The sequence below is a fragment of the uncultured Litoreibacter sp. genome, from assembly GCF_947501785.1.
In the GTDB taxonomy this organism is placed as follows: Bacteria; Pseudomonadota; Alphaproteobacteria; order Rhodobacterales; family Rhodobacteraceae; genus Litoreibacter.
This window is the reverse complement of the sequence record NZ_CANMXB010000001.1, coordinates 1-54,688: the sequence shown is the minus strand read 5'-3', so window position 1 is coordinate 54,688 and position 54,688 is coordinate 1. Positions and strand designations below refer to the sequence as shown.

The 54,688-nt window shown below is 57.9% G+C and carries 57 protein-coding genes and 2 tRNA genes (1 of these 59 cut by a window edge); 36 read left to right on the top strand and 23 right to left on the bottom strand.

The window, feature by feature from the left end; genetic code table 11:
* The 6 genes from Q0899_RS00295 to Q0899_RS00270 form a co-directional block, all read left to right on the top strand.
* Positions 1 to 507: the 3' portion of a VOC family protein gene (locus Q0899_RS00295; protein WP_299190644.1), read on the top strand. Its footprint begins 132 nt before the window's first position; 507 of the gene's 639 nt are visible here — the last part of the coding sequence; its start codon lies off the left edge, out of view; it ends in the stop codon at positions 505 to 507.
* The gene (locus Q0899_RS00290; RefSeq protein WP_299190642.1) at positions 504 to 983 is read left to right on the top strand and encodes a GNAT family N-acetyltransferase; all 480 of its coding nucleotides are present in this window, start codon (positions 504 to 506) and stop codon (positions 981 to 983) included. Before Q0899_RS00295 ends, Q0899_RS00290 begins: the two co-directional genes overlap by 4 nt.
* A gap of 31 nt (positions 984 to 1,014) precedes the next feature.
* On the top strand, positions 1,015 to 1,695 hold the full coding sequence (locus tag Q0899_RS00285; RefSeq protein ID WP_298359295.1) for a molecular chaperone DjiA: 681 nt from the start codon (positions 1,015 to 1,017) through the stop codon (positions 1,693 to 1,695).
* The gene (locus Q0899_RS00280) at positions 1,692 to 2,738 is read left to right on the top strand and encodes an endonuclease/exonuclease/phosphatase family protein (protein ID WP_299190640.1); all 1,047 of its coding nucleotides are present in this window, start codon (positions 1,692 to 1,694) and stop codon (positions 2,736 to 2,738) included. Before Q0899_RS00285 ends, Q0899_RS00280 begins: the two co-directional genes overlap by 4 nt.
* Complete coding sequence (locus Q0899_RS00275; protein ID WP_298292871.1) at positions 2,735 to 3,037, top strand: hypothetical protein; 303 nt, start codon at positions 2,735 to 2,737, stop codon at positions 3,035 to 3,037. Before Q0899_RS00280 ends, Q0899_RS00275 begins: the two co-directional genes overlap by 4 nt.
* 94 nt (positions 3,038 to 3,131) lie before the next feature.
* Positions 3,132 to 3,206, top strand: a tRNA-Gly gene (locus Q0899_RS00270).
* Positions 3,207 to 3,528: 322 nt separating this feature from the next.
* Here the strand turns inward: Q0899_RS00270 and Q0899_RS00265 are convergent.
* The 3 genes from Q0899_RS00265 to Q0899_RS00255 form a co-directional block, all read right to left on the bottom strand.
* Entirely contained in the window at positions 3,529 to 4,545 is a 1,017-nt protein-coding gene (locus Q0899_RS00265) for a sterol desaturase family protein (protein WP_299190638.1), read from the bottom strand.
* Positions 4,546 to 4,620: 75 nt separating this feature from the next.
* A complete protein-coding gene (locus tag Q0899_RS00260) occupies positions 4,621 to 4,980 on the bottom strand; it encodes a cupin domain-containing protein (protein ID WP_298359305.1) in 360 nt (119 codons plus the stop codon).
* 28 nt (positions 4,981 to 5,008) lie between these two features.
* Positions 5,009 to 6,310: an FAD-binding oxidoreductase gene (locus Q0899_RS00255; RefSeq protein ID WP_298292877.1), complete on the bottom strand. Its 1,302-nt coding sequence runs from the start codon at positions 6,308 to 6,310 to the stop codon at positions 5,009 to 5,011.
* A 248-nt stretch (positions 6,311 to 6,558) separates the two neighbouring features.
* On the opposite strand from Q0899_RS00255, the gene Q0899_RS00250 reads away from it, so the two are divergent.
* The 4 genes from Q0899_RS00250 to Q0899_RS00235 all read left to right on the top strand — a co-directional run bounded on the left by Q0899_RS00250 (position 6,559) and on the right by Q0899_RS00235 (position 11,342).
* Positions 6,559 to 7,332, top strand: coding sequence for an IclR family transcriptional regulator (locus Q0899_RS00250; protein WP_299190635.1), 774 nt, complete (start codon positions 6,559 to 6,561; stop codon positions 7,330 to 7,332).
* A 175-nt stretch (positions 7,333 to 7,507) separates the two neighbouring features.
* A complete protein-coding gene (locus Q0899_RS00245) occupies positions 7,508 to 8,470 on the top strand; it encodes an ABC transporter substrate-binding protein (protein WP_299190633.1) in 963 nt (320 codons plus the stop codon).
* Between the two features lie 153 nt (positions 8,471 to 8,623).
* Positions 8,624 to 9,421 (top strand): ABC transporter ATP-binding protein, encoded by a 798-nt coding sequence (locus Q0899_RS00240; protein WP_298292883.1) that lies wholly within the window; start codon positions 8,624 to 8,626, stop codon positions 9,419 to 9,421.
* On the top strand, positions 9,414 to 11,342 hold the full coding sequence (locus tag Q0899_RS00235; RefSeq protein ID WP_298292884.1) for an ABC transporter permease: 1,929 nt from the start codon (positions 9,414 to 9,416) through the stop codon (positions 11,340 to 11,342). Before Q0899_RS00240 ends, Q0899_RS00235 begins: the two co-directional genes overlap by 8 nt.
* A gap of 165 nt (positions 11,343 to 11,507) precedes the next feature.
* Here the strand turns inward: Q0899_RS00235 and Q0899_RS00230 are convergent, their stop codons facing one another.
* The gene (locus Q0899_RS00230) at positions 11,508 to 13,643 is read right to left on the bottom strand and encodes a Hint domain-containing protein (RefSeq protein WP_299190630.1); all 2,136 of its coding nucleotides are present in this window, start codon (positions 13,641 to 13,643) and stop codon (positions 11,508 to 11,510) included.
* 277 nt (positions 13,644 to 13,920) lie between these two features.
* Here Q0899_RS00230 and hisB point away from each other — a divergent pair, with 277 nt between their 5' ends.
* Together hisB and hisH are read left to right on the top strand one after the other, a co-directional pair.
* Positions 13,921 to 14,508 carry an imidazoleglycerol-phosphate dehydratase HisB gene (hisB, locus tag Q0899_RS00225; protein WP_298292888.1) on the top strand — a complete coding sequence of 196 codons (588 nt, stop codon included), beginning with the start codon at positions 13,921 to 13,923 and terminating at the stop codon, positions 14,506 to 14,508.
* Entirely contained in the window at positions 14,508 to 15,149 is a 642-nt protein-coding gene (gene hisH / locus Q0899_RS00220) for an imidazole glycerol phosphate synthase subunit HisH (protein WP_298292890.1), read from the top strand. Before hisB ends, hisH begins: the two co-directional genes overlap by 1 nt.
* A gap of 4 nt (positions 15,150 to 15,153) precedes the next feature.
* On the opposite strand, the gene Q0899_RS00215 is transcribed toward hisH, so the two are convergent.
* The gene (locus Q0899_RS00215; RefSeq protein ID WP_298292892.1) at positions 15,154 to 15,543 is read right to left on the bottom strand and encodes a DUF2147 domain-containing protein; all 390 of its coding nucleotides are present in this window, start codon (positions 15,541 to 15,543) and stop codon (positions 15,154 to 15,156) included.
* A gap of 142 nt (positions 15,544 to 15,685) precedes the next feature.
* Between Q0899_RS00215 and hisA the strand changes: the two genes are divergently transcribed.
* Complete coding sequence (gene hisA / locus Q0899_RS00210; RefSeq protein ID WP_299190607.1) at positions 15,686 to 16,408, top strand: 1-(5-phosphoribosyl)-5-[(5-phosphoribosylamino)methylideneamino]imidazole-4-carboxamide isomerase; 723 nt, start codon at positions 15,686 to 15,688, stop codon at positions 16,406 to 16,408.
* Positions 16,409 to 16,464: 56 nt separating this feature from the next.
* Here hisA and Q0899_RS00205 read toward each other — a convergent pair whose 3' ends face one another.
* Positions 16,465 to 16,908: a DUF302 domain-containing protein gene (locus Q0899_RS00205; RefSeq protein ID WP_299190605.1), complete on the bottom strand. Its 444-nt coding sequence runs from the start codon at positions 16,906 to 16,908 to the stop codon at positions 16,465 to 16,467.
* A 120-nt stretch (positions 16,909 to 17,028) separates the two neighbouring features.
* On the opposite strand from Q0899_RS00205, the gene hisF reads away from it, so the two are divergent.
* Positions 17,029 to 17,793, top strand: coding sequence for an imidazole glycerol phosphate synthase subunit HisF (gene hisF / locus Q0899_RS00200; protein WP_299190602.1), 765 nt, complete (start codon positions 17,029 to 17,031; stop codon positions 17,791 to 17,793).
* Complete coding sequence (locus Q0899_RS00195; protein ID WP_298292901.1) at positions 17,790 to 18,101, top strand: phosphoribosyl-ATP diphosphatase; 312 nt, start codon at positions 17,790 to 17,792, stop codon at positions 18,099 to 18,101. Before hisF ends, Q0899_RS00195 begins: the two co-directional genes overlap by 4 nt.
* 40 nt (positions 18,102 to 18,141) lie before the next feature.
* Here the strand turns inward: Q0899_RS00195 and Q0899_RS00190 are convergent, their stop codons facing one another.
* Complete coding sequence (locus Q0899_RS00190) at positions 18,142 to 19,107, bottom strand: hypothetical protein (RefSeq protein WP_298293330.1); 966 nt, start codon at positions 19,105 to 19,107, stop codon at positions 18,142 to 18,144.
* A gap of 222 nt (positions 19,108 to 19,329) precedes the next feature.
* Here Q0899_RS00190 and Q0899_RS00185 point away from each other — a divergent pair, with 222 nt between their 5' ends.
* From Q0899_RS00185 to Q0899_RS00175, 3 genes are all read left to right on the top strand, one after another.
* Positions 19,330 to 19,740 (top strand): hypothetical protein, encoded by a 411-nt coding sequence (locus Q0899_RS00185; RefSeq protein ID WP_298292903.1) that lies wholly within the window; start codon positions 19,330 to 19,332, stop codon positions 19,738 to 19,740.
* A gap of 145 nt (positions 19,741 to 19,885) precedes the next feature.
* The gene (locus Q0899_RS00180; protein WP_299190597.1) at positions 19,886 to 20,755 is read left to right on the top strand and encodes a bile acid:sodium symporter family protein; all 870 of its coding nucleotides are present in this window, start codon (positions 19,886 to 19,888) and stop codon (positions 20,753 to 20,755) included.
* Complete coding sequence (locus Q0899_RS00175; RefSeq protein WP_299190595.1) at positions 20,745 to 22,400, top strand: FAD-binding dehydrogenase; 1,656 nt, start codon at positions 20,745 to 20,747, stop codon at positions 22,398 to 22,400. Before Q0899_RS00180 ends, Q0899_RS00175 begins: the two co-directional genes overlap by 11 nt.
* Before the next feature lie 65 nt (positions 22,401 to 22,465).
* Here Q0899_RS00175 and Q0899_RS00170 read toward each other — a convergent pair whose 3' ends face one another.
* Genes Q0899_RS00170 through Q0899_RS00160 form a run of 3 tightly spaced genes read right to left on the bottom strand, consistent with a single transcriptional unit; the run spans position 22,466 to position 26,779 of the window.
* On the bottom strand, positions 22,466 to 23,530 hold the full coding sequence (locus tag Q0899_RS00170; RefSeq protein WP_299190593.1) for an ABC transporter ATP-binding protein: 1,065 nt from the start codon (positions 23,528 to 23,530) through the stop codon (positions 22,466 to 22,468).
* Positions 23,531 to 23,539: 9 nt separating this feature from the next.
* A complete protein-coding gene (locus Q0899_RS00165) occupies positions 23,540 to 25,753 on the bottom strand; it encodes an iron ABC transporter permease (RefSeq protein ID WP_298359343.1) in 2,214 nt (737 codons plus the stop codon).
* Positions 25,754 to 25,756: 3 nt separating this feature from the next.
* Entirely contained in the window at positions 25,757 to 26,779 is a 1,023-nt protein-coding gene (locus tag Q0899_RS00160; RefSeq protein ID WP_298292914.1) for an ABC transporter substrate-binding protein, read from the bottom strand.
* Between the two features lie 487 nt (positions 26,780 to 27,266).
* Here Q0899_RS00160 and Q0899_RS00155 point away from each other — a divergent pair, with 487 nt between their 5' ends.
* The 7 genes from Q0899_RS00155 to Q0899_RS00125 all read left to right on the top strand — a co-directional run bounded on the left by Q0899_RS00155 (position 27,267) and on the right by Q0899_RS00125 (position 34,212).
* Complete coding sequence (locus tag Q0899_RS00155) at positions 27,267 to 28,550, top strand: extracellular solute-binding protein (RefSeq protein ID WP_298292916.1); 1,284 nt, start codon at positions 27,267 to 27,269, stop codon at positions 28,548 to 28,550.
* A gap of 67 nt (positions 28,551 to 28,617) precedes the next feature.
* Complete coding sequence (locus tag Q0899_RS00150) at positions 28,618 to 29,496, top strand: ABC transporter permease subunit (protein WP_299190590.1); 879 nt, start codon at positions 28,618 to 28,620, stop codon at positions 29,494 to 29,496.
* Positions 29,496 to 30,341: an ABC transporter permease subunit gene (locus Q0899_RS00145; RefSeq protein WP_298292920.1), complete on the top strand. Its 846-nt coding sequence runs from the start codon at positions 29,496 to 29,498 to the stop codon at positions 30,339 to 30,341. The genes Q0899_RS00150 and Q0899_RS00145 overlap by 1 nt, the downstream gene beginning before the upstream one ends.
* Positions 30,341 to 31,417: a sn-glycerol-3-phosphate ABC transporter ATP-binding protein UgpC gene (gene ugpC, locus Q0899_RS00140; RefSeq protein WP_298359352.1), complete on the top strand. Its 1,077-nt coding sequence runs from the start codon at positions 30,341 to 30,343 to the stop codon at positions 31,415 to 31,417. The genes Q0899_RS00145 and ugpC overlap by 1 nt, the downstream gene beginning before the upstream one ends.
* Positions 31,414 to 32,199, top strand: a complete 786-nt coding sequence (locus Q0899_RS00135; protein WP_298292924.1) for an inositol monophosphatase — start codon at positions 31,414 to 31,416, stop codon at positions 32,197 to 32,199. The genes ugpC and Q0899_RS00135 overlap by 4 nt, the downstream gene beginning before the upstream one ends.
* A gap of 5 nt (positions 32,200 to 32,204) precedes the next feature.
* Positions 32,205 to 33,038, top strand: a complete 834-nt coding sequence (locus tag Q0899_RS00130) for an ABC transporter permease subunit (RefSeq protein ID WP_299190584.1) — start codon at positions 32,205 to 32,207, stop codon at positions 33,036 to 33,038.
* A gap of 7 nt (positions 33,039 to 33,045) precedes the next feature.
* The gene (locus Q0899_RS00125) at positions 33,046 to 34,212 is read left to right on the top strand and encodes an MFS transporter (protein ID WP_299190582.1); all 1,167 of its coding nucleotides are present in this window, start codon (positions 33,046 to 33,048) and stop codon (positions 34,210 to 34,212) included.
* Between the two features lie 311 nt (positions 34,213 to 34,523).
* Here the strand turns inward: Q0899_RS00125 and Q0899_RS00120 are convergent.
* A tRNA-Tyr gene (locus Q0899_RS00120) sits at positions 34,524 to 34,607 on the bottom strand.
* 95 nt (positions 34,608 to 34,702) lie between these two features.
* Here Q0899_RS00120 and rlmB point away from each other — a divergent pair.
* Together rlmB and Q0899_RS00110 are read left to right on the top strand one after the other, a co-directional pair.
* The gene (gene rlmB / locus Q0899_RS00115; RefSeq protein ID WP_298359364.1) at positions 34,703 to 35,485 is read left to right on the top strand and encodes a 23S rRNA (guanosine(2251)-2'-O)-methyltransferase RlmB; all 783 of its coding nucleotides are present in this window, start codon (positions 34,703 to 34,705) and stop codon (positions 35,483 to 35,485) included.
* Positions 35,486 to 36,004: 519 nt separating this feature from the next.
* A complete protein-coding gene (locus Q0899_RS00110) occupies positions 36,005 to 36,478 on the top strand; it encodes a CoA-binding protein (RefSeq protein ID WP_298359367.1) in 474 nt (157 codons plus the stop codon).
* Here Q0899_RS00110 and Q0899_RS00105 read toward each other — a convergent pair.
* On the bottom strand, positions 36,475 to 36,888 hold the full coding sequence (locus Q0899_RS00105; protein ID WP_298359370.1) for a VOC family protein: 414 nt from the start codon (positions 36,886 to 36,888) through the stop codon (positions 36,475 to 36,477). The two genes, Q0899_RS00110 and Q0899_RS00105, sit on opposite strands and share 4 nt — an antisense overlap.
* Positions 36,889 to 37,032: 144 nt before the next feature.
* Here Q0899_RS00105 and Q0899_RS00100 point away from each other — a divergent pair, with 144 nt between their 5' ends.
* The 3 genes from Q0899_RS00100 to Q0899_RS00090 all read left to right on the top strand — a co-directional run bounded on the left by Q0899_RS00100 (position 37,033) and on the right by Q0899_RS00090 (position 39,326).
* A complete protein-coding gene (locus Q0899_RS00100) occupies positions 37,033 to 37,494 on the top strand; it encodes a lytic transglycosylase domain-containing protein (RefSeq protein ID WP_299190579.1) in 462 nt (153 codons plus the stop codon).
* Between the two features lie 97 nt (positions 37,495 to 37,591).
* Positions 37,592 to 37,936 (top strand): hypothetical protein, encoded by a 345-nt coding sequence (locus Q0899_RS00095; RefSeq protein WP_299190577.1) that lies wholly within the window; start codon positions 37,592 to 37,594, stop codon positions 37,934 to 37,936.
* 97 nt (positions 37,937 to 38,033) lie between these two features.
* On the top strand, positions 38,034 to 39,326 hold the full coding sequence (locus Q0899_RS00090) for an O-acetylhomoserine aminocarboxypropyltransferase/cysteine synthase family protein (protein ID WP_298359380.1): 1,293 nt from the start codon (positions 38,034 to 38,036) through the stop codon (positions 39,324 to 39,326).
* Between the two features lie 66 nt (positions 39,327 to 39,392).
* Here the strand turns inward: Q0899_RS00090 and Q0899_RS00085 are convergent, their stop codons facing one another.
* On the bottom strand, positions 39,393 to 40,103 hold the full coding sequence (locus tag Q0899_RS00085; RefSeq protein ID WP_299190574.1) for an SIMPL domain-containing protein: 711 nt from the start codon (positions 40,101 to 40,103) through the stop codon (positions 39,393 to 39,395).
* 175 nt (positions 40,104 to 40,278) lie between these two features.
* Between Q0899_RS00085 and Q0899_RS00080 the strand changes: the two genes are divergently transcribed.
* Positions 40,279 to 42,747, top strand: coding sequence for a hypothetical protein (locus Q0899_RS00080; protein ID WP_299190572.1), 2,469 nt, complete (start codon positions 40,279 to 40,281; stop codon positions 42,745 to 42,747).
* 4 nt (positions 42,748 to 42,751) lie between these two features.
* On the opposite strand, the gene mgtE is transcribed toward Q0899_RS00080, so the two are convergent.
* Positions 42,752 to 44,149 carry a magnesium transporter gene (gene mgtE / locus Q0899_RS00075; protein WP_298292950.1) on the bottom strand — a complete coding sequence of 466 codons (1,398 nt, stop codon included), beginning with the start codon at positions 44,147 to 44,149 and terminating at the stop codon, positions 42,752 to 42,754.
* Between the two features lie 99 nt (positions 44,150 to 44,248).
* Here mgtE and guaD point away from each other — a divergent pair, with 99 nt between their 5' ends.
* Positions 44,249 to 45,547 (top strand): guanine deaminase, encoded by a 1,299-nt coding sequence (gene guaD, locus Q0899_RS00070; RefSeq protein WP_299190570.1) that lies wholly within the window; start codon positions 44,249 to 44,251, stop codon positions 45,545 to 45,547.
* Positions 45,548 to 45,549: 2 nt separating this feature from the next.
* Here the strand turns inward: guaD and Q0899_RS00065 are convergent, their stop codons facing one another.
* From Q0899_RS00065 to hisN, 3 genes are read right to left on the bottom strand one after another with little or no spacing between them, the layout of a single operon-like run.
* Complete coding sequence (locus Q0899_RS00065) at positions 45,550 to 46,059, bottom strand: CAP domain-containing protein (protein WP_299190568.1); 510 nt, start codon at positions 46,057 to 46,059, stop codon at positions 45,550 to 45,552.
* Positions 46,060 to 46,071: 12 nt separating this feature from the next.
* A complete protein-coding gene (locus Q0899_RS00060) occupies positions 46,072 to 47,409 on the bottom strand; it encodes an 8-oxoguanine deaminase (RefSeq protein WP_299190566.1) in 1,338 nt (445 codons plus the stop codon).
* On the bottom strand, positions 47,409 to 48,203 hold the full coding sequence (gene hisN, locus Q0899_RS00055; protein WP_298359400.1) for a histidinol-phosphatase: 795 nt from the start codon (positions 48,201 to 48,203) through the stop codon (positions 47,409 to 47,411). Before hisN ends, Q0899_RS00060 begins: the two co-directional genes overlap by 1 nt.
* Positions 48,204 to 48,336: 133 nt before the next feature.
* Here hisN and Q0899_RS00050 point away from each other — a divergent pair, with 133 nt between their 5' ends.
* Positions 48,337 to 49,296 carry an NADPH:quinone oxidoreductase family protein gene (locus Q0899_RS00050; RefSeq protein WP_298292960.1) on the top strand — a complete coding sequence of 320 codons (960 nt, stop codon included), beginning with the start codon at positions 48,337 to 48,339 and terminating at the stop codon, positions 49,294 to 49,296.
* On the opposite strand, the gene Q0899_RS00045 is transcribed toward Q0899_RS00050, so the two are convergent.
* Positions 49,286 to 50,182 carry a LysR family transcriptional regulator gene (locus tag Q0899_RS00045; RefSeq protein WP_298293332.1) on the bottom strand — a complete coding sequence of 299 codons (897 nt, stop codon included), beginning with the start codon at positions 50,180 to 50,182 and terminating at the stop codon, positions 49,286 to 49,288. The two genes, Q0899_RS00050 and Q0899_RS00045, sit on opposite strands and share 11 nt — an antisense overlap.
* 123 nt (positions 50,183 to 50,305) lie before the next feature.
* Here Q0899_RS00045 and Q0899_RS00040 point away from each other — a divergent pair, with 123 nt between their 5' ends.
* Positions 50,306 to 50,512, top strand: coding sequence for a DUF1127 domain-containing protein (locus Q0899_RS00040; protein ID WP_299190563.1), 207 nt, complete (start codon positions 50,306 to 50,308; stop codon positions 50,510 to 50,512).
* Positions 50,513 to 50,515: 3 nt separating this feature from the next.
* On the opposite strand, the gene Q0899_RS00035 is transcribed toward Q0899_RS00040, so the two are convergent.
* Both Q0899_RS00035 and Q0899_RS00030 read right to left on the bottom strand, forming a co-directional pair.
* Positions 50,516 to 51,295 carry a class II glutamine amidotransferase gene (locus Q0899_RS00035; RefSeq protein WP_299190560.1) on the bottom strand — a complete coding sequence of 260 codons (780 nt, stop codon included), beginning with the start codon at positions 51,293 to 51,295 and terminating at the stop codon, positions 50,516 to 50,518.
* 3 nt (positions 51,296 to 51,298) lie between these two features.
* Positions 51,299 to 51,547, bottom strand: coding sequence for a DUF6356 family protein (locus tag Q0899_RS00030; RefSeq protein ID WP_298292966.1), 249 nt, complete (start codon positions 51,545 to 51,547; stop codon positions 51,299 to 51,301).
* 102 nt (positions 51,548 to 51,649) lie between these two features.
* Between Q0899_RS00030 and Q0899_RS00025 the strand changes: the two genes are divergently transcribed.
* Positions 51,650 to 52,111, top strand: a complete 462-nt coding sequence (locus Q0899_RS00025; RefSeq protein WP_298292968.1) for an Lrp/AsnC family transcriptional regulator — start codon at positions 51,650 to 51,652, stop codon at positions 52,109 to 52,111.
* 145 nt (positions 52,112 to 52,256) lie between these two features.
* Positions 52,257 to 53,030: a Bax inhibitor-1/YccA family protein gene (locus tag Q0899_RS00020; protein ID WP_298293334.1), complete on the top strand. Its 774-nt coding sequence runs from the start codon at positions 52,257 to 52,259 to the stop codon at positions 53,028 to 53,030.
* A gap of 88 nt (positions 53,031 to 53,118) precedes the next feature.
* Here the strand turns inward: Q0899_RS00020 and Q0899_RS00015 are convergent, their stop codons facing one another.
* From Q0899_RS00015 to rpmG, 3 genes are all read right to left on the bottom strand, one after another.
* On the bottom strand, positions 53,119 to 53,571 hold the full coding sequence (locus Q0899_RS00015) for a hypothetical protein (protein ID WP_299190557.1): 453 nt from the start codon (positions 53,569 to 53,571) through the stop codon (positions 53,119 to 53,121).
* An 82-nt stretch (positions 53,572 to 53,653) separates the two neighbouring features.
* Positions 53,654 to 54,148 (bottom strand): GNAT family N-acetyltransferase, encoded by a 495-nt coding sequence (locus tag Q0899_RS00010; protein WP_299190555.1) that lies wholly within the window; start codon positions 54,146 to 54,148, stop codon positions 53,654 to 53,656.
* A gap of 67 nt (positions 54,149 to 54,215) precedes the next feature.
* Positions 54,216 to 54,383, bottom strand: a complete 168-nt coding sequence (rpmG, locus tag Q0899_RS00005) for a 50S ribosomal protein L33 (protein ID WP_009812452.1) — start codon at positions 54,381 to 54,383, stop codon at positions 54,216 to 54,218.
* Positions 54,384 to 54,688: the final 305 nt, after the last annotated feature.

Sequence of the window (54,688 nt, the reverse complement as noted above, 5' to 3'; positions counted from 1 at the left end):
GACATGGGGACCCATAACCGCCTGGCCTCGACGGGAGACATCTATCTTGAGGTGCTGGCGATCAACCCCGACGCCAAGGGTCCCAACCGGCCACGTTGGTTCAACATTGACAACTTTTCAGGCACGCCGCGGTTGACCAATTGGATTTTGCAGACCGACGACATCGAAGGGGTACTCGCCAATTTGCCCGGCGGCTTTGGTGAGCCTCTTGCGTTGCAGCGCGGCGACCTGAAGTGGCGGATGGCAGTGCCAAAGACGGGTATTTTGCCGTGGGACGGGCTAGGACCGGCAATCATCCAATGGGACGCAGGCCAACACCCCAGCGCCATCCTACCTGACTGCGGGTTGAGACTGTCCAGGCTGACAATACATCACCCACAGGCCGTCGAGATGGCGGAACTACTGGGGCCGTTCATGCCGCGCGACACCGCGCAATTCATGCCGGATGAAGACGCAAAGCTCGTCGCAATCTATGACGGGCCAAATGGCGAGATTCGGTTGGAATGAGTGTCATACGACCGGCCGAGCCGCGCGACGCTTGTGCCATTGCGGCCATATTGAACCAAATTATCCGCGACACCACCATCACCTTCAACAGCGTCGAAACGACCGAAGCGGAGGTGGCCAATGGCATCGCCCAGGCAGACGCGTATTTTGTTGCAGAACTGGACAATGCCGTTGTTGGCTACGCCAGCTTTGGGCCATTTCGCAAAGGGATTGGCTATGAGGCGGTAAAAGAACATTCCATTTGCCTTCATCCAGATGTGCGTGTCGCAGGAATTGGCAGCAAGCTGCTGGAGAATATTGAGAAATCCGCAAAGTCGATGGGCGTCCGCAACATGGTAGCCGGCGTTTCCATTGAGAACGACGCGGGGCTCAAGTTTCACGCAAAACACGGATATGAAAGGGTCGGCCATCTGCCCGCGATTGGACAAAAATTCAACCGCAGCATTGATCTTGTGCTCATGCAGAAAACCCTCTGACATTCCCAAACGCATCGGGTAGCGTGGCGCCATGTCGATTTGGCAACGCATTGCAGACGCGATCGCCGCCCTCGCCAATGGCGAAGGGCTGACTGCGGTATTCGACAAGTTGCGGGCGGAACCGGAAAAGACGGTCGCCTTCACCATCGCAGTCATAGCCCTGGGGGCAAAAATGGCGAAGGCGGACGGGCTGGTTACACGCGGCGAGGTGTCCGCCTTCCGCGAAGTGTTTACGATCCCGCCCGAAGACGAAGATAATGCCGCACGCGTATTCAACCTGGCGCGTCAGGACGTGGCAGGGTTCGACAGCTATGCCCGCAAGATTGCGGCCATGTTTGATGACCGCCACGACACCCTCTTTGATCTGATGGAGGGGCTGTTCCACATCGCGGTCGCAGATGACAATTACCACGATGCAGAAGACCAGTTCCTGTCAGTGGTGGCCCGCATATTTGGAATGACAGACGCCGAATTTCGGACCCTTCGGGCGCGGTATGTCCCTGATGCTGACCACGACCCCTACTTCATCTTAGGCGCCACCCCGGACATGTCATTGAAAGATGTCCGCGCGCTCTGGCGCGAACTTGTGCGCGAAACTCACCCCGACCGGATGATGGCGCGCGGCGTGCCCGAGGAAGCCAGAAAGATGGCCGAGAAGCGGCTGGTCCAGATCAACCGCGCCTGGGAAGAGATTTCGGAGAAGGCCGCGTGAGAATAGCCACCTACAATGTGGAGTGGTTCTCCACGCTCTTTGCGGATGACGGAACGCTCATTGATGATGACAGCTGGTCCAGCCGTCGTGACGTGACAAAACAGCAGCAAACAGCAGCTTTGGGGGCCGTCTTTCAAGCGTTGGATGCGGATGCTGTCATGGTTGTTGAAGCTCCCGATACCAGCCCTAAGCGGGATGGCTGCACAGCGCTGGAACATTTCGCAGATCGGTTTGGCCTTCGGGCACGAAACTGCCTCATCGGGTTTACCAATGACACGCAGCAGGAAATAGCGTTGCTCTATGATCCAGATGTGATCAACGTCACGCATGATCCAAAGGGGCCGGCGACCGGCGGCAAAGGCGAAGCGCCCCGATTTGACGGCGTCTTTCACATCGATCTCGACGTTGATGACCGCGAAGATCACATCAAATTTTCAAAGCCCCCATTGGAAGTGGCGCTGGTGACGAAGGACAACCAACACCTTCGCCTGATTGGCGCGCATTTGAAATCAAAGGCACCGCACGGCGCGCGCAACCCGGCTGCCGTCATGCGCCTGTCGATCGCCAACCGCCGCAAGCAGCTGGCACAGTGCATTTGGCTGCGCGAACGGGTGGAGCAGCACCTAAATGCAGGTGAAGATTTGATCGTGATGGGTGATTTCAACGATGGCCCGGGCCTGGACGAATATGAAGAGCTGTTTGGCCGCTCTAGCGTCGAGATCGTTCTGGGGGTCGGCAAAGAACCAGAAACCCGCATGTTTGATCCCCATGCTCATGCCGCGCTCGCCCAACGGATTGGCGCGCAAATGGCGACCTCCCGTTTCTATGTTCGACGCGAAAAACGTTACCTGAACGCGCTTCTGGACTACATTATGGTGTCCCCTGCCTTGGCCGACACCAAGCCAAATTGGCACATCTGGCACCCTTTTGACGATCCGGCATGCTGGGGAGACGTGGAATTGCGCGACGCGCTGCTGACCGCATCCGACCATTTCCCCGTGACCTTGGATATTGTGCTCCCTGCCCCTATCTTGAACACATGAAGGTCCTGCTGCTCATCATCGCAGTCTCTGCAATTCCGCTTGCTGCGGTAGCCGAAAACGCGCCCGATCAAGACGCGCCCGTTATTGAAGGGCTGGACGAATTGGCGGAAGGAATGCGGAAGTTGTTGGAGGGTTTCACCGACGACATGGCCCCCCTGATGGAGGACCTTGCCGACCAACTAAAGGGCCTCAACGCTTATCACCCGCCAGAAGTCCTACCGAATGGCGACATCATCATTCGCCGCAAACAGCCCGCTGACATCCCGGATGAAGGCGCGGATGACGCAATCGACATTTAGGGGCTGCGACGCAGCGTCGGAAAATTGCAAGAATTACGCAATTAGCTCTTGCAGGACGCGGGCAGACTTTATATCTCACGCCTCACCAACGGATGCGGGCGTAGCTCAGGGGTAGAGCATAACCTTGCCAAGGTTAGGGTCGTGAGTTCGAATCTCATCGCCCGCTCCAATTGGTACTCACATCGACATCCCTATCGACACATCCTGCCTTATTTATAAGGCGAGATGGTTATTGTGCCCCTTTCCCTATCCCTTTTCAGCCCGCAGTGTCTCCGATTGTGGGGCAGAAGGACGAGGAAAGGCACTCATGGACACGCATATCAAGGCTTTCACTTCGCCCGTGCCGCAGGCAAACGGGGCACTGCTTGGGTCGATGACTTGGGTCAAGCGCCTACCAGCAACCTTGTTGGCCATCAGACAGCCAACTGTCATAAGCCGCTGCGCGGCTTGGCCACCATACGTGTAGATGTTCTTCAACGCTTCACCCATACCTACTTGCTGGCGTACATGCGTTTCTTACGGGCGCGAATACGGTCTGTGGCGGCGCGCGTGCCGTCGTGGAAACTGCCAAACCAACGATCAAGAGGGATCTCTTCCGAGCCGTAGTTGCATTCGAAATAACGGTGGTGCAGCTGGTGATGGAAGGACCCAGCCTTCATCGCCTCCTTGTTTCGGACGAGCAGTTTGGCAAAGCCGGAATGCGAATAGATAGCCCCGAGGTTCAACGCGAACATATGGAAGATCAGATGGATCGGATGTGACGGCAGCACGAAATGGATCAAGATGCCGGAATAGTAGAGCACATGTTCCGCCGGGTGCATCGCGAGGCCAGACCACGGGCCTACGTTCACATTGCGATGGTGCAGGTGGTGCACGTTTTTGAACAGCCAGGGGATGTGGATCAGCCGGTGGATCCAGTAAAAGTGGAAAGACTGCCAAAAACGGATCACGAAGAAGAACAGGACAAACCAGACCGGCGACGCGCGGACGCTGTCCAGCGACCAGACCCAGCCATTTGCTGCCACCCAGAAATAGAGGATCATCCAGGCCGACCAGATCGGCACACCAGAGACCAACGACCAGAACATGTTGTCCCAAACCTGATTGCCAAATGTGAAACGGCGGCTTTTCTCCATCGGGCGTGCGTCGAACTTCAACTGCATTTCCTGCCCCCGCAGGATGAACAGGTAATAGTGCAAAGCGCCCGCCAAGATCACGGTGGCCGCAAAGTTTATTACGAAGATTTGCAGTGGCCAGCCCCATGACAGGACCTTCATGGCCTCCGTTGATGGCCAGAAAAGGAAGAACGCCACCAGAGCGAAGGTCAGGTGACTGACAGGCGGCGTCAGCTTTGTCCACGTGCCGAGCAGCCAGTTGAGCGCGGCTTTTGGTTTCGGTGGCAGATCAAAGACCGGCGACATGGATATCGGCAGCGCAGGATGAAAATTCCACTCTCGCGATTTACCTGCCGGTTCAATTTCTGGTGTCGCGGCGTCTGTCTTGGACATGATGTGCTCCACTCTTGATAGTCTAACGCATCAGCGTGATCAGCCGCAGCACGGCGACCATGCCCGGATTGTCCATCAATTCGGGTCGACCGAAACGATCACCCATTGTTTCTTGATGTATTTGTCGACGGTCCAGATCGGCTGCAGCCCGTTATCCATGACAAATCCGTCGCCCGCCTTCACTGTGAATTCCTGATCATCGCTGGTTCTGATATTCGCCTCCCCCTCGAGAATGTAGCAATATTCGATTTGATCGTTCTGCGGCCCGCGGAAAACGCCTGCGGTGCTTTCCCAAACGCCCGCACGGAATGCGTCATTCGCGCCTTTGAAATGGACCCAAACCGTATGTTCATGGCTGCCCGATATGGTGTTGGCGCTGGTGTCTTGGCGTATGGCAGGTGGGGTGCCGTCGGCGAATTTCGTCAGTGTTGTCATCGTCTCTCCTCGCGCTTGGACGGTACGCTCAAATTCCGTCTGTCAGTGTTTCGAACCGGTCGCGCAGGGTCATGGCTGGGGCCGCGAACGGGATCAGGTGGCTTGTAATCCCATGGAACGGGATCGGCGTGACCGGCTGGATTGGGAAAGGCAAATCGTCCGCTTGCGTGCCCAACAGCTTGGCGGATAGCGCACGCCCCATGACCGAGGTCATCGCAATCCCACGCCCACTAAACCCAATACCTGCGGTAATCCCCGGCGCAGGTTCGTGAATGTGAGGCATCATTTCAGGCGTCACGGCAATGCGCCCGGCCCATTTTCGTTCAACCGGGATGTCCGCGATCTGGGGGAATACCGTTTTCAACCCGCGTTTGACGCGGTGGAACCCCCCCAAGTGATCGACCCGTTCGCTGCTGCCGACACAGCCGAAGATTAGTCGGCCGTCGCGGTCATAGCGGGCAAAGTAAATCGCAAGGCGCGAATCCGAGATCGTCACTTTCCCGGGCAAAATTTCGGCCTGCTGCGCCTCTGTAAGGGGCTGCGTTGCAAGCGCGACACTGAACAGCCCATGAAATGTCTTTTCCAGGTCAGGCCAGGCACCTTTGCTGTAGCCGTTGGTGGTCAGTACGACGTTTTCCGCAGTGATCTGCCCATTCGTTGAAGATGCTTTCCACTTGCCGTCGATCCGTTCGAGATTTGTGATTGGCGTCCGCTGAAACGCATGTGCACCGCGCTCAATCGCGGCCCGGGCGTAGCCTCGCGTTAATGAGAGCGGCTGCACATGACCACCAGCGGCGTGGCGCAGCGCGAAGGCATAGGCAGGCGATCCACTGGCATCAAGCACCGCGTCGCCTTCAATCTCCTGAATATCAAGGCCAGCGGCGGCCCAGCTGCTGCCAAGCGCGCGCAAATTTGTGCGGGCCTTCTTGGTATGTGCGGCTTGGATCCAACCGTTCTGGACCGCATCACACTGCACCCCGAACCTTTCGATGTCGCCGAACAGATCGTCCGCGGCCGTTAGTGTTGTCTGGATCAGCCTTGCGCCGTGCGTTTCGCCAAGCATGTCGATCAGCTTTTGAGGTGTCTGGCGCCAGATCGGGTTACATTGCCCGCCACTGCGTCCTGACGACCCCCAACCGATCTCTTGGCTATCAACCAGCGCGACCGAAACGCCGGCCTCCGCGAGGCCAAGAGCCGTTCGGCAGCCCGTTAGCCCGGCCCCGACAACGAGGACATCCACGTCAATTGAGCTGTCGAGCTGCTGGCATTCGGGCGCGGCCTCAGCCGTGACGGTCCAGTGAATTTCTTCTTTGACGGGTGAATTGATCAAGTTGCCTCAAAAGTTTTGCATTGTAAAACTAGCATTTCGCCATTAAAAACTATGACTCAAAAGTCATGCCGTCAACGGTCAATCCAATTGCTCGGCGGCGCGAGATCGCGCGCCACAAGGCATCGCTGGCTCACCAAGTTGTTCTGTGATACGAAAATCGAGTTTCGCTTGGCGGCACGATCTTTCGCGGCTCTCTTGGCCTAACCCGCGGTGCCGCTGCATTAATCAACAACGCTGGGATCGCTTTGATGCAAAGTTCAATTGTCCAGAAGGTGCTGGTCGTTCTCACGGTCATCAGCGAAGCGCAGAAACCTCTGACATTCTCTGAGATTGTCACGAAATGTGCGCTGAACAAAAGCACTGTTCACCGGCTGCTGGCGATATGTATCGAAGAGAATATGGTGCGCTTTGATCCTCAGAGCAAAGCCTACTTTTTGGGCCCGCGCGTCTTTGATCTGGTCAAGAACGCCTATAGCGGCTTCGACATCCAGGCGATTGCGCTGGACGAGATGGTCAGCCTTCTTGATCGTTTTGGAGCAAATGTCACCTTGGGCATCCCCAGCGGTCTTGAGGTGGTCTATCTCAGAATTCTGGAAGCGCCTCATTCGCTTGGCGGCGTGCAGCGCCCGGGTATGCGCGAGCCTGTTCATTGCTCGGCGTCAGGGAAAGCGCTGCTCGCCTTTCTTCCCGAAAAAGTCGCGTTGTCCAAACTGAGCGACCATGAGTTCACGCAATTCACGCCCCGCACTATCACCAATGCGGCGGATTTTCTGTCCTGTCTATCTCGGGTTCGCGACCAAGGCTTCGCCACGAATGACCGGGAGGAATATGAGCATTTCCTCGGAATCTCGGCGCCAATCTTCAACTATGTTGGTGAGGCAATCGCGGTGCTCAATATCTGGTCGGTCTACCCACAGCACAGCATCAAGGACCTCATTGGTTGGAGCGGTGAGCTGATGCAGTCAGCGGATCGGGTGACCGACCTGATTGGCGGTGTGAAGCCGAGCGAGCCTATGCACTGAAGGCGGCAAGGCGGTTTTGACTGCGAGTTTTGCATTGCGAAACAGCCATTTTGCAATGGAGGAAAAACTTGCGGGCGCTTGTTTTGCCTGTAATGGTGTGCGCATCGTAAATGAGTCTTGTTTAAAGGCGCTCTGCGCAAAAGAGGCTCTACGAAGTTCAAATGGGAGGAACTCAATGATATCCAATATTAAAAAGGCGGCACTTGCTGCCGCAACAGCAATGACGGTCATGGCACCGGGAATCAGCTACGCAGAAGATGTGAATGTCGCATTCTTTCTTCAGTGGCCAACGCCAAACCTGATGGCAAAAACATCCGGCGCATATTCGGACGCCATGGGTGTGGATGTGAACTGGACCGACTTTACAACCGGCACCGCGATGACCGAAGCCATGTTGGCTGGCGACATCGACATCTCCTACAGCCAGGGCCTGGCACCATTCGTGACCGCCATTCAGCAAGGCGCGCCGCTGAAAATGATCGGCATCGCCGTGGTTTACGAAGCCAATGATTGCTTTGTGCGCAACGAGCTGGGCATCGATGGCTCCAACGCATCCGAGCTGGAAGGCAAGACGGTTGCTGTTCCATTGAACACAATGGCCGACTACGCGTTCCGCAAATACATGGCGCATTACAACGTCGACATCTCCACGATGACTGTTGTTGACCAGGCTCCGCCGGATGGTGCGAAGTCGCTGGCTGATGGCGCTGTGGACATGGCATGCGTCTTTGGTGGCGTTGACACGAAATCTGCTGGCGAAGTTGGCACGGCCATCATGTCGTCAGATGAAAAACGTGCGGCCAACATCGGTTCGTTCGACGTCATCACAGTGACCGAGAAATTCGCAACTGAGAACCCAGAGCTTGTTCAGGCTTTCATGGATGCAACCAAAGAAGCAAACGAAGCATGGACCGGCTCTGATGAGCAGGTGCAGATGGTAGCGGAAGCGTCCGGCATGAATGTCGAAGATACGAAAACCACAATCGGTGGCTTCGTGATCCCAACCGTTGAAGACCAGAAGAACAACTTCTTCAACGAAAACGGCGATGCGGCTTCTGCTGCGGCGTCTCTTGGGCTGGTGTTCTCCGACTCTACCACGGATGTCGCCAAAACAATCGACAGCTCTTTCCTAGAGTAATCGTCAAATAACGTGCGATTTGAAGGGGCTGGAAACGGCCCCTTCAAGCTTGTTGATCCGCGTTTTTGTCGGCTAGCATAACGAGACGTCACTTTTACCCGAGCGCGCCAACACGTCATCGGCAACTGTCAAATTAGAGAAGCGAAGCAAGCCATGGCAGATCTCATCTGTGAAGACCTCAGCATGACATTCACCAACCCGCAAACGGGTGGGAAGGTCGAGGCGCTAAAGGACATCAACTTTAACCTGAAAAAGGGCGAATTGCTGTCCGTTCTAGGACCATCGGGATGTGGTAAGACCACCTTGCTGAACGCGATTGCCGGTTTCGTGCCGCCGACCGGGGGACAGGCGAAGATAGGCGACAAAGTGATCGAAGGTCCTGGCGTGGAGCGTGGCATGGTCTTCCAACAGGGCGCCTTGTTCGAATGGCTATCGGTGTCGAGCAACGTGGATTACGGCCTGCGCATGCGCGGCAACGACAAAGCCGAAAACGAAAAACTGGTTGAGAAGTGGCTCGATATTGTGGGTTTGCAGGGCTTCGGCGACACGCCAACCTATCAGCTGTCGGGCGGGATGCAGCAGCGCGTGGCATTGGCCCGCTGCCTGATCAATGAACCCGATGTCATCTTGATGGATGAACCGCTAGGCGCGCTGGACGCGCTGACCCGCGAAAAGATGCAGTCACTGGTTCTGGAGATTTGGAAAGAGACCGGCAAAACGATCATGATCATCACCCACTCGGTGGAAGAGGCGCTGCTGCTTGGCGAACGTTTGTTCGTGATGGCTCCACGCCCAGGCCGGGTACACAAGGAATACCGCCTCCCATTCGCCGAACGCGGTCTCAAAGAGTCTCTACGGGAGATTAAGCATGATCCCTATTTCATCGAGGTCCGCGAAGAGATCCTGACGATGATCTGGAACATGGAAGAGGAGATCATGGGCCGTGCTTGATTGGTTGTCAGATAACCGCGCGCTCTTTGCCGCCTACATTATTCCCATCCTGCTGGTGGGATTTATTTGGTCCATCTGGTACGGGCGCAAACAATCCCGACAGACGGAAAATGACGAGGTTTTTGGCGATCCGGTACGCACCAAAGGTGGGTGGTTCTGGGCCGTTTGCGGCGTTTGCTCGCTGTTTTTGGTTTGGTTCTACTTCTCTTGGGGCGTGGGCCGCGCCTACTTCCCGGACGCAGCGAACGATATGTGTCAGATCGCCAAGCTGGAAGAATCCGTCGGTCCAATCAAGGCATCCCTGCCTATTGGGTCGCGCTACTACAAATCAACGCTCCTTGCCGGACGGAATTCAGATCAGCTCGATATTCTTGAAGCACAGCTCGCCACGACGCCATTCACCGATGCGGAAAAGGTCGAACTGGGCGAATTGATCGGTCAGACGAAAGCACTAATCGCGAACTCATCCGATCCAGCGCGCATGTCAGAAGAGGCGAAGGTCGAACTGACGACAATCGCATCGCGGATTGACGCGCTGGGCGACTTCCTCGACGCGGGCCCCGTGAAAATGGCCCCTACGGCGGAAGCACTGGCGCAGCCGAAATGGGGGACCACGTTCACCGAAATTCCGATCCTGCCGATTACAGAACGTGGTGTACTGTTTGAAAACGCCTCCCTTCAGGCGGCTGAGATCGCGGGCGACTTCAACAAGATCAGAAACAACAACTCCGCCAATGATGCGCTGATCGCCGATACCAAGGCCCGCATTGATGCGCTGAAGGAGGTCAACGAGGCCGGCAGTTTTGACGAGCCCGTTGCCGGGGCACGCGAGGCCTATGTCAAAGCGGTCGAACGTATCTTCCGTCGCCTCGACGATGGCCTTATCTTCCCTGCCGCGGCGTTGGAAGAGGTCAATCTGGCCGTCAGCAATCTCGACGCTTCGGCAGTTTCAGCTCAGGGCGGTCTTCGCATCGCTGATGCGCTGTTCTTCCCGGGGCCGGGCATCGTGAAGTCGGCCACGCAATGCACGGAACAAGGGTCTGCACGGTGGCTGCCCAAACCGACAGACGTGGTTGCAACCTTTGGTCGCCTGGCCAACCCTGACCTGGAGAATGGCGGCGGCTACCGTGGCTTCCCGCTTCTGTGGTGGGACTGGGTTGCCGTGGCGGACATCGTCGCATTCTTCACACCAGATTGGATTGCAGATGCCTGGCCGGGTGAATACGCGCGACATGGCTCTGACGGCTCGATTGAACCGAACTTCAAAGACAAGCTGCTGGCTTTCGCCACAGGTGACGTGAACCTCGGGCATTTCCCAATGCTGGACGGGCATATCTGGGACTCGTTATTCCGGGTTCTTGTTGCGCTTGGATTGGGCATTCTAATCGGTGTGCCGCTTGGGTTGTTTATGGGCGTCTCGAAGTTCTTCAAATCGTTCTTCGACCCGCTGATCGAGCTCTACCGACCCGTACCGCCCCTTGCCTGGGCGCCGCTGATCCTGACGATCTTTGGCATTCAGGATGACGGTAAGATCTTCCTGCTCTTCATGGTTGCTTTTGCCATCATGGTGATCTCCGCTCGGACAGGCGCGTCTGGCGTTCAACTGTCCAAGATCCGCGCGTCGCACTCTTTGGGGGCGACGGATCGGCAGATCATGTGGACGGTTATTTTCCCGAACGCTTTGCCAGAAATTCTGACGGGCATCCGCATTGCGGTTGGTGTCTGCTGGGGCACCCTTGTCGCCGCTGAGATGCTTGCCGGTACGACAGGCATCGGCTTCATCGAGAACATCGCACGGACAGTGTCCGACTATGAACTTATCTGGGTCACGATCCTGATTATGGGTGTTTTGGGTCTGATTTTTGATCTGATCATGCGGTGGGTCATTCAGAAAACGATCCCTTGGCGCGGCATGGGGTAAACCAAGCCGCTCCCTGGCTGTTCGCGACTGTTATGCGGGAGGGGCTGCCTATCTTGTATCGGAGATCGGCAGCCCACCCTCGTAGTGTCGACTAACGGGATAAGTCTTAACTGTATTGCTCTGGGCAGGATGGGTGTTTTGACAAAACCCCAAAAGTGATCGTTTTCAGGCTGCCAAAATGGACGCTTGGTGGCCTTTGATAAACGGTCGGGCGACTTGCCCGTATGAAATGGGATTGGCCCGCAAATCCGGGAAAATAGCGAATAACTCCTCGCGGGACCGCTCGTGCAGGCCCGGCAGGCTATATGCGCCCGGGTGGTAGCTTTCACTCTCGGCTCCGTTAGCCCGGACAATCTCGTGGGAATCAAACATAAAGTGATGGTATGTCACCAACCCAGTCGGACGCTGAACAACGTCCTTACCGTTCACAAGGTGGCGCGCGGCAACCAGGACCTCAGGTGATCCGAAATACAGTTCCGACTGGTAGCCAGTCTGCAACATACGGTGTTGTGGCGACACCATCAGACGCGATGTATTGCCGATGGCTCCCGCGGCGAACTCAATTGGCGCCGTGGCTTTGTTGGTCAATACTGTGCGCGACCCTGTCCACCTTATGGCTTGCGGGCCATTGTCGCGAGTCAGGACCAAGTCGCCGGATCGCAGGTCCTCCACCGGACGTTGACCATGCGGGGTATCGATGAGGCAACCATCGACGAAACAGATTATCGTTTCAATCTCGGAGAAATTGACTGTTGTGCCGTCCAACAACGTTGCAGTGCCCGAAAGCCCGCCCGCGGCATCATCGGTGTTTGAATAGACAATGGAGCCCAAGACCAGTTGGCCGTTAAAGTCCAACGTATCGCCAGCAGTTTCATCGCCCTCACCGCCGGTGACCGTGATGGTGCCGCCGTTTAGCTGCGTCGGGTCAATTGTGAACGTATCGTCGCCGTCGCCGCCGACGGCGGTGTCGCTTTGCCCCAGCGTGATGGCGTCATCGCCGGTCCCGCCATCGATGAAATCATCACCAGCGCCGCCGTCAATTGTGTCATTTCCGCTGCCGCCATCAACGGTGTCGTCCCCATTACCCGCAAAAACGGTGTCATTGCCTCCGCCTGCCTCGATGACATCTTCATCGCCGCCGGGCGTAATGGCGTCAAAATGCAGGTCGGAGAAATAGATGGCCTGCTGTGTCGTTCCGCCATTGTCATAGACGACTTCAATGCGCGCCACAGGTCCTGGTATTTCGATCAGCGCCGACCCACTTGCGTCGGTGGGCGACCCGTTCGATAGGCCGGCCGTAATAGTGTTGCCGGTTACAGTGTGGTTGCTCCCACCTGTAATGTTGACCGTGATTTCGTTGCCCTCTGCATCAAAGGCACGCACGGTGACGATATCTTGAAAGTTGTTGGTGCCGTCATCGAGCCCATCGATATCGCTAATGCGGAACCGGACGTTTTCAACTTCATCGTTGAGCCCTGAGCCCGCGGCCGCAGAGAACTCAAATTCGACGGTCGTGTCGTCAGCGCTGCCATTGGCGAGGATATAGCCCGCAGAGTTGCTGCTGAACGGCTCCCCTGCCCCCACAAAGATGCCTTCGGTACCGCCGCTCAGTTCGGCGGAAAAGTTCTCGTTGGTTTGGACATCCGTATATGTGACCTCGACATTGATCCCGCCTGTGTTCTGCGTGACCCCGCCGCGCAGATCCTGCTCATCGGTGTAGTCCGACCAATTGAATTCGGATGCTTGCGGAGGTGTCGCGCCAGGCGCGTCGCCGCCATCTACGACATCATTGCTGGTGTCCCCCGTGTATGAGCCGTCAATGACATCGTCGCCGTCCGTCCCGCTGACAATCCCGTCAGACGCAGCCGCGTAGTCGGCGTATGAAAAGCTTTCGTCACCCGCACTGACATCTGGCTCAGTGTCAAACGATACGGTCTCGTAAACCCGGCCTGGGACCAGAGGAATTTCCGACAGCGTGTAATATCCGGTGTTCGTGCCATCATTCACGCGAATGGTCACGACCTGGAATTCCTTGCCCGTGACGGTGTCGATCAGCGTCCAGGATTCCTCGGCATAAACCTCGTTGCCGGTAGTTGTGTTGCCGCCAATGGTAACTGTCGCCGTCGCGTTTTCGCTTGCGGCGTCATCGAGAACCAAGCCGTCAACGCCAACTTGGTTGTCTGTTATTGCCGCAGATCCGTTTGCCGTCGCAGGGCCGCCGTACGTAATTTGGCCGCCCGTTGTCTGAGAGAACGTTCCCAGCGGGTCAAATTCGTAGATTTCTACGTTAAAGGTGGGCATCTGCTCGGTCTTCTCTCATCTCGCCCTGACGCATTTTGCAGAGGTCAGGTTTTCCTTACCCGCAACTAGGTGTCGAATATGGCCTTCCTTGGATTCAATCGTGGCTGGAGAGGGGAAAATTGTGTCAAAAAAGTGGCCAAGCTGCAGATATGACGTCCAATCCGCAGACCTCCCCGCAAATGGTGGCCCGCTGCCACAAATCAGTCGCTTGTCGTACAGCCCCCTTGGCCCTTTCGCAGACCCGGCCTATAAGCCACCAAACCCAACGGAGAACCCAATGCGGACTGCCAAGATCACACGCAAAACGGCTGAAACGGATATCAGCGTCGAGATCAATCTCGACGGTACCGGTACGTACGACAACCAGACCGGCGTAGGGTTCTTTGACCATATGCTCGACCAATTGGCGCGCCATGCTCTGGTCGATATGACCATTCGTGCCAAAGGCGATCTGCACATCGACGATCACCACACCGTTGAAGACACGGGCATTGCCCTGGGTCAGGCGCTAGCGCAAGCTATTGGCGACAAACGTGGAATTGTGCGCTACGGCGCGTGCCACCTGCCGATGGATGATGCACAAATACGCTGTGCGCTCGACCTGTCCGGCCGACCGTTTCTCATTTGCAATCTGGATATTCCGACGCAGAAAATCGGGACGTTTGACACTGAGCTGGTGCGCGAATTCTTCCAGGCCTTCGCGACCCATGGCGGGATAACGCTGCACATCGACCAGCTGCATGGGTTCAACAGCCACCACATCGTCGAAGCCGCGTTCAAAGCGGTCGCGAGGGCACTTCGAGACGCGTTGGAAACCGACCCGCGCAAGGCCGATGAGATCCCATCAACCAAGGGCACACTTTGATGCTCACTGTTCTCGTTGATTACGATAGCGGGAACCTGCACTCAGCCGAAAAAGCCTTCCAGCGTATGGCGGCGGAGGTTGATGGTGGCGACGTGCTGGTGACTTCTCGCCCGGAAGATGTGGCGCGGGCAGACCGCATAGTGCTGCCTGGTGACGGGGCCTTTCCGGCCTGCCGCAACGCCCTCATGCAGGACCGTGCGGGCTTGTATGAGGCAATTGTGGACGGTGCAATCACACAAGCCAAGCCGTTCATGGGCATTTGCGTTGGGATGCAGATGATGGCCACTGTCGGTCGGGAATATACCGACACACCGGGATTTGACTGGATTGAGGGCGAAATCGTAAAGATTGAACCGAAAAACCCGGCAATGAAGGTTCCGCATATGGGTTGGAACGATTTGGTACTTCAGGGCGCTCACCCGGTGCTTGATGGCCTGCAAAGCGGCCACCACGCCTATTTCGTGCACAGCTATCACTTCAAGGTCGCTGACGCCGCCCAACGGCTGGCGCATGTGGAATACGGCGGTGATGTAACCGCAATTGTCGCACGCGACACGATGATCGGCACTCAATTCCATCCGGAAAAGAGCCAGAGCACAGGGCTCCGGCTGATTTCCAATTTTTTGAAATGGACGCCCTGAAGCGTTACTTGACCCGCGACCAGGTCTGTTTCGAGCACAACAACCCGCCTGCGACACAACCTGCCAAGCGCAGGCTGTTACCGTTCAACGCAATTTTACCAATGTAAATCTTGTTGTTCGACGGACGCCAGACTTTGCCCGCGTAAGCGTTATCGCCGGAAGACGTCATGTTGCGCACGATGTCCTTGCCAATGTTTGCGGACTTAAATTCTCCGGACGCATTGAACGTGCGCACGATCTTGCCACAGAAAGCTCCGCCGCATTGGTACATCTTCACATGCGCGTATGCCCCGTCATCAACCTGCGTTTTCCAGGTCCCCAAAACTGGGTCTGCCGCAAAGGCCGACCCTGCGAACGCCAGCACGAAGCCTGCAGCCAAGGTAAGTTTTTTCATGTGATCCTCCCTAAATCTGCCGACATAGTGGCGCGTCCGCCCCTTCACGATCAAGCATGACGTTGGGTCCAAAGCCCCTTCACACCCAGGCGCGGCTGTGAGATAGACCCTGCGAAATCACAGCCATCCGAGGACCCGGGCCATGATCCTGTACCCCGCCATTGATCTAAAAGACGGAAACTGCGTGCGCCTCTATAAAGGCGAGATGGATCAGGCCACGGTGTTCAACGACAACCCGGCGGCACAAGCCAAGGCGTTTGTGGACGCCGGCTGCGAATGGTTGCATCTTGTTGATCTTAATGGCGCTTTTGCCGGAGAACCAGTGAACGGCTCGGCGGTTGAGGCAATCTTGAATGAGACAAATGTCCCCGCACAGCTTGGCGGCGGCATCCGCGATATGGCCACTATTGAACGCTGGTTATCCAAGGGGCTGCAGCGCGTTATTCTTGGCACAGTGGCAGTCGAAAACCCGGATCTGGTGCGTGAAGCTGCCAGAGCCTTTCCAGGACATGTCGCTATCGGTCTAGATGCAAGAGACGGAGTGGTTGCAACCCGCGGTTGGGCAGAAGAAACCGACATCGAGGTCACTGAACTTGCCAAGCAATTCGAAGACGCTGGCATTTCAGCGCTTATTTATACGGACATCAACCGTGACGGCGCGATGCAAGGCCCAAACGTAAAAGCAACGGCGGCCCTGGCAAACGCTGTCTCCATCCCGGTCATTGCCTCAGGGGGTGTTTCCTCGCTCTCGGACCTAGCTGAACTTAAGGCCAGCGGAGCGCCACTTGATGGGGCCATATCGGGACGCGCGCTTTATGATGGCGCGATTGACCTCAAAGAGGCCCTGGACCTGCTGAAAAACTAGTCCGCTATTCCGAAAGAGCCGCGCCGACCAAATATCTGCGCGGCTCCTTTTCAGTATTATTCAGCCGCTTTTGCGGTGAGTTTTCCTAAGGCGCCGGTCATAACCTTCAAGAATTCTGCGTCCGCTGGAATATCGAGCTCTTCAAACATGGCCGCAGGATCATCATAGGTGAGCTGCGTTTTGCCATCGGCGTCAGCGTAAACCAGCACCTTCAGGGGCAGATAGAGCGCAGACCGGATATCTGCCTGCATCGCTGGGGTCCCGATCTTCGGATTGCCGAAAATCAACACCTGTGCTTCGCCCATCTCCAGATCGGCGCCGGCGGCAGCTTTCTGATGATCGACCCGCGCCACCACCTTTGCGCCAGCACCCTCGATGGCGGCCGCCAATGCGTCAGCGGTTTCGGTGACTGATTTCGGTGACGAGACCGTCACAAGGTCAGCAAAAGCAGGCATGGCGGCTCCGATGGAAAGGACGAAAGAGGTCAGTAACGCTTTCATGAATAATACTCCTGTGAATTGTATGAAAGCAGAACCGCATAGGTCGTTCCAAAGTTCCAATCACGTCTCTGGCATCGGCGGGCGTTTGCCGCTACATCAGCGTCTTAAGGAGCCGCGCCAATGCTAAAAACTCGCATTATTCCCTGCCTCGACGTCAAAGACGGGCGTGTGGTGAAAGGGGTCAATTTCGTTGGACTGCGTGACGCTGGCGATCCGGTTGAGGCCGCCAAAGCCTACGATGCCGCTGGGGCGGATGAGCTGTGTTTCCTTGATATCAACGCCACCCACGAAAACCGCGGGACGATGTTTGATGTTGTCACCCGCACCGCCGAGGCCTGCTATATCCCGCTGACCGTTGGCGGCGGGGTCCGCACCCACGAGGATGTGCGCAAACTTTTGTTGGCAGGAGCCGACAAGGTCAGCTTCAATTCGGCAGCCGTGGCCAATCCTGATGTGGTGTCCGAGGCCGCCGACCGGTTTGGATCGCAGTGCATTGTTGTGGCCCTTGACGCCAAGACCGTCAGTCCAGGCAAATGGGAACTCTTCACCGCAGGTGGCCGAAAACCAACTGGAATCGATGCCGTGGATTTCGCCGAAATGATCGTTGCCAAGGGGGCCGGAGAAATCCTGCTCACCTCAATGGACCGCGACGGAACGCGCGACGGCTACAACCTGCCATTGACCAAGGCGATCTCAGACGCGGTTTCGGTGCCGGTCATCGCGTCAGGTGGCGTAGGCACCCTTGATCATCTGGTGGAAGGCGTGACCAAAGGCGGCGCGGATGCGGTGCTTGCGGCCTCCATCTTCCATTTCGGTGATTATACTATTGCGCAGGCCAAGGCACATATGGCGAAAGCAGGGCTCAACATGAGGATCGGCCAATGAGCACACTTGAACGTCTTGCAGCGACAATCGACGCGCGCAAAGACGCGGACCCTGACAAATCCTGGACTGCGCAGCTTCTGGCAAAGGGGCCTGAAAAATGCGCTGAAAAATTTGGTGAAGAGGCCGTTGAGGCCATCATCGCCGCCGTAAAGGGTGACAAGCGGAACCTAACAGAAGAAGCGGCAGACGTGATATATCACCTCGCAGTGCTTCTTGCGGCATGTGATGTCCCGCTGGAAAACGTGATGCAGGAGCTCGATCGTCGCCAGGGTCAGTCCGGCATCGCCGAAAAGGCCGCCCGCGACTAGCGACTTGTTTGCGTTGAACGCTCGGGCGTAGAATTTTCAATCAGCGCAACCAAAGTTTGTTTCGTTTCAATTGGTTGCGGATTGCCTGCTCACGTCTTGGCAAGTTGTCCCGATCAAATATTGCGCGCGCCTTCCGACCTTTGCCTTGAAAAATGATCCGCCGCATCGGCTCGTATTGCTTGAGCACCTTTTTGATCTTGTTTGGCGCTGACACCTCTTCCAAGACATCCACCACATGGTCGCGTTCACGCGCGTAAAGCAGCGGCAGAACGCGGTAATGGCAGGTCACGTCATGGTCCATCGGGCCGGACACGTCCGGCTGGCGCCCGCCGTTGAAAGAATGAACCACCAGCGGCAAAGCGATCTGATCCAACCAAGGTTTCAGGACCTGACATACGATCTCGTCTGGCCCGTCATCACGGATTTGCCGGGCAAATTTCAAAAAGCGCGCCCCAAACTCGTGCGGGCACCGATGATAGAAGAAGCCTGCGTTGAAGTAGAGATAACGCTGCCAGTACTCATCGGGTTGCGACAGATCCAGGCTGCTCTCAAAGTCCAATCCAAACTTGTCGTATAATGACTTCCAAATCGCGCTGTACCCAGGTCCGTACAGCTCTATTGTCGGCCAGGTTCCCTCCCGCTTCATGGATGCTGTTGGCCGGTCAAAATCAAACGGGACTTTCGACAAATCACCGGTAATCAACGTGTCGGTATCCAAAAACAAGAACGGCTCACCCTTGGGTAAGGCCCCCAGAGCCTCGATCTTGTTTCCATAGGGGTAGCCAGCCCCGAAGACCTGGTTTTTGAACGGTACAAACTCCGCGCCGAGCATTTCAAGGCAGGCCCGCACCTCCGGATTGACCACCGAAGGGTTCGTGTCCCAACGATGATTCAACTGCGGCTCTGCCAGTAGCAAACGCCCCTTAAAATCCGGGTTGGTATGGCGCAGCGAAGCGGCCAGCAAAATAGCCTCGTATTGCAGCCGGCCCGCCTGCACGACGGCCATGATATTGAAGCGATCCGGCTGCACTTTGGTCTTGGGCCGCACTGCCTTTGGGGGTTTGCTTGTCGGTTTTGCTGCCATCTGGGTCACATTACTTCTTGTTGCCCCGACAGTAGAATTTTTGCTCGCGGACGGAAAGCCAAACAAGGTGGCAAATGAAAAGACTTCAAATGGGGGCGTCGGGGCGACATACTCCAACAAACGTTTGTTGGTTAGGGATATCCAATGCACCTAATTCGCACCACCCTTTGCGCACTGTGTTTCGCCCTGCCCGCAGGCGCTCAGGACTTCACAACGTCTGCCGGGGTCAAACCCATTCTGGAACTGATCAAAGCGCAGTGGGTCGCGGTGCGGCCTTATGATGGCAAAGACCACCTGTATTTTTCTACGTTGCTGGTCTACCGCTGCGGCATTCAACAGATCAGTTTTGCCTATAACGGAGGGCCATTTCAGCCTCTTCAACATGAGCCTTGTCACGAAGGCGAGGCAAATCCCTCTGCACTAAAAGTTGAAACCCATCTTCCTTATGTCGTTGCACCGTTGGACAGCTTGCAAAATATTGCGGTCGAGCTGCAATTTGACGACGGGTCGGTGATGGTTCAGGGCTATGATCGCGCATCCATACTGATCAACTGACGTGCTGGCATCGCATTTCGTTTGCGCTAGGGCGCTGCAGACCGTTCGCTGAAAAATGATGACGTTAGGTTCCCCACCGGACGCGTTGATTTTCGGGGCGATATATGGTGCCCTTGGGCGCAACAACACGCATCGGGGGCGTTGAGTGGACATCTTGGTCAATGTGGTCCTGCCGCTGTCTTTGGCGGTTATCATGCTAAGCTTGGGCGTTGGTCTCACGCCGGCTGACTTCAGACGCGTTGCAGAACGCGGTTGGGTCTTTGCGGTCGGGGCCACATGCCAAATTATCTTGATACCGGTTGTCGCCTATTGCGTGATCATCCTGTTTGGGCTGAGCGGAGCAATCGCAGCCGGTATTATGCTGCTTGCATTCTGTCCTGGCGGGGTCACCTCCAACGTCGTGTCGCGGTTGGCCAACGGCGATGTAGCCCTTTCTGTGTCGCTTACGGCAGTGGTGTCGCTGTTGTCCATGTTGACTGTCCCGCTGTTTGTTGGCTGGGCGGTCGTGCATTTCATGGGGGAAGACGCGCCCACCTTCTCAGTCAGTTCACTTGCGCTCGCTATGTTTCTGATCACCGCATTGCCGGTGGCGGTTGGCATGGGCATTCGCCATATCGCACCGGATATGGCCGAACGTATTGAACCGAAGCTTCTGATCTTATCCAGCGTCTTGTTTGTGGTCATCATTCTTGCCGCCATAGCCTCCAACTGGAATTTGTTTGTTGAAAACTTTACGTCCCTCGGCCCTGCTTTGGCCGTCCTGAATATCGTCACGATGGTTGGCGGGTTTGCGATTGGCGTCGCCCTAAATCTTGGTCGGGCGGAACAGAAAACCATCTCTATCGAAGTCGGCCTTCAAAATGGCACGCTGGGCATAACACTGGCCCCGATAATCGCTGGCGCTGCGGGAGGGATTCCGACCATCGGGCTGCCGTCAGCCATCTACAGTGTCATCATGTATCTAACCGCGGCACCATTCGTCCTTTGGCTACGCACCCGCAAAAATGAAGGCTGACGTCGTCATTGTTGGTGCCGGCCTTGCAGGCTTGGTCGCAGCCGCCGAATTGGGTGACCGCGGGAAATCCGTTCTGATTGTAGATCAGGAAGGTCCGCAAAACCTCGGCGGGCAGGCTCACTGGTCCCTTGGTGGCCTGTTCATGATCGACACACCCGAACAGCGCAGGATGGGCATCAAAGATAGCCATGCGCTTGCGTTGGGCGATTGGCTGGGATCTGCGCAGTTTGATCGCCCGGAAGACCACCTGCCCCGCCAATGGGCTGAGGCCTACTTGGATTTCGCAGCTGGCGAGATGCGTCCTTGGCTGCACGAAATGGGGCTTCGTTGGTTTCCGGTCGTCGGTTGGGCTGAACGCGGAGGTGGATTTGCAGACGGCCCCGGCAACTCGGTCCCTAGGTTTCACATCACTTGGGGAACCGGTCCCGGTGTGCTTCAGCACTTTGTCCGCCGCTGCCGAGCACATGAACAGGCAGGGCGGATCGCAATCAAGTACCGCCATCAGGTCGATAGGATTGAAATGCAGGATGGCGTGGCTGTTGGCGTCAGCGGTTCAGTCCTTGCTCAAGACGACGCCCCCCAGGGTGCCCAGACAACACGTGATGTCGTAGGCGAATTTCGAATTGATGCATCATCAGTGGTGGTGGCTTCCGGCGGAATTGGCGGCAATTTCGAGTTGATAAAGAAGGTCTGGCCCACAAAGAGGCTGGGCAGAATGCCAAAGAGGCTGCTTTCCGGGGTGCCTGCCCATGTTGATGGCAGGATGCTTGATATCTCCGAGCAGGCCGGTGCGCACCTGATCAATAAGGACCGGCTGTGGTTCTACACAGAGGGCATCAAGAACTGGGACCCGATTTGGCCGCATCATGGTATCCGCATTTTGCCCGGGCCGTCATCGATGTGGTTTGACGCACATGGCAACAGGTTTGCCCCACCTGCCCTGCCCGGCTTCGACACAAACGCGACATTTAGGGCGATCCTGGACAGCGGCCACGACTACAGCTGGTTCGTCCTCACCCAAAAGGTGATCAAAAAGGAATTCGCGCTGTCAGGTTCGGAGCAGAACCCGGACCTGACCTCGGCCAAATGGTTGGAGGTAATCAAACAACGCGTTCTGTCTGGTAAACGCGCCACCGACCCCGTTGAGGCTTTTAAGGCATCGGGTGAAGACTTTGTCGTGGCCGACACGCTCGGCGAACTTGTGTCAGGGATGAACGCGGCAACGGGTGACAACCTGATTTCGGAACCCAAGCTGCGTGCGCAGATCGAAGCGCGGGACCGGCAGGTCGACAATCCGTTCAGCAAAGACGCCCAGATGACCTCGATCAACGGGGCGCGACAATATCGTGGCGACAAGCTGATCAGAACGGCAAAGCCACATAAATTCTTGGACGCAGAAAACGGTCCGCTGATCGCTGTCCGGCTAAATCTGATAACGCGCAAAACGCTTGGCGGCTTGCAGACTGATCTGAACAGCCAAATGGTTGGTGCTAATGGGACGACAATCCCGGGCCTGTTTGCAATCGGCGAGGTAGCCGGATTTGGCGGCGGCGGTTATCACGGCTACAATGCTCTAGAGGGCACCTTTTTGGGTGGGTGCATATTTTCCGGCCGGGCCGCTGGTCGAAGTAATGAAATCGGTTGAGCTGAACGCTACACCATACGTACCCAAAAGTGGCGAGCAGATGGACAAGGTTCGGCCCAACGGTCCTAGCGTGCCGGCAGCAAGACCGGCCAGATCGCGTCGAGCCCTACCATGATGGTTTCGCCAACCTCATGTGGCTCGTCCACTTCCTCGCTTATCGCAAAAACCTGGCCAAAACTGGCTTCCAATGTGTATTCCATTCTGCTGCCAACATAGGTCGCCTTCTTCACCTGCATCTCCAGCCCAACTTCCGCGCCGAGGATCAGGCGCGTCGGCCTGACCGCCAACGATGCGGCACCGGGTTGCAGGCCGCGTGCCGGCAGAACGTGGGTAAATTCGTCAATGTTGATCTTCGCCTGATCGCCAGACACGGAAGAGATCTCGCATGGGATGATATTCGCCTCGCCAATAAAATCTGCGACGAAGTGGTCAGCAGGCTCGTCATAGAGCGCACGGGGGGAGCCTATCTGCGCAATCGCCGCATTGCGCATCACCACAATCTCGTCTGATACCGCCAATGCTTCTTCCTGGTCATGAGTCACGTAGACCACAGTAAGCCCGAGGTTTTGCTGAATGTCCCGGATGTCTTCGCGCACCTGACGGCGCAACTTCGCATCAAGGTTCGACAGCGGTTCGTCAAACAGAAGAACCTGAGGCTCCAGAACAAGCGCGCGCGCCACTGCAACCCGCTGTTGCTGGCCGCCAGACAGTTCGGACGGCAAGCGGTCTCCAAAGCCCTTGAGGCCGACCAAATCCAGCCCGTCTGCCGCCCGGTCACGCGTCTCAGATTTGTCAAACCCCGAAAACCCCAGCCCGTAGGACACGTTTTCCATCACCGTCATATGGGGGAACAAAGCGTAGCTCTGAAAGACCATGGACACATCGCGATCCGTGGCAGGCAGCAAGGTGACATCCTTGTCGCCGATCTGGATGGCCCCCTTAGTCGCCATCTCAAGCCCAGCGATCATGCGCAATGTTGTCGTCTTCCCGCACCCCGAGGGTCCCAGAAGCGTCACCAGCTTTCCTGCCTCGATTTCCAGATTGATGTTGTCTACGGCGACCACGTCCTTGCCGTATATCTTGGTGACATCTTTGAAAATGACGGGTGCGGCCTTCGAACTGATGCTCATCTGCTTTCCTTACACATTGGTTCGAGACTGCGACATGCGTCGACCGATTTTGGTGCGGCCTACAATCAATTGCATCGCCAAGACGACGCTCAACATCACGAAAATCAGGGTTGTCGAATAGGCAATGGCCAGGCCGTAATCGTTGTTCTCGACGCGTCCGATAATGTAGCTGGTCGCCATGTCATATTCGGCGCTTACAAGGAAGATCACCGCGGAAATCGCGGTCATCGCCCGCACGAACGAATAGACCAGCGCGGCCAGAATTGCGGGGCGCAAGAGCGGCAGGATGATCCGGCGGAAAGTTTGCCAAGAATTTGCGCCAAGCGTGAGCGACGATTCATCAAGCGACTTGTCGAGCTGCGACATGGACGCAATTCCGGCACGCACGCCCACCGGCATATTGCGGAAGATGAAGCTGACGACAAGAATGATACCTGTGCCCGTTATCTCTATCGGTGGCACGTTGAATGCCAGAATGTAGCTGACCCCAATGACCGTCCCGGGGATTGCGAAGCTGAGCATTGTGCCAAATTCAAATGCATTCTTGCCCGCGAAGTTTTGGCGGGTAAGCAGATAGGCCGTGATAAGTCCGACAATGGCGGTAAGCGGCGCAGCAATTCCGGCAATTTTGAGCGTGGTCCAAAAGCTGTCCCATGCAGCACCGGACCATCGAATGCCGCCTTCCTCCAGCCGGAATGAGAAAGCCGTAACGTAATGCTTGAAGGTAAGAGTGTTATTCACCCCCCAGAGTTCGACCACCGACCCATACAAGATCATGAGGTAAACCAGACCCGTGAATGCCGCCCAAATCAACGCAAGCGCGAGCACAGGTACTGACAATGCATTTGGCAAATGCGGGTGCACCCCGCTATCGCCTTTTCCTGACACCGTGGTGTAGCTCTTCTTTCCCAGCCAGAACCGCTGCGCGTAGAAGGCCGCAAGGGTGAAGCAGAGCAAGACCATCGCAAGCACCGCCGCTTTGCCCTGGTCATATTGAGCCCCGACAATGGCGAAGAAAATTTCCGTGGACAGCACATCAAAATTGCCACCAAGCACCAAGGGATTTCCGAAATCCGCCATACTTTCGATAAAGCCCAACAGAAAGGCATTCGCCAGGCCAGGACGCATGAGCGGCAGGGATACGGTCTTGAACACCTGCCATTTTGAGGCGCGAAGTGTCTGGGCGGCCTCTTCCATCGACGGCGAGACCCCTTCCACCACGCCTATCAGCACAAGAAAGGCGATTGGTGTGAAGGCAAGAGTTTGAGCAATTAACACCCCCGGCAACCCGTAAAGCCAACGGGTTGGCTGGATGCCAAAAACATCCGCGAAAAATACCGTGACCGACCCTGACAGACCGAAGAGCAAGATGAGCGCCAGCCCGATCACAAACGGCGGCGTAATGATGGGTAACACCGTCAGCGCCCGCAGCAGCCGCTTGTAACGGAAGCCGGACCGCGTAACGACCAACGCAAAGACAAGACCCAGCGCTGTGGTGATGAACCCTACGAGAATAGCCAAGAAGAGCGAGTTCAGCGCAACGCCACATCGCCCGCCGGAGAGACAACCAAGCCCCCAGAGCCGATCATCAAAGAATTTTGAGGCGAACACACCTGCGGAATAACCACCGTCATCTGTAATGAAAGCGGCGGTCAGCATCTTGGCGATTGGGAAGAACACGAAGACCGTGACAATAACGATCACACCACCAATCGAACTGACCACAAAAACGTCGCCATTGATTGCCCCGCGGGCGGCAATTCCCTGACAAAAAAGAAACAGAAACGCCGATGCGCAGATCAGGCCGCCATACCCCATCCCATATTGTCGGTCACCGAGATCGCCAAAAAGCTGTGCCGCCCATTCGAAGTTCCAGCCGCGGATCCCTATGGCAAACCCCTGAAGGATCAACCAACCAAACCCAAATGCCCCTGCGCCAATAAGGATTTTTGCAAAGATCGGATCAGATTTTGGCCGCTTGAGCGCTACGAGAGGTGCCAACAACGCCAGTATCAGAGGGGCCAGCCAGCGCTTTTCGCCTTGGGCGATCAGAAAGGCAGCTGGCGCATAATCTTCGTCAAACGGATACCCGTCGACAAGCCATTCAAACGTAAAGAAGTCTTCGATCCCAAACCACGGGAGCAAAGCAAATCCGACCCAACCGGCGATGATCCAGAAGACCAATACCGGATGGGTCGTTTTTTCAGATGTCAGTGCGCGCACGATTTATTGTGGCAGGACGGACACCTCGTCATCCCATTTTTTCAAGAGGCGCTTACGTTCGTCGGAAGAGCCGTATTTCTTGAAATCATAGTCGATCAGCTTAATGCTCGACATGTCCGGCGCGCTTTCCGAAGTCTCGGCCCCCATGTTGGAAGGCACCTGAAACGCGTTGACCTGCAATGCTAGGTTCTGCGCCTCAGCCGACAAAGCCCAGTCGTAGAATTTCTTGGCTTCGTCCATATTGCGCGCGCCGTCGATGATCGACATTGACCCGATCTCGTAGCCTGTCCCCTCGGCCGGGGCGACCACCTTCACAGGGAAGCCAGACACAGCTTGCTTCACGGCGTCATGCATGAAGACGATGCCAATGGTGTTTTCCCCGCGGCCCGCAGCCTTGATCGGGGCGGAGCCAGATTTGGTGTATTGGTTGATGTTGACGTGAAGCTTTTTCATGAAGTCAAAGCCGTCTTCCTCACCGAACAGCTGCATCATTGTGGCCAATGTTGTGTAAGCCGTCCCGGATGAGTTTGGGTTCGCCATCTGAACGTGACCTTTGTATTCCGGCTTGGTCAGGTCTTCCCAGGACGTAGGCTCCGGAAGGTTGTTGGCGGCAAGCAGGTCAGTATTGAACCCATAGCCCAGAGCCCCGGAATAAATGCCGATGGTTTTGTTGCCTGCGCTCTCCGCTTGGGCGATTGCCCACGGATGCAGCTGGTCGCGCATCGGCGACACGTATTCCGCGGTCAGACCTTCTTCGGCAGCCTGAAGGTGAGGATCACCTGTACCGCCCCACCAAACATCACCTTTGGGGTTGGAACTTTCGGCTTTGATCTGGGCAAAAGTCTCCCCCGATGATTTGCGGGTCATGGCCACGTCGATGCCCGTTGCATCTTGAAAGGAGTTTGCCATCAACTGGCACCAATCCTCTTGAGCGGAGCAATAGAAAGTGAGTTTGTCAGCCTGAGCCGCGCCAGTCGTCATCAGCGCAACCGCCGATGCGCTGAGCATCGCCTTAAATGAAGTCATGAATTTTCCTCCCAGAAAATCTGTTTTGTAACAGTATTATGACATCAGCCTATGTACGGTTACGGCAGCTGGCAAACTTTTTCTGGCACCGGCATTGTGTGGTGCGGTTCGATCGCAAGCGTCATCTCCGCCCTTTGCAGTGCGCTCCCAGGTCAGGATTGCTCCGACATTCGCCACATCTTTCGATTGAAATGAATACGGTGGTGAAAGACTGCCGCATTGGCCAAAAGCCTATATTTTTAAGCACATGTAGCAGGCTAATGGTTGAGGAGTTTCGCCCGGGAACGCCCGACAGCGGCGGTAGTCTGGCTTCATGAGTCTGCGCAAAATTTTTAGACTCACAGTTGACTCACAGCCGATCCCGCTGAATGTTTCGAAGATAATTGGGGGGAATTGCGCGTCCGCGGCACTGTCATGCAGCGGTTACTTTTTGCCCCTTATAACCACTTCTGCGAGCACTCTGTGATCCTTAGAAAGGGGCAATACTATGAAATTTTTAACAGTGATGGCGGCTGGGTTTATGACCGTCGCAGCGCCAGTGTCGGCTGCCACCGACATCCAATTCTGGCACGCAATGGGGGGACGTTTGGGCGAAGTCGTCGAAGAAATCGCGGCCAAGTACAACGCCAGCCAAGACACTTACAACCTGGTTCCGACCTACAAAGGCGGCTACGAGGACACGATGACAGCCGGCATCGCGGCATTCCGCGCCAAGCAGCAACCAAACATCATCCAAATCTTCGACGCCGGCGCGGCGACCATCATCAACGCCAAAGGCGCGACTGTCCCGATTGCTGAACTGATGGCGGACTTCAACGCCGAAGACTACATCGAAGGCGTGCGCAACTTCTACGCCGACAGCGACGGCAACATGATCGGCATGCCGTTCAACTCGTCGACGCCGCTGCTGTATTACAACAAGGACATTCTGGCGAAGGCAGGCATCGACACACCTCCTGCGACATGGGAAGAGTTCGAAGCCATGGCTCCGAAGATCAAAGAGGCCGGCTACCAAGCGCTTGCGCAAAGCCACAGCCCCTGGATTTTCTCCGAGAACTTCCATTCCCGTCACAATCTGCAGCTGGCTACCGGCAACAACGGGTATGACACCACGGACGTAAAAATCCTCTACAACAATGACGAAATGAAGATGCATTGGGGTAAGGTGAAGGAATGGTTGGACAATGACTGGTACGGCTTCTACGGCCGTGGCTGGGGCGACAACCAAGACGCCTTTGTGCAGCAGAAAACGGCGATGTGGCTGGGGTCTTCCGGCTCCTTCGGCGGGCTGGCTAAATCGGCTGAGTTCGAATTTGGCGCGGCTGAGCTGCCCTACTGGAAGTCCATCACTGACGAACCTTACGGCACATTCATTGGCGGTGCAGCGCTGTTCGCCATGGCTGGCAAGCCTGACGAAGAAAATGCAGGCGTTGCCGACTTCATGGCGTTCCTGACCAGCCCTGAGATGCAATATTTCTGGCACAAGGAAACCGGCTATGTCCCGATCACCAACGCAGCCTATGAGCTGGCCAAGTCGGACGGCTACTATGAGACCACACCGGACGCTGAGGTGGGTATCACGCAGCTGACCCAGCGCGCGGGCGAGTGGACCAAAGGCTATCGCCTTGGCTTCTACGTGCAAATTCGTGAGGCGATGTACAAGCAATACGACAACATCTTCTCCGGTGCTTCGACCGTAGATGCAGCCTTTGATGCGATGGAAGAAGAGAGCAACGCGCTGCTCGAACGCTTCGACGCATCGATGAATTAATGCCGATTGCGGCCAGCAGGGAATGCCTTGCTGGCCGCTTTTTCCAATTCCCTGAAAGCACCGTTCAATGAAGCGCGTTCAATACGAACACAGCCCCATCCCCTATTTGTTTGTGGCGCCGCAGATCATCATTATCGTGATCTTCTTCCTCTGGCCCGCCGCACAAGCGGTGTACCAATCTTTCCTGCTTGAGGACGCCTTTGGCCTGTCCTCGCAGTTCGTTTGGTTCCGCAATTACTCTGACACCATCCTGTCCGGCGCATGGCTTCAGGCCGCGTGGTTCACGATGATCTTCTCCTTCCTTGTGACCTTCATGTCGCTCGGGTTGGCATTGTTGCTGGCCGTCAAAGCCAACGAGGTCATCCAAGGGGCCAGCACCTACAAGACCCTGCTGATGTGGGCCTACGCCATTGCGCCCCCCGTGGCGGGTCTGATGGGCAACCTGATGTTCAACCCGCTGATCGGGGATCTTTATGGGTTCATGAACGCTGTTGGCTTTGACTTTGACCATAAGCTGGACCCGGTGGATGCAGGCTTTGTCGTGGTCCTGATTTCCGTGTGGAAACAGGTCAGCGTGAATTTCATCTTCTTCCTGTCAGGGCTGCAAGGCATCCCCAAGTCAGTGCAGGAAGCCGCGCTTATGGATTGCAAAAGCTCGTTCCGCCGGTTCTGGACCATCACCTTCCCGCTGCTGGCGCCGACGACGTTTTTCCTGATGGTGATCAACATCACCTACGCGTTTTTCGAGACCTTCGGGATCATCGACACGACCACCCAAGGCGCGCCGGGCGGGGCCACGACGACACTGGTGTTCAAAGTGTTCCAGGACGGTTTCCGGGGAGCTGATATCGGCGGGTCCTCGGCACAATCGGTGGTGCTGATGTTGCTGGTGCTGGCGCTGACGGTGATCCAGTTCCGCTTCATTGAGAAGAAGGTGCATTACTGATGAACCGCTCTTCTATTGCAACCCACCTGATCCTGATCTGCGGCGCGCTCTTTATGACGCTGCCAGTCTGGGTCGCCTTCGCCACATCCACCCACGCGCCAGAGACGATCTTGCGCGAGGGGCTGCAAATCTGGCCCGGCGGACATTTTCTTGAAACCTATAACGAGGTGCTGTTTGTCGAAGGCGGGGTGATGAAAAAGGTCACCGCAACCGCGATGCTGAAGAACAGTTTGATTTTGGGCGTGGGCTTTGCTGTGGGCAAGGTCGTGATCTCGATGTTGGCGGCATATGCCATCGTCTACTTCCGTTTCCGACTGGCCGTGCCCCTGTTCTGGATCATCTTCATGACGCTGCTTCTGCCCTTGGAAGTGCGGATCATCCCGTCCTACAAGGTGGTGGCCGACATGGGGATGCTGGACACGCATGCGGGGTTGATCATTCCGCTGATTGCGTCTGCAACTGGCACGTTCTTCTTCCGGCAATTCTTTCGGTCCGTCCCGGATGAGCTGCTAGAGGCCGCGCGGCTGGATGGGGCCACGTCATGGGGGTTCTTCATCGACATTCTGGTACCGCTGTCCAAAACCATGATCGCGGCCATCCTGATCATCATGTTCGTGGTGGGCTGGAACCAGTATCTGTGGCCGCTGATCATGACCACCAAGGAGGAGAACTACACCTTGGTGATCGGCATCAAACAAATCTACCAGGTGCTGAACGAAGGCGGCGAGCTGCCGCAATTCCAAAAGGCCTTTGCGCTGACCATTCTGGCCACCCTGCCCCCGGTATTGGTGGTCCTGATCTTCCAAAACTGGTTCGTTAAGGGCCTCGTAGAAAGCGAGAAATAATGTCGGGTGTTCAACTAAAATCCGTCCGCAAGACCTACCCCAACGGGGCGGAAGCCATTCGCGGCGTCGACATGGATATCAAATCCGGCGAGATGATTGTGTTCGTCGGTCCCTCAGGCTGCGGCAAATCCACTTTGCTGCGGATGGTGGCGGGGCTGGAAAGCATTTCCGGAGGTGACATCTCCATCGGGGACCGGGTGATCAACGACGTCTCCCCGTCAGAGCGGGACGTAGCGATGGTGTTTCAGAACTACGCGCTTTATCCGCATATGTCGGTGCGCGGGAACATGTCTTACGGGCTGAAGAACCGGAAGATGGACAAGGCAGAGATTGAGAAGCGGGTCAATGAAGCGGCCTCCATGCTGAAGATCGACCAGTTCCTCGACCGCCAGCCCAATCAACTGTCCGGCGGGCAGCGGCAGCGCGTCGCCATGGGCCGTGCGATTGTGCGCAACCCGCAGGTCTTCCTGTTTGATGAACCACTGTCGAACCTTGATGCCAAGCTGCGCGTGCAGATGCGGATCGAGATTAAGCGGCTGCAACGGCGCATGAATGTGACTTCGATTTACGTGACCCATGACCAGACCGAAGCGATGACTTTGGCGGATCGGCTGGCGGTCATTAACGAAGGGCTGGTAGAGCAGATGGGGGCTCCGATGGAGCTGTATTCCAATCCGAAAACCCTCTTCGTTGCCTCCTTTATCGGCGCGCCGCAGATCAACCTGATCCCCGTGACATATGACGGCAAGACACTGAACAACGGAACGCTGAAACTGGCGGGGTTCAAGGACCTACCGGAACAAACCGAACTGGTGCTTGGTGTGCGTCCCGACGTAATGACGCAATCCGCCAAGGGACAATTGGACATGCGTGTCGATCTGGTAGAGCAGCATGGCGGCGAAAACCTTGTCTATGGGGCTTTGCAAGGAGCGACCAACGACGAAGGCGATGAGCTGGAGATTTGCCTGAAAGGCAACAAGGCTTTGCTGCCTGACCTCGACGCCGCGTTGCGCCTCAGCTTCGATCCAGCGACCGCGTTTGTGTTCCGCAAGGACACAGGTGAGCGGCTGGTATGACAACAGCCCGGCTTACCGCTGCCAAAAGCATTGCGCGGGACGCCGGAGCCATGGCGTTGGGGTATTTCAAAGACATTTCTTCTTTGGACATCAAATCCAAGGGCGCGCAAGACATGGTATCGAACGCCGATCTTGAGGTGGAAACCTTCGTGCGCTCCCGGCTGGCTGCGGCTTTCCCCGAAGACGGGATTGTTGGGGAGGAATATGACGATGTGGTGTCTCGGTCCGGGTGGACATGGGTGATCGACCCAATAGACGGCACGGCAAATTTCGTCGCCGGAATACCGCAATGGTGTGTGATCCTGGCTTGCGTGAAGGATGACCAGACTCAGCTCGGGGCAATTTATGAACCGTCTGGCGGCGAACTGTTTTGGGGCGCAAGGGGCCAAGGCGCCTTCGTCAATGGGGCGAAGATGTCTATCGCGCGCACCAGCGGGCTGAACGATGGCAGTGTTGGTGTGGGTATGAACGGGCGAACGGCCACACATATGGCCGCCGACCTGATCGCTGCGCTCTCTGCGCGCGGCGGCATCTTCTTTCGCAATGCATCGGGCGGCTTGATGCTATCTTACGTCGCTGCAGGCCGGCTGATTGGCTACGCTGAGCCGCATATGAACGCATGGGATTGCCTGGCCGGGCAATTATTCATTGCCGAGGCGGGCGGCCAAATTGAATGCCAAAGTGCGGAGGAAATGCTGCAGGATGGAGGCCGCGTTATCGCGGGATCGCCTGACATATTCGACGAACTCCTCACCATTTCTCAGGCCGCTTTCAAGGCGTGACAACTATGTCAATTCACACGCTGCGTGCGGCGGGAAACCACATTATCCTGCTTGCCGGCGTGGCCTTTTTGATGCTGCCAATCCTGATCATCTTTGCGTCTTCCACGCATCAAACGGGAACGTTGGTTCAGGACGGGTTGATGTTGGTTCCCGGCCTCAACGGACCAGAGAACTACGCCCAGGTGTTGACCATGCAGGCTGGGTTCACCGATCAGATCACGGCCTTGGACATGATGAAAAATTCGCTCATCATCGCCCTTGGCGTGGCAGGGTGCACGACGCTGGTCTCCCTGTGCGGGGCCTATGCAATGGTGTATTTTCGCCTGCCATTTGCGGGATTTCTGTTCTGGCTGACGCTCGCCACATTGCTGTTGCCGTTGGAAAGCCGCTTTATCACTACGTTCCTCGTCACAGACGCATTGGGGCTGATCAATACTCATCTCGGAATGGTACTACCGATGCTTGCGGTCGCCCTTGGCACGCTGTTCTTTCGGCAACTCTTTCTGGGCTTTCCAAACGAGTATCTTGAGGCCGCCAAATTGGATGGCGCCGGGCCCGTCAGGTTCTTCTTGGATTTCATCGTACCGCTGTCATGGAAGCGGGGCGGTGCAATTTTTGTCGTCACATTCATGATCGGGTGGAACCAGTATCTTTGGCCACTCATGATCAGCACCGACGAAAGCCGCTATACGCTTGTGCGCGGCATACGGCTGATCGGGCAGGAAAGCGGGCCGGGCATGGCGCTCATCATGCTTTCGATACTTCCGCCGCTGATCCTTGTGTTGATCTTTCAGCGTTACTTTTTCCGGGCCTTGGCCGACGAAAAAAATGCGTTCTGAGGTGCCAATGACCCATCGTGCGAAGGCCGCCCTTTTGCTGCTGCTCACAGGTGTGATCTGCAATGCCTCAGTTATACCATACATGGGTGTCTACATTGTAGAAACGCTCGGTCAGGACCCCTGGTTCATCAGCGTCTACGCGTCGACAACGCTGACGCTGACATTGGTCGTCAACCGACAATATGGCGAATGGATCGATGCAGGCACACCGATTGCGCCATTGGTCTTAGCATCAGTCGTGGCCTTTGGGGCTGGTGTGACCTCGATTTTGGTATTCGCGAATTTCTGGGTGCTGGTTTTGTTTGCAAGCCCGTGTTTTGCCATCTCGAACGCCGCGGTTTCGACAATGTACAGCTTTGGCCGGTTAATGGCGGAAACTGATGGGCTGAACATCCCTCGTTACAACTCATATCTCCGTGCGATGACCTCGTTGGGCTGGATGCTGGCCCCCGCCGCCAGCTTCTCAATCGCCAGCGTGTCCTCCTCCTATGCAGTGTTTTGGATGGCGTTGGGGTTGTGCGCGGTCTGGCTTTTGCTGTGGATGGCCGTGATGCCCAAAGCCTTTTCGGCACCGCCTGCCAATACGGCCAACGACTTCGCAGACACGTCCACCCAACCCGCCAATACCGGGCTGTGGCTGGCAGCGGGCGTTTGCCTGGCCTTCGCATTGGCTCATTCCATGTCAATGAGCGCCCTCCCCTTGTTTTACATCCGAGAGGCGGCATTGCCGACTTACGCCCCAGGACTCTCTCTTTCGGTCAAAACTTTCGTTGAAATAGCGGCGATCCTGTCATCGCCTTGGATCATTCAAAGACTTGGGCCCCGTGATGCCTTGCGCGCCGCCGCTGTGATTGCCGTTGTCGCATTGGTGGTCTTGTCGAACGTTTCCACGCTGCCCCAACTGATCTACGGCGCGGCACTGGAAGGCTTGTATTATGGAATATTCGCTGCGGTCGGGCTGACCTATGTTCAGGAGTTTGCAAAAGGGCGGCTTGCGCGAGCAACGTCACTGTACATGAACAGCCTTTTTATGGGTGGCTTGCTCGCAAGTCCTTTGATGGGGCTAACAGCCCAATTCGTCAGCTTCAAAATGGCCATCCAATTGTCGATCATTTGGGCCGTTCTAGCTTTCGCACTGCTTAGCGTTATGGGCCGACGTCCTGATGCTGACTAAATGTACCTGGGCTTATGCAGGGCTCTCCACGAGACATAATGAGCGTCACGCAAGGTATACAGTTACAATGTGAATGCAGCATCGATTGTTTCGTAGCGCGCGCACTTGGGCAGCCGCCACGTTTGAAGCGCAATGGCAACCTGCCAGTGCCCCTTCACACGCTCAGCCATATGGCGGCCGACTCAGACTGCGGTCGGCCACGGCCGGTAGAGACTTTGGCATGAGAGCCCGCACTCGTACCCCAGTCAACCCTCAGAAATGTATGAACATTCTGAATGAGTGACATTTTACTCGTTTTGAAAGGAGTGAAGTGGTGGGCGACCCTGGAATCGAACCAGGCGTGCGTCTCCGCGAGGGAGTTACAGTCCCCTGCCACACCTTGCGGCCTGTCGCCCACTAGGCGGCTGATCTAAAGGCCGCCCCCTGCGTCGTCAACATCAAAACGCCGCCGCTCTTGCGCTTTTGTCCCGCAGATGGTCAACACCCCGCTATGAAGCAGAAAAAACCCGCATGGGTCGTCCAGAAAGAGCGCGACAAACGCGCGTCCGCCGCTGAAACCGTTTGGCTCTTTGGCATCCACGCCGTGCGCGATGCGTTGGAAAACCCGATGCGCGAAAGGCTGAGGCTGGTCGTGACCAAGAACGCCTTTGACAGGCTCGCGGATGTGATCGCCGCCTCAGGGATGGAGCCCGAGATTTCCGACCCGCGAAAATTTGCGGCCCCGATTGACCCTCAGTCGGTCCATCAAGGCGCCGCGCTGGAGGTCAAGCCGTTGGACTGGGGCAATCTGTCGGATATCTGCGCGCCGCGCGGGCAGCCCGCGCGGGTGATCCTGCTCGACCGGGTCACAGACCCACATAATGTGGGCGCAATCCTGCGGTCTGCCGAGGTCTTCGGCGCGCGCGCTGTTGTTGCCCCCCATCGTCATTCCGCCCCGGAAACCGGAGCACTCGCAAAAACGGCATCCGGCGCTTTGGAGCGTCAGCCATACTTGCGCATCAAGAACCTCGCCACCACCATGGAGGCGCTGCGCGAGATGGGCTACACCCTGCTCGGGCTGGATGGCGAGGCGGACGGGACGCTTCATGAAGCGATCCAAGGCAATAACGGGGCAATCGCGCTGGTTCTGGGCGCGGAGGGGCCGGGCCTCAGGGACAAAACCAAAGAGACCTGCGACCAATTGGTCAGAATCGACGCTTCTGGCGGGTTTGGTTCACTCAACGTCTCGAACGCGGCGGCGGTGTCCCTATATGAGGTGCAGGTAAAGTCGTAACCGGAGCCACCAACTTGCCCCACGCCGTCAAAATAGCAACCTGCTGTTATTGCAGTGCCCGCACAGTGCTGAAACCCACGGCTCGCCATGGGCACGAGCTGGCCTGCGGGTCATGCGGGGCCCCATTGCATGAAATGAAGTGGCTGAAATCACCAGCGCCCGCTTCGTCCCCGGTCAGGGGGCCAATGCGCAAACCGGCCAAAGCGTCAAAACCCAAATTTTCCACATATTCCAAGCCCCGCAAGCGGCGAAAGCCTGCCAAAAAACTTAGGTCGTTCCTGTCAGACATCGTGGAGGAAGCATGGGATTTTGCAGAAGACATCTTCGACTGATCACCACCTGCGGCCTTCACATCTTTGTCACCAGCTCTGGAAGATTGGCGATGCCCGCATACCTGCTTCTTATCAGGATGCGCACCGGAACTGCGCACCTGAATTCACTGTCCCTCGTTCCGCGACTTAGCGCCCGTGCCAGAACCTTTCGGTTTCCCACGGGCGCTTTTTTGTCTAATCGAACAGCATGACCTACACTGATGAACATATTCGCAGCGTGTTGACCACGACCAAGGTGGTGGCCTGCGTCGGCGTCTCGATGAACCCGGTGCGTCCCAGCTATTACGTGGCCCGATACCTGTCGTTGAAGGGGTTCACCGTTTTTGGCATCAATCCGGGCCACGCCGGAAAGATGCTGTTTGGTCAGACCATCCATGCCTCTCTATCGGATATTCCGAAGGGCGCAAAAATCGGCATGGTGGACATCTTCCGCAAGCCTGACGCGGTGCCCGCCATTGTGGATGAAGCGCTAGAGCAGCTGCCGGAACTGCGCACCATATGGATGCAAATTGGGGTAAGTCATGAAGGTGCCGCGGCAAAAGCAGAAGCCGCGGGAAAGGTTGTCATTCAGAACCGGTGCCCGAAAATCGAATATCAGCGGCTGTTTGGCGAGCTGCGGATGGGCGGGTTTAACACCGGCGTCATCTCGTCGAGGCTCTAGCCTGCGAACACGCCACTTAGGTCTTTGAACCCTTTGATCTCTATAGGGTTTCCGGATGGATCACGGAAAAACATGGTCCATTGCTCTCCCGGTTCCCCTTCGAACCGCACGGACGGCTCCAGCACCCATTCAGTGCGCGCGGCCTGCAACCTATCCGCGAGCGTTCGCCAATCATCATATCCCAAAACGAGCCCGAGATGAGGCATAGGCACCATATGGTCGCCAACCTTGCCGGTGTTGGCATTTTCGAAAGGTGCGCCAAGATGCAGCGATATTTGATGGCCGAAGAAGTCAAAGTCGACCCAGCTGTCGGTGGAACGGCCCTCCGCGCACCCCAGAACGCCGCCATAAAATCGGCGGGCGGCTTCAAGATCTGTGACGTGATAGGCGAGATGGAAAGGTGTCAACATGGTCTGTATACTATTGTATACAAAAGTGAGTGACAACCGCGAATTCCGCATTTACCGCCACAGACCACCCAACATCGGCAGAACAGTGCCGGTGAGCGAAAACAACCATGGCTCGCCCTCTTGCCGACCTCTATGTTGCACCGCATGAACAGACGCGCATTTCTTGTTGCCGGCCTTGCGCTCTCAGCCTGCGGCCGGTCCGACCCCCCTCCTGCAGCGCCTTCAGCGGCCGCTCTCTATCCTGGGGAAACCCCGCAAATGCGCGCGCTCATTGTGAAATGGGCCGCCATCCACGATATTCCCGAAAGCCTGCTGCACCGTGTCATCCAGCGCGAAAGCGACTACCGCGCGGACGCCCGAAATGGCCCCTATTGGGGGCTAATGCAGATATTGCCGCAAACGGCACGCACGATGGGTCATCGCGGCCCGCCATCCTCGCTGTTGGATGCGGAAACAAATCTGAAATACGCGGGCAAGTACCTGCGCGGCGCGTGGCTGGTGTCTGACGGGGACGAGGCGACCGCCGTCAGCTGGTATGCCCGAGGGTATTACTACGAAGCCAAGCGCCGTGGCATGTTGGTCGAAACCGGATTGCGCCCCGCCTAGAATCGCTGCGCTGAGTTTTTTCTCCCAAACACACCCCAAAGCTGGTACATTATTACCGTCAGTAGCAAGTGAACTGATTACAGTTTTGGAGAGAACAATGAATTTCAAAGACATAGTTTTTGCCGCGGCAACCCTGTCACTTTTGGCGGCCTGCGATACTGTCGATGAAGAGATCGCGTCATCGACATCCGCTGCACCGAATTTCAATCCAGTCGTTGAAACCAAGAGGCTTGAAGACACGTTCATCACAATCGACGGCAAAAAATTCGAAGTGCGCCGCAATGAAGTGACTTATCGCGACGGGCGCAAAGGCCTTGGCTGGGCGATCGTGGTTGAACACAGAATTGTCAGCTGCAACACGCCCAATGATGCCGGATGCCGCGCTGCGTATGAGCGGCAAAAGCGAACGATTGAAGACTCTTCCGAGGGCGGCATGTACTAACCTCGCCCCCTCCCCCGTGTCAGGTATTCAGGCCATTGTCGGCCCGCAGTGAAGGACGTAATGTGCCTGAGCTATTTGCCAATCTAAAGGAATTCACATGTCCGACACTGAAAGCTACGGATTTGACACGTTGCAAATACACGCGGGCGCCCGCCCGGATCCGGCGACCGGGGCGCGCAACACGCCAATCTACCAATCGACCGCCTACGTGTTCCGCGACGCCGAACACGCCGCCGCCCTCTTCAACCTGCAAGAAGTGGGCTACATCTATTCCCGCCTGACCAACCCGACGGTTGCCGTGCTGCAGGAACGCATCGCCACGCTTGAAGGTGGTGTCGGCGCAGTCTGCTGCTCGTCCGGCCACGCGGCGCAGATTATGGCGCTGTTCCCGCTGATGCAGCCGGGCTGCAATGTGGTGGTCTCCACCCGGCTTTATGGTGGCACGGTCACCCAGTTCAGCCAGACCATCAAACGCTTTGGTTGGGAGGCCAAATTCGTCGACATGGATGACGAGAAGGCCGTCAAAGCCGCCATTGACGACAAAACCCGCGCGATCTTTGGCGAGGCCATTGCCAACCCCGGCGGCTACATCATGGATGTGCGCGCCATTGCCGACATCGCGGATGCCGCGGGCATTCCGCTGATCATCGACAACACCACGGCCACCCCCTATCTGCACCGCCCGATCGAACATGGGGCGACGCTGGTGGTCCATTCCACCACGAAGTACCTGACCGGCAACGGCACAGTAACGGGCGGCTGCGTCGTTGATTCAGGTAATTTCGACTGGGGCGCGTCTGGCAAATTTCCTTCCATGTCAGAGCCTGAGCCTGCCTATCACGGCCTCAAATTTGCCGAGACATTCGGCCCTCTGGCCTTCACCTTCCACGGAATCGCCATCGGGCTGCGTGATCTGGGCATGACCATGAACCCGCAGGCCGCACATTACACGCTGTGCGGGATTGAGACGCTGTCGCTGCGCATGGAACGCCATGTCGAGAATGCTGAGAAAATCGCCAACTGGCTGGAAAAAGACGACCGTATCGACTTTGTGACTTATGCGGGCCTGAAATCCTCACCCTATAACAAGCGGGTCGCCAAGGTCTGCCCGAAGGGCGCGGGCGCGCTGTTCACATTCGCGGTCAAAGGTGGCTACGAGGCATGCGTAAAGTTGGTCGATAGCCTCGAGATATTCTCGCATGTCGCCAACCTTGGCGACACACGGTCGTTGATCATCCACTCCGCCTCCACCACGCACCGCCAGTTGACGGCAGAGCAGCAGGAAGCCGCAGGTGCTGCCCCGAATGTGGTACGCGTGTCCATCGGCACAGAAGACGCTGACGACTTGATCCGCGACCTCGATCAGGCGCTGTCCAAGGCGACAAGCTGACAAAACAAAGCGGGCGCCGCAGGGACAATGCGGCGCCCGACGCGTGAACCAACGTGGGAGACTGCGTTAGTTCAACACCTCGTACGTGATGGTAAAGCTTGTGTTCATGCTGACCTCGCCTGCGGCAACGGGCATCGCGCGGCGCGATGACATATCTGCCTCGGCCATCATCTGCTGACGCGGCTCCCCGCCGCCGCTTTCATGCATAGACAAGACCCGACCCAGCTCGACCCCTGTTGTCGCGGCAATGACCTTTGCGCGGCGAAGAGCCTCCAACATCGCAGCCTCGCGAGCCTTTTCCATCAGAGGCTCAGGGTCAGAAAATTCAAATCTCAGCCCGTGAAAAGTATTCGCCCCCGCGTCGGCAACAGCGTCCATGATTGGCCCAAGCTTGTCCAGATCGCGCACCCGTACTGTCAACAAGTTGGACGCCACATAGCTGGTGATTTTCTGGGCCTCGGCACCGGAACGCAGTTTGTACCGGCTCCATTGCGGGGCCATTGAAAGCTGGCTGGTTTGCATATCGCGCGCTTCAATTGCAAAGGGTGAGAGCCGCTCGAACACTGCGGCAGAGCTGTTGGTCATCTGGGTCAAGGCGTCCGCTGCGGTCTCAGATTCTTGGGTTACGCCAAGCGTGATGGTGGCCATATCGGGCGCTTCGGCAATTCGCCCTATGCCGGTCACGCTGAACTGCGGAATGAACTCGGTGGCATAGCCGGGGCTTTGCGCCAGCATGACGATACCAAGCATGACTGCCGTAATTTTCCTAAAACGCATCGTAAATTCTCCGCCTCTTTGAGTGTTCCATAAACGTCTGACGCTTAAGCACGCAGAATCCTTGGTTTTTATTTCTCCTCCCGGAAATTATGATATAGAAACGGGAAGATAGGCCGCTCGCATTCGCTTTACGGCCCCCAGCCAGGAACTGTGACACGCAACGCAACGGGCCGGAATGACACCAAATTTTGCCTTGGACCTTTCTGAAGACGGCATCGTTCTTCTGCACCGCGCGCCGGGTGGCGGCGGCTGGTTTCGTGAAGGCAAGGTTGATTTTGCGTCTGACGACATTGCTGAAGGGCTGGCCAAGCTCCGCGCCAAAGCGATCGAACTGGAAGGCGAAGACTTCAGCACGAAGATGATCCTGCCGTCCTCGCAGCTGCTTTTCACATCCGTCTCGTCGGGGACCGATATCCCCCAGGCCTTGTCGGAGCGGACGCCATATCGCGCCGACCAACTCAGCTATGCGACTTCCGGCGAAGGGGATGATATCAAGGTCATCGCCGTTGCACTCGAAACCCTGGGGGAGGCAGAAGGCTTCATATCTCCTCACGGGCTGAACCCTGTGGGCTTCACAGCCATCCCAAGTGACGACCAGTTTGACGGCGAACCCATGCTCGGTGGCACGTTAATGGGGGCCGATGGCTTTGATCCTGATCCGACACCGGTCAAGATCATCGAAAAGCCGACCTTCCTGCCCGACCCTGTCGCACCGGTGACTGAAGAGCAGGTGGAGGCGGACCCCGTCCTTGAGAATTCACCGGAACCAGAGCCGTCTGAGAGCAGCTCAAGTGATGCAACTCCGGAAGTGGAAGAAGACCCACCAATTGAGGAAACGACCGCCGCCGAAGAGGCGGCCTCCGAGGAAAAAGAAATCCCGGCTGCCGTTGCAGCGGCTGATGCCGAAGCTGACGCAGCTGCTGCGGACGCACTGGAAGACCCCGCGCCTGCGGCAAGTGACGCACCTCCAGCGGCGTTTTCCAGCAGACGACAAAGCTCTGATCCGTCGGATGCGGAGGAAACGGGCTCCCGCGTCAATAAGCTGGCGGCGCGAATTGCGGTACCAGACAGCGCCCCGAAACTAGGTGGCGCACCGCCCAAGACCACACCGCCGCCGGCACCGAAAGTGACCCCGGTTGCCAAATCCAAGCCTGCACCAAGGGCTGTTCCGGTCGTACCTGCGCCGACTTCGACGCGGCTGAAAACAATACCACCGGCAGCGGTCGCCGCGGAACTGGCAAAGGCCGACCCAATTGCAAAACTTGCCGCCAAGGAACGCCGCGGAAAGCCACGGTTCCTTGGCCTTATCCTTACCGCGATCTTGCTCGTCTGCCTTGGCCTGGCTGCGCTTCTGTCGTCCTATGTCTTGCCTGAAAACGCCATCAGCCGTTTCCTGGGCGGATCACCCGACACGCAGGTGGCGCAAGATGAGATTGAACCCGCGTTGATTGAAGGCCCGGAGGCCGACCAGTCGCTTGAGGAAGAATTCGATCTCGCCAATCTGCCCATGGATCAGACATTGCCAGATTTGGCCGGAACGCTAGACGCCGACGGCGTCGGTGAAAGCCCTGCCGCTGATCTTCAGCGCCCTGAACCTATCACCGAAGCGGAGGCCGAGACTGCCTATGCCGCGACGGGCATTTGGCAGCACGCCAACACGCTGAGCCTGGGCACAGTCGCGCGCGAAACACTTGATGATCTCTATATTGCTTCGCTGGACCCCGAACCCGCGTTTGAGGATGCGCCAGCACTGATCCCCCAAATAGCAGGTGGTGGCGAGGTCGAGATGGTCGCCTTCACCCCGCCTCCTCCGCCCGGCGTTATCTTCGATATTGACGAACGCGGGTTGGTTGTGGCGACACCTGGCGGCGCGCTGAACCCCAATGGCGTGATGGTCTTTCAGGGTCGCCCACCAGTGCTGCCCGGCCGCCGGCCCGAAGGCCAGGGCACTGCGACGCCTGCGGTCGAGGCCCCAACTAACCGGCTGGCCGAAATCCGACCTCAGCAGCGCCCGGACAATCTGATTGAAACCCAGGAACGGGCAACTCTTGGCGGTCTCTCCCGACCTGAATTGGCAAGCATCCGTCCCATCCAGCGTCCGGCATCGGTGCAGGACCGCGCGGAGGCGATTGCCCGTGCTCTCGCAGAAGCCGAAGCCGCAACCCAGGCCGAGGCAGAAGCCGCTCTGATCGCGGCCACTCCGCAGGCGGTCACCCGCTCGCTGCGCGCCCCGCAACGTCCGCGCAATTTTGACCGGGTCGTTGCCAAGGCCCGCGCCACGCCGCGTCGCCCAGCCGCTCAACCCGAAACGCAAACCGCAAGCGCGTCTACGGCGTCGCCCAGCCGTGGCTCCGGTCCTGCCGTCGCCCGGTCCAGCCGGGCCAAACCAACCGGAGCGGTCAGTGCGACCGTGGCCCGCGCCGCCACGGACAACAACGCAATAGCGCTGGGCAAAGTGGCCCTTGTCGGCGTCTTCGGCACATCGTCAAAACGGCGGGCGTTGGTGCGCATGCCAAATGGGCGGTTCAAGAAGGTTGCCATCGGCGATCGTGTGGATGGTGGCCGGGTCGCGGCCATCGACAGCAATTCGCTGCGCTACACCAAGGGTGGCCGTTCGGTCATCCTGAAAATGCCAAAAGGTTGATCCGTCAGATCAACATCACTGCCGCCAACCCCAGAAACGCAAAAAAGCCAACGACATCCGTGACCGTGGTAACGAATGCACCAGAGGCGAGCGCAGGGTCCACACCCAATTTTTCCAGACCGATGGGGATCAGGATGCCGGCAAGTGCCGCCACCACCATGTTCACAACCATCGCCGCGGCGATCACAACGCCCAAAAGCGGCGTGCCGAACCACAAGACGCCGATCACGCCCATCACCACAGCAAAAATCAGCCCGTTCACCAATCCGGCCACGGCCTCCCTTCGGACAACCCTCAGCAGGTTGGCGCCGGTCAAATCCCGCGTCGCAATAGCGCGCACGGCAACGGTCAGCGACTGAGTGCCCGCGTTGCCGCCCATGGACGCCACAATCGGCATCAGTACCGCCAATGCCACGATCTGACTGAGTATCTCTTCAAATTGTGCAATCACCAGCGAGGCCAGGATAGCGGTGACCAAATTCACTGCCAGCCAGGGGAAGCGCTGCCTGACGGTCTCTAGCGTCCGGTCCGAAATGCTTTCGTCGCCCCCAACCCCAGCAAGGCGCAAGATGTCCTCTTCGGCCTCCTCATCCAGCACGACCATGGCGTCGTCGATGGTGATCACGCCGACCAGCCGTTCATCCTCGTCCACCACGGGGGCAGAGATCAGGTGGTATTGATTGAACGCATAGGCCACGTCACCTTCGGGTTGCGAGGCGGGGATGGTGCGAAAGCTGTCCTCGGTCATGTCCCGTAAAAGATGCGCGCGCTTTTCTCCGAGGATACGGCCCAAGGTGACGTACCCGGTCGGGTGATAGGCTGGGTCGACCAAGATCACGTGGTAGAATTGCTCTGGCAGGTCGTCATGCCGGCGCATGAAGTCGATAACCTGTCCGACATTCCAGTGATCGGGGGCCACCACCATCTCGCGCTGCATCAGGCGGCCGGCAGAAAACTCAGGGTAGCTCAGCGCGTCCTCGACCACCGCACGGTCCGCGTCGTCCAGCGCCTCAAGGATCAGCTCTTGCTGGTCGTCCTCAAGGTCTTCGATCAGGTCGACGACGTCATCTGATTCCAACTCGCGCACAGCGCCCACCAACACGTGGTTGGGCAGGTACTCGATCACCTCTTCGCGCAGCGACTCCCCAAGCTCGGAAAGGACCTCCCCGTCCAGACCGGTTGACCATAGGGACAGCAACGAGCGTCGTTCCGGCCCGCTTATCTGTTCCAGCAGGTCGGCTATGTCGGCGGGGTGTAACGGTTCAAGCAGCGAATCAAGCGCCGTGGCGTCGGCGGTATCAATCGCCTCCAGCACCTGCTGCACAAGGCTGCGATCCAGCTGGTAGCCGTCCTCTGTTGCTTCCGGGACGGTGTCTTTTGCGTCTGTGTCCTGCCCGCTCATCGGTGCTACCCCGCTGATTTGAAGGCACCATAGCCAAACCCATTCAATGACGGTAGGCCCGTTTCGGCAATTTCCTTTTGGCCCCAAGGCGGTTACCACATGGGTATGACCACAACCCCTCAGATCTTGCTCGGCCAAACCCTAGGTTTCACCGCGAACCCATTTGCCGATGGTGTGGCCGCCGCGCAGCATCATCGCCACGGCGCGGTCTTGGTTGAAGCGGGACATGTGGCGTGGGTTGGGCCTGCCGACCAATTGCAAAAGCCACCGAACGCCCAGACTACGGACTATGGTGACAAGCTGATCATGGCGGGATTTGTTGATGCGCATTTGCATTACCCGCAGACCGCGATGATCGCCAGCTGGGGCAAGCGGCTAATTGACTGGCTCAACGACTACACCTTCCCCGAAGAGGCGCGGTTTGGCGATCCTGCCTACGCCGCCACCATTGCCGCGCGATATTTCGACCTGGCGCAGTCCCACGGCACCACGACCATGTGCAGCTACGCCACCATCCATCCCGAAAGCGTGGAGGCGTATTTTTCAGAGGCGCAGGCACGCGGCCTGCGCGCGCTTGCTGGCAAGACCTGCATGGACCGCAATGCCATCCCCGCGCTGCAAGACAGCGCGCAAAGTGCCTATGACGACAGCAAGGCCTTGCTGGAAAAATGGCACGGTGTGGACCGGTTGGGCTACGTCATTACCCCTCGGTTTTCGCCGACTTCAACGCCAGAACAACTCAACGCGCTCGGCGCGCTTTGGGCGGAACACCCGGACTGCCTGATGCAAACCCATCTCTCGGAACAGTTGGAGGAGATCGCTTGGGTCAAATCTCTCTTTCCGGCCGCGTGCGACTATCTGGACACGTATGAGGCCCACGGGCTTTTGGGCGAGAACGCCGTCTTTGGACATGCCATCCATCTGGAGCCGCGCGAAAAGGACCGTATTCGGGAGGTCGGCGCAGGACTGGTTCATTGCCCGACCTCCAACACGTTCATCGGCTCCGGCATCTTCGACTTGGCGGGGCTGACAGCCGCGGGGCACCGGGTCGGGCTAGCCACCGATACTGGCGGCGGGTCCTCGTTCTCCATGCTCCGCACGATGGCTGCGGCCTATGAGCTAGGCCAGCTCAACGGTGCCGCGTTGCATCCGGCCCAGCTGCTTTGGCTGGCCACGCAAGGGTCGGCGCAAACACTTCATCTGGAGAGCAATATCGGCAATCTGGCGCCGGGAATGGAGGCCGATCTGGTCGTCCTCGACCTCGCCTCAACGCCCGCAATCGCTCAGCGCGCCGCGCGGGCGGAGACGGTATGGGAAGCCATATTTCCCACCATCATGATGGGCGATGATCGCGCCATTTCAGACATGTGGATCGGCGGAGCGCGGCGGACGGGCTAATCTCAGCAGGGGGCCGCCAGGACCAAAACCCAGTTGTTGCCAGCTGCACGTCCAACTCCGTACTCGGTCGCCTTCTTGTTGAGGTTGTTGCGCCGATGCCCGGCACTGGCCATCCACGACTCCATCACCCGCGCCGCTGTCGGCTGACCTTGCGCGATGTTTTCGGCAACAAAGCAGAACTGGTATCCTTGCGCGCGGACGCGGTCGGATGGCTTCGATCCGCCGGGTGAGATATGCGAAAAATAGCCCTGCGCGGCCATGTCCTGTGCGTGCACTTGCGCGGCGGCTGCCAATTTTGGCGAGGCCACCAATGCCGCAAGCCCATTCTCGGCCCGCCGCGCGTTCAAAATGCTTCCCAGATCGCCCGCATCGACGGGCGCAGCGACCTCGGACTGAGCAGCCCGTGGGGCGTCGAACACCGCCCAATCCACTGTGGTTTCAGGCTCGGCATCCGGCCCGCAGGCCGCCAATATCAACAGACCGGCTGTCATCGCTGTATGGATCTTCATCATCTCACGTCTCCCCTAGGCCAATAGTTGGCGCACCATCTTGTTCTGCTGTTGAATCGCGCCCGGTAGATCAAAGCTCCGCACCTGCCCGTCGCGCACAATGCCCCGCCCTTCCACAAGAAGGTCTCGCACCCGTGTCGGTCCGGCAAGCACAAGCGCTGCCGGGTCCCAGGACCCCGCGCTTTCCACGCCCGAAACGTCCCAAATCGCAATATCCGCGCGGAAGCCCCGCGCGATCTGCCCGCATTCCTGCGCGCGCCCCAGCACCTCTGCCCCGCCACGTGTCGCCAGCTCCAACGCCGCGCGGGCCGAGAACGCGTCGCCCCCATGCGCCACGCGCTGCAGCAACATCGCCTGCCGCGCCTCTGAAATCAGGTTCCCGGCGTCGTTGGATGCGGACCCGTCCACGCCCAACCCAACGGGGACGCCCGCGGCCTGCATATCGATAACTGGCGCGATGCCGGATCCCAACCTGCAGTTTGAACACGGGCAATGCGCCACGCCGGTGCGGGTATGCGCGAACAAATCGATTTCATCTCTGTCCAGCTTGACGCAGTGCGCGTGCCAAACGTCAGCGCCGACCCATCCCAGTTCTTCCGCATATTGGCCGGGGCGGCATCCGAACGCCGATTGGCTGAAGGCGATGTCCTCGTCATTCTCTGCAAGGTGGGTGTGCAGCATCACGCCCTTGTCGCGCGCCAGAACCGCTGTCTCGCGCATCAGTTCGCGGCTCACCGAGAACGGAGAACATGGCGCCAATGCCACCCGCGTCATTGCGCCCGTCTTTGGGTCATGAAACGCGTCCACGACGCGGATGCAGTCCTCAAGGATTGCCGCCTCGTCTTCGACCAGCGCATCCGGCGGCAACCCGCCCTTGCTTTCGCCAATGCTCATTGAGCCACGCGTTGCGTGAAACCGCAGCCCGACCTCCCGCGCGGCCTCGATGGTGTCGTCCAGCCGGCCCCCATTGGGGAACAGGTACAGATGGTCAGACGTCATCGAGCAGCCGGACAAGGCCAGTTCCGCCAAGCCAATCTGGGTAGAGGTGAACAGATGTTCCGGCCCCAGCCGGGACCAGATCGGGTAGAGCGTCTGCAGCCATCCAAACAGCGCCGCGTCCTGCGCCGCCGGGACGGCGCGGGTCATGGTTTGGAACAGGTGGTGATGGGTATTGACCAGCCCCGGCGTCACCACACAGCCCGCAGCGTCAATGATGTCGCCCGTCGTGGCCAGCCCTGTGCCCACATCCGCGACGACGCCGTCGCGCACCACAATATCCGCGCCTTTCAATTCCCGCTGGGCATCGTCCATGGTGACAACGACGTCAGCGCCTTTGATCAGCAGCTCTGCCATCAGGCGGGGTCCAGCAACGCCATTGCGGCGGCATGCAGTTCCGGCGTGGCCGCCGCAATGGCCTGCCCGCCCTTGTCTGCGGGCCCGCCGGTCCAGTTGGTCACGATGCCGCCCGCCGCCTCGACCACGGCGATCGGCGCCTGGATATCATAGGGCTGCAACCCGGCCTCGATCACCAGATCAATTTGGCCTGCAGCCAAAAGGGCGTATGCGTAGCAATCCATGCCGTAGCGCGTCAGTTTGCAGTGCTCCGCGACGCGACGAAAAGCGGCGGCCTCATCTGGCGTGCCGACCTCCGGGAAAGTGGTGAAGATCATCGCGTCTTCCAGTGCGGTCACGCCTGAGACGTACAAATTCCGCATACCTTGCGGCCCCGTCATCCGCGCCTCGCCAAGCCCGCCAATAAACCGCTCGCCGATATAGGGCTGATCGATCACACCCAGCACCGGTTTGATCCCGTCATGCAGCGCAATCAGCGTGCCCCAGGTCGGTGTCCCGGCAACATAGCCGCGTGTTCCGTCGATTGGGTCCAGCACCCAGGTCAGGCCAGACTCGCTGGGTTTCTGGCCAAATTCCTCGCCCAAAATGCCGTCCGACGGCCGACGCGTCTCGATCAAGGCGCGCATCGCCTCTTCGGCGGCGCGGTCGCCTTCGGTGACGGGGTCAAACCCGTCGGCTGCCTTGTTGTCGGCGCGCAGCCCGGTCTGGCGGAAAAAACGCAGCGTTTCGCCCCGCGCCGCGTCCGCCAAGGCCCCCGCTAGAGAGCGGCATGCCATTTGCGTACGTTCGTCCATGTCACTCTCCCTCGTCCTTCATCCTTCGGTGCCACGGGCCGCCCCTGCAAATCAAGTGCAGAGCGTCAAATTCGGGTGGCAGCGCCGGCGCGCGCTCAGTAGTGTCGCCGCAACTTCAAACAGGAGCAGTCACATGCGGGCATTTCAGGTCACCGACTACAACCAAACCAGCTTTACCACCGATGCGGTCAAGCCAGAGCCTGCCAAAGGCGAGGTCCTGATCCGCGCCCATGCCTGCGCGCTGAACTTTGCAGATCTGCTGATGGTCAAAGGCACATATCAGGAAAAGCCGCCGCTGCCCTTTTCCCCAGGGATGGAGGTGGCGGGCGAAGTTGTCGCGCTTGGCGAAGGCGTCACGCAACCCGCCATCGGGACCCGTGTCGCAGTGTTTGGCGGCAATGGCGGCCTGGCGGAATTCGGGGCCTTCCCGGCAGAGCTTTGCGTCGCCTTGCCCGACACGATGGATTTCACGACGGCTGCGGCCTTTCAGGTCGCCTATTCGACGTCCCATGTAGCGCTCGATTATCGCGCGGATCTGAAAGCTGGCGAAACGCTGCTGGTGACGGGCGCGGCAGGCGGCGTGGGCCTGACGGCTGTTGAATTGGGCAAGAAGATGGGCGCCAAGGTCATTGCGGCGGCCCGTGGGGCCAACAAGCTGGCGGTCGCGCGCGATCATGGGGCAGACCATCTGATCGACACAGAAACCGACGATTTGCGCGAAGAGGTTAAGGCGTTGGGTGGTGCTGACGTGGTCTATGACACTGTCGGGGGCGAGTTGTTTGCCGCCGCATTGCGCGCGTGCCGCCCGGAAGCGCGGGTGTTGACCATCGGCTTTGCCTCCGGCGACGTCCCACAGATCGCCGCCAACCACATTCTGGTAAAAAACATCAGCGTGTTGGGCTTCTATTGGGGCGGCTACCTGAAGTTCAAACCTCAGGTGCTGACAGACAGCCTCAACCAGCTGTTTGCAATGCATGCGGCGGGGGAGCTCAAGCCGCATATCTCCCACCAATACAAGCTGGAAGACGCAGGTCAGGGCCTTGAGGTCCTGCGGTCGCGCAAATCAACCGGCAAGGTTGTGATTACGCTGTAAGAGGCATCTTGCTGCGCGCAATCGACAGCTTTTCCTCTGCCCTGCGGTAGGTCTCGCGGATCATGTCGCTCAGCGCCTTGGTCACCGTGTCCTCGTTGGGATGCATATACAGAATGATCTGCGTGGATCCGGCATTCGGCAGGGAGGACTGGTCTGGGATCGGCGCCGTTTGGCGGGGGTAAACCCCCTCAATCGCTGCGTGAACCGCCAAATCCGCGCTTACAACCGCTTCAACGGCATTGTCCAAATCTGAATCGACGACCATCTCCCAGTCAAATTGCGCGTCATCCAATCGGCGCAGTACGCCGCTGCGGAAAATGCACTGCGAGCAGAACGCGACCGGCAAGGGGCGCTGCTTCCAAGCGTTGCCGCCTTCCGCGCCGATCCACACCAGCGGCAGTTTCACCAGCACTTCGCCACCCGGTCCGGGTTGATCCTCCGTGGTCAGGATCGCGTCGCATTCGCCCCGGCCGAACATTTCGCGCAGCTTGGTCGTGGGGGCGGAGATCAGCTTGATCTGCATCCGCGGGAAGTCCTGTGCGAAGTGGCGCAGGATTGGCGGGATGTAGGGGTAGATGATGTCATGTGGCACGCCCAGCGTGATCTCCCCCTCAAATTCCCGCGCGGTCAACCGCCCCCAAACCTCGTCGTTCAGCGCCAGCATCCGGCGCGCATAGCTCAGCAGCTGCTCCCCCTCCGCCGTGGGCGTCACGGACCTGTTCGCACGGTCCAGCAATCGGACATCCAGCGCTTCCTCCAGACGTTTCAGCTGCATCGACACGGCCGATTGCGTCAGGTGGAGATACCCCGCCGCCTTGGTGACGCCGCCGCTATCAGCAACAGCAACAAAGGAACGGAGCGCGGTCAGGTCAAGATTTCGGGGCATATCAACATCCGTGATGGTTATTACGAAAATCATTCATTTCACAAATGAACCACAAGGCGGCATATAGATCAACGTAAATGATGCGAACCAACATATGGATCACGGAAACCGAAGGATAGAGCCATGACTGACCTGACCGCCGCCCACATCTCCCGCAATGCCCGCCGCACCCGCACGGGCCTGATGGGATATCTTGATCTCTACCGGCAGCGCCGCGCGCTCGCCCATATGGATGACGCGCAGCTGACGGATCTTGGCCTGACCAAAGCAGAGGCCCAGCAAGAGGCCGATCGCCCCGTCTGGGACGCCCCAAACCATTGGCAACGCTAGACTTTAGGCCGCAACCATTGTCTGCACCAGCGGTGTCAGGGTGCTCTTCCTGTCGCTGACCTGCAGCAGATGAAGCGGGGGCACTGGTTCCCAACCCGAGGTCTCCCCGTCCAACGGCTCCGACGCCAGTATGACCCCCGTTTTTGCCCGGCATTGATACAATGTCGGGCATTTTTTGTCCGAGGCGTACCGAAACGCGTATAGTGAGACGCCGTCCGACAGTACGCATGTAATGCGATGCGGCGGCTCGTCAGGTTGGCGCAATTCGCGCAGCAAATCCAACACACGCGCAACGGCATCCGCGGGGTCCTGCTCCAACCCATGTGCCAAAAGCAGTAGAAACAACATCTCTGAATCCGTGGTTCCGGCGCGCGCATGATACAGCGCGTCAGGCAGCAGCCCTTCCAGCCGCCGCTTGATCCGAAGGAAACCGCCAATTTGACCGTTATGCATGAACGACCAACGCCCATGTTGGAACGGGTGGCAGTTGACGCGGGCGGTTTCCCCTACGGTCGACGCCCTGACATGGGCCAGAAACAACGGGGATCTGATCATCTGGCACAGGCTGGTCAGGTTGCCGTCCGACCATGCAGGCAGCACGTCGCGGTACAATCCCGGCCCCTGCCCCGCAGCGTCATACCAGGCAAAACCGAACCCGTCGCCATTCACCGCAAGCTTCGCCTCGGTTGCGTCCTGGCTTTGCTCCAACAACGAGTGGGACGGGCGGATGACGATGTCTTCCAACGCAATCGGCGCGCCGGCCCAAGCCGCAAGTCTGCACATAACTCAGTCCTGCGCGCCGCGGTGATGGCACATCTCGTATAGCTCTTTGACCTTCCGGCTCGCCGTGGTCTCGCACAACGGCGGAATGAATGCGTGGACCAGAGCAGCGCCAGCGGCCACGAACAGCTTGCACGCGAACCGCAGCGCAAAACCCATATGGCCCAAATAGGTTTCCCCGACGCTGGCGGGGTGGGTGCGAAATGTGGCGAAGAAACCTGGTTTTGAGGTGGTGTGTTCTGTTGTGCTGCTCATCGTGCCCTCCGTGGATGCCCGCGTAGATTGCCACGGCGGCGGCAGGGAATTATCTCAAAATCCCCCTGCCCTTCGAGACATTTTGAGGATATCATCCCGCGAATGACAGATTCTATAGACAAAATTGACCGCGCCATTCTGGCGATCCTGCAAAATGATGCCACGCTTAGTGTCGATGCCATCTCTGAGCGGGTGTCCCTGTCGCGCAACGCGTGCTGGCGGCGCATCAAACAGATGGAGGAAGCCGGCATCCTCAAGGCCCGCGTGGCGCTTGTGGACGCGACAAAAATCGGCCTCGGCCTGCCGGTGTTCGTGCTGATGCGCGCGGCAGACCATTCGCCCGACTGGCTGGCGAAATTTGACCGTGCCGTGCGCATATTGCCGGAAATCATCGGTGCGCACCGCATGTCAGGCGATCTTGACTACGTGCTGCGGGTGCAGGTGGCCGATGTGGCCGATTACGACCGGTTCTACAAAAGGCTGATCGAACTGGTGCCGGTCCGCGACATTTCCGCGAGTTTCGTGATGGAAAACATCAAAGACACCACCGCGCTGCCCGTCTAGGTGGCATTTGAGCGAATTCCGACTGAAAACGTCATGTTTTCGCCCAGATTTCCTTGAAAAAGAGGGCGCACTGCCCCACATTCAAAGGCAGAAATCCCGATTTCTTTCGGGGCAGCCATTTTTAATGACTGAAGGGAGTCATTCCATGCAGGAATACGTCAGAACAGGGCAATCTACCGCCGGCATCTCCGCCGAGGAGATGGATGTCGGTCTGCGCGCTCATATGAACAAGGTCTACGGCACCATGTCCGTGGGCATGTTGATCACGTTCGCCGCGGCTTGGGCCCTGTCCAATCTCGCCGTCAGCGCGACACCAACCGAATACCAAATCGGGGCCAATGAGTATCTCACCGGCCTGGGTGTGGCGCTTTACGCCTCGCCGTTGAAATGGGTCGTGATGTTCGCACCATTGGCCTTTGTGTTCGGCTTCAGCGCCATGATCAACAAAATGTCCGCCGCAACGGCGCAGGTCGTGTTCTACGTCTTTGCCGCCGTGATGGGTGTGTCGCTTAGCTCGATCTTCCTGGTCTTCACCGGGTATTCAATCGCGCAGGTCTTCTTGATCACCGCAATCGCCTTCGCGGGCCTCAGCATCTGGGGTTACACCACGAAGAAGGACATCTCCGGTTGGGGGTCGTTCCTGATCATGGGTGTGATCGGTCTGATCGTGGCGTCGATCGTCAACGTCTTCATCGGCTCGCCGGCAATCATGTTCGCCGTGTCCGCGCTGGGTGTGTTGATCTTCGCGGGCCTCACTGCCTACGACACGCAAAAGATCAAGAACGACTACATCCAGATGGCCTTCGCGGGCGATCAGGAATGGTTGGGCAAGTCCGCGATCATGGGGGCGTTGAACCTCTATCTGGACTTCATCAACATGTTCATCTTCTTGCTGCAATTGTTCGGCAACCGCGAATAAGCGCGCTGCAACATGCAAATAAAAGAAGGGCCGGTGCTTCCACCGGCCCTTTTCTTTTGTCCCGTATCTGGGTCCGCCTAAGGCGGGGTCACCCGGCCTTTGCGCCGATCTGAACGGTCTCTTTGATCTTGCCACCGGGCAGCAGTACGACGGTCACCAGCGTGTTGTCTGGAAGGCGGTAGGTCGTCGGCGTCGCCGTGGCCAAGGCCCGCGCTTCGGCCGCTGTCTTAGGTCCTGTCAGAACGGGGCCTGTCGCCACAACTGGCGCTGCCATGGTTTTGGACTTGCGCGTAAAGATCGTGTCGCGCGACCCGCTGTTTTTGCGCCGCGCGTCAGCACGCGTCCACGGCTCCTGACGGCGCACCAGGCCAGGCTGCCCGTCCGCTACGCGCGCGTTGTATTCCGCGAGGCTGTACGGCGCGAGCCCGGCGCCCTGCGGCGTGGCGATATAGAGGTCTGGAACCAAGGCGTCTAGCTTGCTGTTCTGAGCGCTTGAACAAGCCGCAACAGCCAATGGAACCACAAGAAGCAGCTTCTTCATTTGATCTTCCCCCAAAATGTTGTGGGGAAACACTAACCCTTGCCGAGTGAGTCGGGCAACGTCCAATTCGGGTTATCCCCAGTTAAGGCAGCGCCCGCCCCATGGAAACGGCCGGAAAGTCGATCCCCGCCCGCAACGGGACCGAGATCACCTGCTCTCCCTCGAACCCCATGGCGCGGTAGTAGGGCGCAGCGGTCAACGTGGATTGGCACGCCAGAAAGTTCACGCCCGCCTCTGCGGCCTTCGCAAAGATATGCGCCATCAGCAACCGCCCGCCCCCTTCACGAACCCGCCGGTGGTCAGTGACCACATGGCGGATATGGGCCGCCTTGGCCCGCGACTGCGCCCCACCGGGTGCCGCCATCGTCCAGCCGCCCGCCCCGACCAGCGTCTGGCCCTCAAACACACCGTAATACGTCCCGCAGGTCACCAGCTTGGGCTGCGCACGGCTAATCAGCGGCAAAGCAGTCACCAGCACCGAGGGCGGGTAGTCCGCCTTCAGCAAGACGGGGTAGCTGGCCGCCAGCAGGGCGTCTACGGCCGCAATGTCGCGGCGGGTGGTAGGGCGTATCTCCATCAGGCACTCCAAAACGAAAAAGCCGCGCTCTCAGGCGCGGCTTTGTCTCAATCTGGGAAGGGGAAGATTACTTGATCTTGCCTTCTTTGTATTCGACATGCTTGCGCGCAACAGGGTCATATTTGCGCACGACCATCTTCTCGGTCATGGTGCGGGCGTTTTTCTTGGTCACGTAGAAGTGGCCCGTGCCTTCGGTCGAGTTCAGGCGGATCTTAATCGTGGTTGGCTTCGCCATGTCACATCTCCTGCACGAGGGGCGCACCCTCGGAAATTCATTTGAAGCTGCCTTTTACCCCCGCTGCCGCCCGAGTCAACCGCCAAAGCTCCAAAGCGGGCGCGAAACTGGGCCGCACCTGCCGATTTACCTAGAACTGCACATCGCTCACCCGCCATCCCGCGACAACGGCCACCTTAAACCGCCCTGGCAAGGCTGAGATCGCTCGATCCTGTTTGTTCGCTTTGCGGACGGAGCCGCCATTGACCCGTTGTCTCTTGGTCGCTACCAGAATGACCATGATTGCTTGAGCCTCTCCCACACAA

Excerpts from the sequence above, each read along its gene's own strand:
- Q0899_RS00260 (WP_298359305.1), bottom strand. The coding sequence starts at position 4,980 with ATGACAACACTGACGAAATTCGCCGACGGCACCCCACCTGCCATACGC.
- Q0899_RS00275 (WP_298292871.1), top strand. The coding sequence starts at position 2,735 with ATGAAGGTCCTGCTGCTCATCATCGCAGTCTCTGCAATTCCGCTTGCT.
- Q0899_RS00145 (WP_298292920.1), top strand. The coding sequence starts at position 29,496 with ATGAACCGCTCTTCTATTGCAACCCACCTGATCCTGATCTGCGGCGCG.
- Q0899_RS00060 (WP_299190566.1), bottom strand. The coding sequence starts at position 47,409 with ATGGCAGAGCTGCTGATCAAAGGCGCTGACGTCGTTGTCACCATGGAC.
- Q0899_RS00015 (WP_299190557.1), bottom strand. The coding sequence starts at position 53,571 with ATGAAGAAGCTGCTTCTTGTGGTTCCATTGGCTGTTGCGGCTTGTTCA.
- mgtE (WP_298292950.1), bottom strand. The coding sequence starts at position 44,149 with ATGAGCGGGCAGGACACAGACGCAAAAGACACCGTCCCGGAAGCAACA.
- Q0899_RS00110 (WP_298359367.1), top strand. The coding sequence starts at position 36,005 with ATGACCTACACTGATGAACATATTCGCAGCGTGTTGACCACGACCAAG.
- Q0899_RS00045 (WP_298293332.1), bottom strand. The coding sequence starts at position 50,182 with ATGCCCCGAAATCTTGACCTGACCGCGCTCCGTTCCTTTGTTGCTGTT.
- Q0899_RS00010 (WP_299190555.1), bottom strand. The coding sequence starts at position 54,148 with ATGGAGATACGCCCTACCACCCGCCGCGACATTGCGGCCGTAGACGCC.
- Q0899_RS00175 (WP_299190595.1), top strand. The coding sequence starts at position 20,745 with ATGAAGGCTGACGTCGTCATTGTTGGTGCCGGCCTTGCAGGCTTGGTC.
- Q0899_RS00230 (WP_299190630.1), bottom strand. The coding sequence starts at position 13,643 with ATGCCCACCTTTAACGTAGAAATCTACGAATTTGACCCGCTGGGAACG.
- hisN (WP_298359400.1), bottom strand. The coding sequence starts at position 48,203 with ATGGACGAACGTACGCAAATGGCATGCCGCTCTCTAGCGGGGGCCTTG.
- Q0899_RS00265 (WP_299190638.1), bottom strand. The coding sequence starts at position 4,545 with ATGTCCAAGACAGACGCCGCGACACCAGAAATTGAACCGGCAGGTAAA.
- Q0899_RS00155 (WP_298292916.1), top strand. The coding sequence starts at position 27,267 with ATGAAATTTTTAACAGTGATGGCGGCTGGGTTTATGACCGTCGCAGCG.
- Q0899_RS00095 (WP_299190577.1), top strand. The coding sequence starts at position 37,592 with ATGAATTTCAAAGACATAGTTTTTGCCGCGGCAACCCTGTCACTTTTG.
- Q0899_RS00020 (WP_298293334.1), top strand. The coding sequence starts at position 52,257 with ATGCAGGAATACGTCAGAACAGGGCAATCTACCGCCGGCATCTCCGCC.
- Q0899_RS00050 (WP_298292960.1), top strand. The coding sequence starts at position 48,337 with ATGCGGGCATTTCAGGTCACCGACTACAACCAAACCAGCTTTACCACC.
- Q0899_RS00030 (WP_298292966.1), bottom strand. The coding sequence starts at position 51,547 with ATGAGCAGCACAACAGAACACACCACCTCAAAACCAGGTTTCTTCGCC.
- Q0899_RS00285 (WP_298359295.1), top strand. The coding sequence starts at position 1,015 with ATGTCGATTTGGCAACGCATTGCAGACGCGATCGCCGCCCTCGCCAAT.
- Q0899_RS00085 (WP_299190574.1), bottom strand. The coding sequence starts at position 40,103 with ATGCGTTTTAGGAAAATTACGGCAGTCATGCTTGGTATCGTCATGCTG.
- Q0899_RS00135 (WP_298292924.1), top strand. The coding sequence starts at position 31,414 with ATGACAACAGCCCGGCTTACCGCTGCCAAAAGCATTGCGCGGGACGCC.
- Q0899_RS00040 (WP_299190563.1), top strand. The coding sequence starts at position 50,306 with ATGACTGACCTGACCGCCGCCCACATCTCCCGCAATGCCCGCCGCACC.
- rlmB (WP_298359364.1), top strand. The coding sequence starts at position 34,703 with ATGAAGCAGAAAAAACCCGCATGGGTCGTCCAGAAAGAGCGCGACAAA.
- Q0899_RS00100 (WP_299190579.1), top strand. The coding sequence starts at position 37,033 with ATGAACAGACGCGCATTTCTTGTTGCCGGCCTTGCGCTCTCAGCCTGC.
- Q0899_RS00190 (WP_298293330.1), bottom strand. The coding sequence starts at position 19,107 with ATGGCCGTCGTGCAGGCGGGCCGGCTGCAATACGAGGCTATTTTGCTG.
- guaD (WP_299190570.1), top strand. The coding sequence starts at position 44,249 with ATGGGTATGACCACAACCCCTCAGATCTTGCTCGGCCAAACCCTAGGT.
- rpmG (WP_009812452.1), bottom strand. The coding sequence starts at position 54,383 with ATGGCGAAGCCAACCACGATTAAGATCCGCCTGAACTCGACCGAAGGC.
- hisH (WP_298292890.1), top strand. The coding sequence starts at position 14,508 with ATGCTCACTGTTCTCGTTGATTACGATAGCGGGAACCTGCACTCAGCC.
- Q0899_RS00245 (WP_299190633.1), top strand. The coding sequence starts at position 7,508 with ATGATATCCAATATTAAAAAGGCGGCACTTGCTGCCGCAACAGCAATG.
- hisB (WP_298292888.1), top strand. The coding sequence starts at position 13,921 with ATGCGGACTGCCAAGATCACACGCAAAACGGCTGAAACGGATATCAGC.
- Q0899_RS00125 (WP_299190582.1), top strand. The coding sequence starts at position 33,046 with ATGACCCATCGTGCGAAGGCCGCCCTTTTGCTGCTGCTCACAGGTGTG.
- Q0899_RS00160 (WP_298292914.1), bottom strand. The coding sequence starts at position 26,779 with ATGACTTCATTTAAGGCGATGCTCAGCGCATCGGCGGTTGCGCTGATG.
- Q0899_RS00215 (WP_298292892.1), bottom strand. The coding sequence starts at position 15,543 with ATGAAAAAACTTACCTTGGCTGCAGGCTTCGTGCTGGCGTTCGCAGGG.
- Q0899_RS00130 (WP_299190584.1), top strand. The coding sequence starts at position 32,205 with ATGTCAATTCACACGCTGCGTGCGGCGGGAAACCACATTATCCTGCTT.
- Q0899_RS00035 (WP_299190560.1), bottom strand. The coding sequence starts at position 51,295 with ATGTGCAGACTTGCGGCTTGGGCCGGCGCGCCGATTGCGTTGGAAGAC.
- Q0899_RS00170 (WP_299190593.1), bottom strand. The coding sequence starts at position 23,530 with ATGAGCATCAGTTCGAAGGCCGCACCCGTCATTTTCAAAGATGTCACC.
- hisA (WP_299190607.1), top strand. The coding sequence starts at position 15,686 with ATGATCCTGTACCCCGCCATTGATCTAAAAGACGGAAACTGCGTGCGC.
- Q0899_RS00080 (WP_299190572.1), top strand. The coding sequence starts at position 40,279 with ATGACACCAAATTTTGCCTTGGACCTTTCTGAAGACGGCATCGTTCTT.
- Q0899_RS00025 (WP_298292968.1), top strand. The coding sequence starts at position 51,650 with ATGACAGATTCTATAGACAAAATTGACCGCGCCATTCTGGCGATCCTG.
- Q0899_RS00185 (WP_298292903.1), top strand. The coding sequence starts at position 19,330 with ATGCACCTAATTCGCACCACCCTTTGCGCACTGTGTTTCGCCCTGCCC.
- hisF (WP_299190602.1), top strand. The coding sequence starts at position 17,029 with ATGCTAAAAACTCGCATTATTCCCTGCCTCGACGTCAAAGACGGGCGT.
- Q0899_RS00250 (WP_299190635.1), top strand. The coding sequence starts at position 6,559 with ATGCAAAGTTCAATTGTCCAGAAGGTGCTGGTCGTTCTCACGGTCATC.
- Q0899_RS00105 (WP_298359370.1), bottom strand. The coding sequence starts at position 36,888 with ATGTTGACACCTTTCCATCTCGCCTATCACGTCACAGATCTTGAAGCC.
- Q0899_RS00205 (WP_299190605.1), bottom strand. The coding sequence starts at position 16,908 with ATGAAAGCGTTACTGACCTCTTTCGTCCTTTCCATCGGAGCCGCCATG.
- Q0899_RS00090 (WP_298359380.1), top strand. The coding sequence starts at position 38,034 with ATGTCCGACACTGAAAGCTACGGATTTGACACGTTGCAAATACACGCG.
- Q0899_RS00065 (WP_299190568.1), bottom strand. The coding sequence starts at position 46,059 with ATGATGAAGATCCATACAGCGATGACAGCCGGTCTGTTGATATTGGCG.
- Q0899_RS00195 (WP_298292901.1), top strand. The coding sequence starts at position 17,790 with ATGAGCACACTTGAACGTCTTGCAGCGACAATCGACGCGCGCAAAGAC.
- ugpC (WP_298359352.1), top strand. The coding sequence starts at position 30,341 with ATGTCGGGTGTTCAACTAAAATCCGTCCGCAAGACCTACCCCAACGGG.
- Q0899_RS00240 (WP_298292883.1), top strand. The coding sequence starts at position 8,624 with ATGGCAGATCTCATCTGTGAAGACCTCAGCATGACATTCACCAACCCG.
- Q0899_RS00150 (WP_299190590.1), top strand. The coding sequence starts at position 28,618 with ATGAAGCGCGTTCAATACGAACACAGCCCCATCCCCTATTTGTTTGTG.
- Q0899_RS00290 (WP_299190642.1), top strand. The coding sequence starts at position 504 with ATGAGTGTCATACGACCGGCCGAGCCGCGCGACGCTTGTGCCATTGCG.